Annotated in this window: 46 protein-coding genes and 1 riboswitch (1 of these 47 running past the window's edge); of the genes, 29 read left to right on the plus strand and 17 right to left on the minus strand. The window is 54.1% G+C overall.

The annotated features are described in order from the left end of the window. Positions 1 to 221: 221 nt before the first annotated feature. Positions 222 to 1181 carry a hypothetical protein gene (locus tag AC0QKW_RS05020; RefSeq protein WP_473149961.1) on the minus strand — a complete coding sequence of 320 codons (960 nt, stop codon included), beginning with the start codon at positions 1179 to 1181 and terminating at the stop codon, positions 222 to 224. Between the two features lie 53 nt (positions 1182 to 1234). Continuing rightward, a complete protein-coding gene (locus AC0QKW_RS05025) occupies positions 1235 to 2695 on the minus strand; it encodes an MBOAT family O-acyltransferase (protein ID WP_473149962.1) in 1461 nt (486 codons plus the stop codon). Between the two features lie 272 nt (positions 2696 to 2967). On the opposite strand from AC0QKW_RS05025, the gene AC0QKW_RS05030 reads away from it, so the two are divergent. The 7 genes from AC0QKW_RS05030 (at position 2968) to AC0QKW_RS05060 (ending at position 10745) form a co-directional block, all read left to right on the plus strand. Further along, positions 2968 to 4419, plus strand: a complete 1452-nt coding sequence (locus tag AC0QKW_RS05030; RefSeq protein ID WP_473149963.1) for a pentapeptide repeat-containing protein — start codon at positions 2968 to 2970, stop codon at positions 4417 to 4419. A gap of 663 nt (positions 4420 to 5082) precedes the next feature. Then, a riboswitch (guanidine-I (ykkC/yxkD leader) is annotated at positions 5083 to 5208 on the plus strand. Between the two features lie 125 nt (positions 5209 to 5333). Continuing rightward, positions 5334 to 6278: an MBL fold metallo-hydrolase gene (locus AC0QKW_RS05035; RefSeq protein ID WP_473149964.1), complete on the plus strand. Its 945-nt coding sequence runs from the start codon at positions 5334 to 5336 to the stop codon at positions 6276 to 6278. A 541-nt stretch (positions 6279 to 6819) separates the two neighbouring features. Beyond that, positions 6820 to 7692, plus strand: coding sequence for a transporter substrate-binding domain-containing protein (locus tag AC0QKW_RS05040; RefSeq protein WP_473149965.1), 873 nt, complete (start codon positions 6820 to 6822; stop codon positions 7690 to 7692). A 307-nt stretch (positions 7693 to 7999) separates the two neighbouring features. Continuing rightward, positions 8000 to 8641 carry an amino acid ABC transporter permease gene (locus AC0QKW_RS05045; RefSeq protein ID WP_473149966.1) on the plus strand — a complete coding sequence of 214 codons (642 nt, stop codon included), beginning with the start codon at positions 8000 to 8002 and terminating at the stop codon, positions 8639 to 8641. Next, the gene (locus AC0QKW_RS05050) at positions 8638 to 9300 is read left to right on the plus strand and encodes an amino acid ABC transporter permease (RefSeq protein ID WP_473149967.1); all 663 of its coding nucleotides are present in this window, start codon (positions 8638 to 8640) and stop codon (positions 9298 to 9300) included. Before AC0QKW_RS05045 ends, AC0QKW_RS05050 begins: the two co-directional genes overlap by 4 nt. Next, positions 9287 to 10081, plus strand: a complete 795-nt coding sequence (locus tag AC0QKW_RS05055) for an amino acid ABC transporter ATP-binding protein (protein ID WP_473149968.1) — start codon at positions 9287 to 9289, stop codon at positions 10079 to 10081. Before AC0QKW_RS05050 ends, AC0QKW_RS05055 begins: the two co-directional genes overlap by 14 nt. A gap of 58 nt (positions 10082 to 10139) precedes the next feature. Further along, positions 10140 to 10745 carry a DUF1989 domain-containing protein gene (locus AC0QKW_RS05060; protein ID WP_473149969.1) on the plus strand — a complete coding sequence of 202 codons (606 nt, stop codon included), beginning with the start codon at positions 10140 to 10142 and terminating at the stop codon, positions 10743 to 10745. A gap of 148 nt (positions 10746 to 10893) precedes the next feature. Here AC0QKW_RS05060 and AC0QKW_RS05065 read toward each other — a convergent pair whose 3' ends face one another. Then, entirely contained in the window at positions 10894 to 12153 is a 1260-nt protein-coding gene (locus AC0QKW_RS05065) for an allantoate amidohydrolase (RefSeq protein WP_473149970.1), read from the minus strand. A gap of 237 nt (positions 12154 to 12390) precedes the next feature. On the opposite strand from AC0QKW_RS05065, the gene AC0QKW_RS05070 reads away from it, so the two are divergent. Both AC0QKW_RS05070 and AC0QKW_RS05075 read left to right on the plus strand, forming a co-directional pair. Then, positions 12391 to 14505, plus strand: a complete 2115-nt coding sequence (locus AC0QKW_RS05070; RefSeq protein WP_473149971.1) for a hydantoinase/oxoprolinase family protein — start codon at positions 12391 to 12393, stop codon at positions 14503 to 14505. A 56-nt stretch (positions 14506 to 14561) separates the two neighbouring features. After that, positions 14562 to 16361 carry a hydantoinase B/oxoprolinase family protein gene (locus AC0QKW_RS05075; RefSeq protein WP_473149972.1) on the plus strand — a complete coding sequence of 600 codons (1800 nt, stop codon included), beginning with the start codon at positions 14562 to 14564 and terminating at the stop codon, positions 16359 to 16361. Positions 16362 to 16403: 42 nt separating this feature from the next. Here AC0QKW_RS05075 and AC0QKW_RS05080 read toward each other — a convergent pair whose 3' ends face one another. After that, entirely contained in the window at positions 16404 to 16883 is a 480-nt protein-coding gene (locus tag AC0QKW_RS05080; RefSeq protein WP_473149973.1) for an Lrp/AsnC family transcriptional regulator, read from the minus strand. Positions 16884 to 17107: 224 nt separating this feature from the next. Between AC0QKW_RS05080 and AC0QKW_RS05085 the strand changes: the two genes are divergently transcribed. The 8 genes from AC0QKW_RS05085 to AC0QKW_RS05120 all read left to right on the plus strand — a co-directional run bounded on the left by AC0QKW_RS05085 (position 17108) and on the right by AC0QKW_RS05120 (position 25779). Continuing rightward, complete coding sequence (locus AC0QKW_RS05085) at positions 17108 to 18631, plus strand: amidohydrolase family protein (RefSeq protein ID WP_473149974.1); 1524 nt, start codon at positions 17108 to 17110, stop codon at positions 18629 to 18631. 65 nt (positions 18632 to 18696) lie between these two features. Further along, positions 18697 to 19911: an ABC transporter substrate-binding protein gene (locus tag AC0QKW_RS05090; RefSeq protein ID WP_473149975.1), complete on the plus strand. Its 1215-nt coding sequence runs from the start codon at positions 18697 to 18699 to the stop codon at positions 19909 to 19911. A 107-nt stretch (positions 19912 to 20018) separates the two neighbouring features. After that, positions 20019 to 21164, plus strand: a complete 1146-nt coding sequence (locus AC0QKW_RS05095; RefSeq protein ID WP_473149976.1) for an ABC transporter ATP-binding protein — start codon at positions 20019 to 20021, stop codon at positions 21162 to 21164. Positions 21165 to 21170: 6 nt separating this feature from the next. Next, a complete protein-coding gene (locus AC0QKW_RS05100) occupies positions 21171 to 22085 on the plus strand; it encodes an ABC transporter permease (protein ID WP_473149977.1) in 915 nt (304 codons plus the stop codon). Between the two features lie 48 nt (positions 22086 to 22133). Then, positions 22134 to 22961: an ABC transporter permease gene (locus AC0QKW_RS05105; protein ID WP_473149978.1), complete on the plus strand. Its 828-nt coding sequence runs from the start codon at positions 22134 to 22136 to the stop codon at positions 22959 to 22961. A gap of 56 nt (positions 22962 to 23017) precedes the next feature. Then, positions 23018 to 24556 carry an amidohydrolase family protein gene (locus AC0QKW_RS05110; RefSeq protein ID WP_473149979.1) on the plus strand — a complete coding sequence of 513 codons (1539 nt, stop codon included), beginning with the start codon at positions 23018 to 23020 and terminating at the stop codon, positions 24554 to 24556. A gap of 157 nt (positions 24557 to 24713) precedes the next feature. Then, the gene (locus tag AC0QKW_RS05115; protein WP_473150026.1) at positions 24714 to 25025 is read left to right on the plus strand and encodes a DUF2461 family protein; all 312 of its coding nucleotides are present in this window, start codon (positions 24714 to 24716) and stop codon (positions 25023 to 25025) included. 175 nt (positions 25026 to 25200) lie between these two features. Then, entirely contained in the window at positions 25201 to 25779 is a 579-nt protein-coding gene (locus AC0QKW_RS05120) for a YdeI/OmpD-associated family protein (protein ID WP_473149980.1), read from the plus strand. A 204-nt stretch (positions 25780 to 25983) separates the two neighbouring features. On the opposite strand, the gene topA is transcribed toward AC0QKW_RS05120, so the two are convergent. After that, entirely contained in the window at positions 25984 to 28167 is a 2184-nt protein-coding gene (gene topA, locus AC0QKW_RS05125; protein WP_473150027.1) for a type I DNA topoisomerase, read from the minus strand. A gap of 168 nt (positions 28168 to 28335) precedes the next feature. Then, positions 28336 to 29712 (minus strand): flavin monoamine oxidase family protein, encoded by a 1377-nt coding sequence (locus tag AC0QKW_RS05130; RefSeq protein WP_473149981.1) that lies wholly within the window; start codon positions 29710 to 29712, stop codon positions 28336 to 28338. A gap of 256 nt (positions 29713 to 29968) precedes the next feature. Between AC0QKW_RS05130 and AC0QKW_RS05135 the strand changes: the two genes are divergently transcribed. Together AC0QKW_RS05135 and AC0QKW_RS05140 are read left to right on the plus strand one after the other, a co-directional pair. Further along, positions 29969 to 30880: a DUF5996 family protein gene (locus AC0QKW_RS05135; protein ID WP_473149982.1), complete on the plus strand. Its 912-nt coding sequence runs from the start codon at positions 29969 to 29971 to the stop codon at positions 30878 to 30880. 280 nt (positions 30881 to 31160) lie between these two features. Beyond that, positions 31161 to 35192 carry an NACHT domain-containing protein gene (locus tag AC0QKW_RS05140; protein WP_473149983.1) on the plus strand — a complete coding sequence of 1344 codons (4032 nt, stop codon included), beginning with the start codon at positions 31161 to 31163 and terminating at the stop codon, positions 35190 to 35192. A gap of 9 nt (positions 35193 to 35201) precedes the next feature. Here the strand turns inward: AC0QKW_RS05140 and AC0QKW_RS05145 are convergent, their stop codons facing one another. Continuing rightward, positions 35202 to 35423, minus strand: a complete 222-nt coding sequence (locus AC0QKW_RS05145; protein WP_473149984.1) for a hypothetical protein — start codon at positions 35421 to 35423, stop codon at positions 35202 to 35204. A gap of 4 nt (positions 35424 to 35427) precedes the next feature. Then, positions 35428 to 36303, minus strand: a complete 876-nt coding sequence (locus AC0QKW_RS05150; protein WP_473149985.1) for an aspartoacylase — start codon at positions 36301 to 36303, stop codon at positions 35428 to 35430. Positions 36304 to 36409: 106 nt separating this feature from the next. Here AC0QKW_RS05150 and AC0QKW_RS05155 point away from each other — a divergent pair, with 106 nt between their 5' ends. Beyond that, positions 36410 to 37336, plus strand: a complete 927-nt coding sequence (locus AC0QKW_RS05155; RefSeq protein ID WP_473149986.1) for a LysR family transcriptional regulator — start codon at positions 36410 to 36412, stop codon at positions 37334 to 37336. Between the two features lie 131 nt (positions 37337 to 37467). Here AC0QKW_RS05155 and AC0QKW_RS05160 read toward each other — a convergent pair whose 3' ends face one another. The 5 genes from AC0QKW_RS05160 to AC0QKW_RS05180 form a co-directional block, all read right to left on the minus strand. Next, positions 37468 to 38559 (minus strand): ParB/RepB/Spo0J family partition protein, encoded by a 1092-nt coding sequence (locus AC0QKW_RS05160; protein WP_473149987.1) that lies wholly within the window; start codon positions 38557 to 38559, stop codon positions 37468 to 37470. A 23-nt stretch (positions 38560 to 38582) separates the two neighbouring features. Continuing rightward, entirely contained in the window at positions 38583 to 39404 is an 822-nt protein-coding gene (locus tag AC0QKW_RS05165; protein WP_473149988.1) for a ParA family protein, read from the minus strand. A gap of 410 nt (positions 39405 to 39814) precedes the next feature. After that, on the minus strand, positions 39815 to 40489 hold the full coding sequence (locus AC0QKW_RS05170; RefSeq protein ID WP_473149989.1) for a hypothetical protein: 675 nt from the start codon (positions 40487 to 40489) through the stop codon (positions 39815 to 39817). Then, positions 40486 to 41016, minus strand: a complete 531-nt coding sequence (locus AC0QKW_RS05175) for a hypothetical protein (protein WP_473149990.1) — start codon at positions 41014 to 41016, stop codon at positions 40486 to 40488. The genes AC0QKW_RS05170 and AC0QKW_RS05175 overlap by 4 nt, the downstream gene beginning before the upstream one ends. 462 nt (positions 41017 to 41478) lie before the next feature. After that, positions 41479 to 42201, minus strand: coding sequence for a hypothetical protein (locus AC0QKW_RS05180; protein WP_473149991.1), 723 nt, complete (start codon positions 42199 to 42201; stop codon positions 41479 to 41481). A 277-nt stretch (positions 42202 to 42478) separates the two neighbouring features. Here AC0QKW_RS05180 and AC0QKW_RS05185 point away from each other — a divergent pair, with 277 nt between their 5' ends. The 5 genes from AC0QKW_RS05185 to AC0QKW_RS05205 all read left to right on the plus strand — a co-directional run bounded on the left by AC0QKW_RS05185 (position 42479) and on the right by AC0QKW_RS05205 (position 48553). Continuing rightward, a complete protein-coding gene (locus AC0QKW_RS05185) occupies positions 42479 to 43801 on the plus strand; it encodes a hypothetical protein (RefSeq protein ID WP_473149992.1) in 1323 nt (440 codons plus the stop codon). Positions 43802 to 43894: 93 nt separating this feature from the next. Next, positions 43895 to 44536, plus strand: a complete 642-nt coding sequence (locus AC0QKW_RS05190; protein ID WP_473149993.1) for a hypothetical protein — start codon at positions 43895 to 43897, stop codon at positions 44534 to 44536. Positions 44537 to 44618: 82 nt separating this feature from the next. Then, positions 44619 to 46001, plus strand: a complete 1383-nt coding sequence (locus AC0QKW_RS05195) for a flotillin family protein (protein ID WP_473149994.1) — start codon at positions 44619 to 44621, stop codon at positions 45999 to 46001. Beyond that, entirely contained in the window at positions 45998 to 47275 is a 1278-nt protein-coding gene (locus AC0QKW_RS05200; protein WP_473149995.1) for a flotillin family protein, read from the plus strand. Before AC0QKW_RS05195 ends, AC0QKW_RS05200 begins: the two co-directional genes overlap by 4 nt. A 285-nt stretch (positions 47276 to 47560) precedes the next feature. Continuing rightward, entirely contained in the window at positions 47561 to 48553 is a 993-nt protein-coding gene (locus tag AC0QKW_RS05205) for an endonuclease/exonuclease/phosphatase family protein (RefSeq protein WP_473149996.1), read from the plus strand. A 149-nt stretch (positions 48554 to 48702) separates the two neighbouring features. On the opposite strand, the gene AC0QKW_RS05210 is transcribed toward AC0QKW_RS05205, so the two are convergent. From AC0QKW_RS05210 to AC0QKW_RS05225, 4 genes are all read right to left on the minus strand, one after another. Continuing rightward, entirely contained in the window at positions 48703 to 48957 is a 255-nt protein-coding gene (locus AC0QKW_RS05210; RefSeq protein ID WP_473150028.1) for a Pepco domain-containing protein, read from the minus strand. Further along, positions 48873 to 49310, minus strand: coding sequence for a caspase family protein (locus tag AC0QKW_RS05215; RefSeq protein ID WP_473149997.1), 438 nt, complete (start codon positions 49308 to 49310; stop codon positions 48873 to 48875). The genes AC0QKW_RS05210 and AC0QKW_RS05215 overlap by 85 nt, the downstream gene beginning before the upstream one ends. Positions 49311 to 49430: 120 nt before the next feature. Beyond that, on the minus strand, positions 49431 to 50003 hold the full coding sequence (locus tag AC0QKW_RS05220; protein ID WP_473149998.1) for a Uma2 family endonuclease: 573 nt from the start codon (positions 50001 to 50003) through the stop codon (positions 49431 to 49433). Between the two features lie 336 nt (positions 50004 to 50339). Then, the gene (locus tag AC0QKW_RS05225; protein WP_473150029.1) at positions 50340 to 51401 is read right to left on the minus strand and encodes a hypothetical protein; all 1062 of its coding nucleotides are present in this window, start codon (positions 51399 to 51401) and stop codon (positions 50340 to 50342) included. A gap of 1064 nt (positions 51402 to 52465) precedes the next feature. Between AC0QKW_RS05225 and AC0QKW_RS05230 the strand changes: the two genes are divergently transcribed. The 4 genes from AC0QKW_RS05230 to AC0QKW_RS05245 form a co-directional block, all read left to right on the plus strand. Beyond that, entirely contained in the window at positions 52466 to 54115 is a 1650-nt protein-coding gene (locus AC0QKW_RS05230) for a hypothetical protein (RefSeq protein ID WP_473149999.1), read from the plus strand. A gap of 400 nt (positions 54116 to 54515) precedes the next feature. After that, a complete protein-coding gene (locus tag AC0QKW_RS05235; RefSeq protein WP_473150000.1) occupies positions 54516 to 55166 on the plus strand; it encodes a response regulator in 651 nt (216 codons plus the stop codon). 209 nt (positions 55167 to 55375) lie between these two features. Further along, positions 55376 to 57187, plus strand: a complete 1812-nt coding sequence (locus tag AC0QKW_RS05240) for a GAF domain-containing protein (protein WP_473150001.1) — start codon at positions 55376 to 55378, stop codon at positions 57185 to 57187. A gap of 186 nt (positions 57188 to 57373) precedes the next feature. Continuing rightward, positions 57374 to 57671, plus strand: partial view of a putative bifunctional diguanylate cyclase/phosphodiesterase gene (locus AC0QKW_RS05245; RefSeq protein WP_473150002.1) — the 5' end (the start) only. The gene runs 1625 nt beyond the window's last position; the window shows 298 of its 1923 coding nt (coding positions 1-298); the start codon lies at positions 57374 to 57376; its stop codon lies beyond the right edge, outside the window.

Below are 57671 nucleotides of genomic sequence, written 5' to 3' on the forward strand. Positions count from 1 at the left end.
TTGCAATAAGTACAAATACGTAGTCATCAAACATAGGAGAATTAAGGGCTTTGAACAGCGTCTTATCCCTAGACTTACAAGACTGGGATGCACCCAGCCTGATAGCTGTCCGGTTGAGGTTTAGGTCACTGGCCTTATCGGAAAACTCATGACGCTTCATCTAATTCATGCAACAAAGCCCCTCAATGACAAAAATGTAGCGACGTAAAGAAATCTCTATTTCAATCCTGTCGAAGATGCCCAGTTTGATACAGATCATTAATCAGACGAGTAGTCCTTTGATCAATGCCTTGACCAAAGAGATGATAGCTTTCCCCAATAAAGCTTTCAGTAGGCAACACCATGCCTTGTGGAGTGTTGACAATAGGAATTTTCAAATGCTCGCTCAAAATAATATGTAGTTCTTCGGCGATCTCTTGTTCTCGTAAAAATGATGTCTCCGGAATGGGAGGGTAAGAGTAAATGACATCAATATTACGACTTTGACAAATAGAATAAAACCGATTTAGGCGCGCAATATTTGCGTGAATGACTTGGTAATTAAGATTCTGCTTATCAGGCAAAACATCTTGATTATTCGCTTCGTTAAAGGGTGGGGGTTGGTCTCGGTAGATAACTAAGTCACCATATTCATTAAAATCAGATTTATTGGGGTTCTCTTTACTAACATTAAACTTCTCGTGTAAAGACTGCCAAGGACTCTTAAGTCTAGCTTGACCAAAGGAATATCTAAGCTTGATACCTAACTGTTCTAATAGGCCTTTATCAAAGAGTAAACGCCAATGCCCTAGGGTTAAATATCTAACATTTTTGGGCCTCTGCTCAATCAAACTCATCAAAACTTGAAGATTAGCTTCGTCAGCCGGTACATTCAATTGATGGTATTCAAGAGCAAGAATGACCAGATCACCAGCCTCTGAATTTTTGAGGGCTTCGCTTAACATAAAGTTAAGTCTCAAGCCGCCAATTAGGCCTAAGTTAACAGGATGATAGTCAGTTTCTTTCTCAACCAATTCTGAATTGAGGCCAAAAAGAAGATTAGAGCCTCCTATAAATAGAACTCGTGGTGATGCAGCCTCTCTGAGGCGATCGTGTTTAATATGAGTTGAAAAATAGATAGCCGATCTTTCTTTAGGGCGATCATAAATCCCTATGAAAACTAGGAGTAAAATAGATTGCAAAACAAAAAAGTATGCAAGCCTAATTGAGAAATCTCGATTTTTTTTCATCGTCTCTAAAATTGAAAATAGATGAAAGTGCCTGAAGTTCGAGTTCCTAAAGTTAAAATTGAAACGATAAATCCTGTATAGGTTAGCCAGCGAAGTGGCGAAGCGACATCCATTTTTTCAAGTACATGGTCATGTTGCCTGCGAAACCATTCAAGCAATATAAACCCGGCTAATGTAGCTAGAACTGGAAAATAGTAAGGATCAGAGTACAAAAAAGTCAGCATGTATTGATAGTTATCCGACTGCCAAAACTCCGTAGAAATAGAGTGAAGAATTTCTAACGCCTCAACCAATGATGTTGACCTGAAAAAGATCCAAGTTATGCAAATCAAGGTGAAGGTTGTAAGCATCTTTACCAAAGCAAAAGGGCTTGGCAAAAGACCATCACCTCCTGGCAGTTCCGAAATATTTTTTTGCCGACTACCAAAGCACAAAGAAGGAATAACTAGCACACCACTGATTGTACCCCAAACACCAAAAGTCCAAGCGGCACCATGCCAAAAACCGCTGATAATGAATGTAAGCATAATGTTGTAAATCTGGTGTAGCTTGCCCCGTTGATTGCCTCCTAGAGGTATGTACACATAATCTCGAAACCAAGTCGACAATGATATGTGCCAGCGACGCCAAAATTCGGCAACACTTTGTGAGAAATAGGGATAAGCGAAGTTACGCATCAAGTGAATGTCGAATAACCTTGCCGTCCCAATTGCAATGTCTGAATAGCCTGAGAAGTCATGATAAATTTGAAATGCAAAACAAACTGTACCTAGCATTAAGACAGATCCTGAATACTGATCAGGTTGTCCATAAATGACATCAACAATCATCGCTAGATTGTCTGCCAAGACCATTTTCTTAAACAAGCCGACAAGTATTTGGCGTAAACCATCTTGAGCAGCTTCACTAGAGAAAGTTCTGGGCTTGAGAAACTGGCTTAGCAAGTTTGGCGCTCTTTCTATTGGCCCGGCTACAAGCTGAGGGAAAAAACTAACAAATGCTAGGTAATCAATAAAACTGGTGGCTGCATGTAGACGTCTTTGGTAAATATCAATCGTATAACTGAGAGTTTGAAATGTGTAAAAACTAATTCCTACCGGCAGAATTACACTTAAAGTAAATGGACTGACTTGGACGCCAAGACTAAGTGCTAGAGCGTTTAGATTATCCGAAAAAAAGTTAAAGTATTTAAAAAATCCTAGCAGGCCTAAGTTAAAAACTAAGCTAAGAATAAGCATTGCTTTTCTGCTTTTGGGAGAATTAGTTCGATCAATCCAAAAGCCAAGCAAGAAATCTGCTGCGCTGGAGGCAAACATCAAAAAGCAAAACCGCCAGTCCCACCAGCCATAAAATGTGTAGCTTGCTAGAGCTAGTAATATATTCTGAAGTTTTCGCGTTTGAAGAGTCCAGTACAGAATAAATACTAGACTTATAAATACTAAAAAAGTGAAGCTCGTAAAGGTCATTTCCTTGAAAACATCTTGTTTTGAATAACTATCTCACTGGTAATCTCTTGGCCAAAGCAATGGGTATGATATATCTTACAGAGATATCGGTGGCAGCCAACAGATCGTGGGCCATTATATTTGACACAAAATCAGCCTCAGACCGTACCATTCGCAACTGAGATGTATTATCTCCCAGGCAGCCCCCAACAACCAGTCCAGGAAACTGGGCATCAGCAAGATTTGCTCGACAGTGTTAAATAACCTGGATGAAGGAGGGGGGTGGGTGGACTATGGCGAATGAGCAGCATTTGGTGATACTGCGGCAGGGAGCCGAGGTCTGGAACCAGTGGCGAGAGGAGAATTTGAATCTACCCCCTAATCTGAGTAACGCCGACCTTTGTGGAGTCGACCTCCGAGGGTTCAACCTGAGTGAAGCCAAGCTCAGTGGAGCAGGCCTGTCGGGGACAAACTTGACAAGAGCCAATCTGACCATGGCTTTCCTATTCAAAGCTGACCTCCATGGAGCCAACCTGAGTCACGCTAGGCTAAGCGAAGCCAGTCTTGGTGAGGCCAACCTGAGTGGGATAAATCTCAGTGGAGCTAACCTGGTGAGGGCTAGACTGACAGGGGCCAACGTAAGCCATGCCGACCTCAGAAGAGCCAACCTTAACCGGGCAGAACTCTTCAATGCCGATCTTAGCGGGGCAAATCTCAGCGGAGCCAACCTAAGTGAAGCGACCGTTCTCAAAACTAACTTTACCAACACAACCCTCACCGGAGCCTGCATTGCAGACTGGCAGATCGGTTCATCCACAATGCTCAATAGCGTGAACTGCGACTACATCTATCGCACCATTGATGAGCAGGGGCAGTTCTCAGATCGCCTGCCAGTACACCCCAATAGCACCTTTGCCCATGGGGAGTTCACCCAGCGATTCCAGATTCTAGCCAGTGCCCTCGAAACCATAGACCTGACCTTTACTGACGGCATCGACTGGCAGGCCTTCTTTCGAGCCTTTGAGGATCTGCGATCGCAATACTCAGCCAGCGACCTCTCTATCCAGGGATTAGAGCGCAAGGCCGACAGCTTCATCGTTCGGTTAGAGGTGAACCAGGAGGCTGACAAAGCGGCGATCGAAACCCACGCCAAACAGCTCTATGCGGCCCAACTTCAGCTAATGGAAGCCCAGTATCGCCAGCAGCTCCACGCCAGGGACAGGGAGATTGAGATTTACAAGCAGCAGAGTACCGATTTACTCGAATTGGCTAAGCTGGCAGCCAGTAGACCAATCACGGTAGCAGCGACCGCCATGGTAAACAACACCGAAGGCCCCAAATACAACCTCCAGGGTGCTCAGTTTGGCGGGAGCTTTGCTGAGACTGTGCAGGGGGATCAAATTGGCGGCGCTATCCACAACTACGGAGCCAACCTCGACGAGATCAGCCGCCTGATCACAGCGCTCCGGGAACAGATTCAGACCTTTCCCCCCGACCAAAAAGACAATGCCCTCGACTTGATCGACGACATAGAAACTGACCTCAAAAAGCCCCAGCCTGACCCAGGCCGACTGGGGCGCAAACTAAAACAGCTTGCTGCTGCCGGATCCGCCGCTGCCACCCTCGCTGGCGGGGCCGCCACCTTCTCCGGCAACCTGAATGAGTTCACCACCCATATTTTGGATTTGACTGAAAAGCTCGGTGTACCAATCGAGCTAGTTCAGCCCAGGCAGAGAACCCCGTAGTCCTAAAACAAGTAAGAAGAGTGACCGTTTGCTGTGCCAATTCACTAACTGCTCTCAAAATAAGACGACACTGGTAGCCTCTACAGCCCTGGCGCATAAAATCGAGCGCTGCATCCGCCTCCAGCGGCCCTTCCGCCTCACCTACCAAGACGTCACCTGTGGAACTTCACCTTCACCACGCCAAAATCGCCACCTATGAAGACCGCTACTATCTGGAATGCTGGTGTGATGCCAAATCCGAGTCACATAACCCCAATTCCCAAAAGGCCAAACCGTAGGGGCAAACGGTTGTTTGCCCTGCTGAATCGGGGGTAGCCGCAGACCCACTCTGGAGTTGGGTAGATTGGTTGACAATTTGACGAGTGCAGCATATTGCCCATGGTCATGACGAAGGGCTAACGCAGTTGCTCACTGTCAGAGAATGCCCATATCGTTATTGACAGACTCCCCTGCCGCAGCTATTCAGTATCTGATTCATTCTCCTCCAGTTTGTCAGAACTGATCTTGCTGCGAAAACGTGGCCATTCTCGAGGAGTCGATAACGAAGGAGAATGTTCAGGATGTAATCCTAGATACAAATCACGCTGATTAATCAACCTACCCTGTGCTTGGGTAGAAATAAAAATGCACCTGCTTTCTAGCAGCTTTTGCAGTAGCAAGAAAAAATAGCGTCTCTAGGGTTCCGACTCTGCCATCCCGTATACAAGGGAAGGTCTGAGTGCTGGTCCGAGAGAGACAGATCAACGGTCTAAGCCGTTGATTTCACGGAGGGATAAAAGCCCGGGAGAGTTTGTGCTAATCGCACAGCTTTTCTGGGCTTTTGTTTTGGTTAACTATTTAGCCTAAGTCTTTAGAGATTTCTAAGCTTGGCCAACTAAGGTGTATCGCAGCTAGTTAAAACGGAGAATGATTCCATGGTTCCACCTATATCCGTAGAGCCCATTGATTTTAAGTTATCTACCGCGCCACCAGGCAGCCTTGATGTGCAATGGATTCATGGTTCGGTTTCGCCAAAGCATAATGCCGATCCAGATATTCAAATCCATTTCTATAACGAGCACACAGTGATCATGCGGCAAAACATGGCGGTGCATTATGAGGCACCGTTTATGTTTCTGCTATTCGGAAATGATCGAGCTATTTTGCTCGATACAGGCGCGACTCGGTCACCTGAGTTTTTTCCCCTTAGGCAAACCGTTGATGACTTAGTGACTCAGTGGCTGTCTAAGCATCCCCGCGACAACTACGGTCTAGTGGTGGCCCATACTCACCTGCACCGTGACCACTTCGAAGCTGACCCTCAGTTTTCAGATCGACGCAATACTGTGATTGTGGGAAAGACATTGGAAGCTACCATTCAGTTCTATGGATTCCAGAATTGGCCGCAGGATGAAGTCAGTTTTGACCTGGGCGGGCGATCGCTCAAGGTATTGGCAACACCAGGCCATGAAGAAGCTGAAGTTTCCATTTATGACCCCTACACTCATCTTTTATTCTCCGGAGACTTAGTATATCCCGGTCGCCTCTATATTCGAGACTGGCAGGCTTTTTCCGACAGCATTGAGCGCATGATTGCTTTTTGCAAAACTCATCCCATCAGCCACATTCTGGGATGCCACATTGAAATGTCAATCTACCCCAAATTAGACTATCTCATCCGCACCAGTTATCAGCCCTATGAAAGACCATTGCAAATGACAGTGAGTCAACTTCAGTCTATAGGGGATGCCATCGCCACTATAGACAATAAAGCTGGCATCCACATTTTTGATGACTACATCATCTACAACGGGCTGCCTGACCGATATTTCAGCTACGAAAACATGAATCCCGACGCTGAGCCGGGCGATTTGTGCTAACTCAAAGCGTTAAAAGTCAAAAAACGAAGATTCAGGCAATCAGCTTATGCCCTCATCTCAGAGCAACTATTCTTGCTCCTTTCAAAACTGAAATGCATGCTCATCCTTTGTTGTCGAATCTTCGGAAAGATTAGATTTTTTGAGGCAAATTGACCTTAGAGTTTCTACCTTACCACGCATATTAATAGCAATCTTAAGTTTGTAACACAAACAACAATTCAAGATTGATTTTTGGCTTATGGTTTTATGCATGGAAATGCTTATTACTTGACACAAGAAATGCGGAATAGATCACGATCTAAAAACATGGTTGCTTCCAGGGTATAAAGATTTTGGTTGGTGGCGAGAGGATAACATTTTCAACTTCCTGCTTACCTTATTTTTCGTGATTTAAGGTAGCTTCTTGTCTCACAGATTGCCATGTGTAGAATGGTTGCTAACATCTCCATATCCAATATCGTTGGTGATCTTTGTGGCATTTTCTTCTGGTCTTTGGGCGTAGTTCGTTTGTTTCTTTAGCTTTAGTTTTAGGAGGTTTTTGATGTTTAATGCGTTCTATCAGCTCAGTCGAAAGATGAAAGCTCTAGGTTTTTGTCTATTAATTTTAGTCAGTTGTGTAACAGTGGTTGCCTGTGCTGGGACTACTACCTCCACATCTGGTGCTGGAACTATTGTGGTTGCAACAGAAAATGATTATCCGCCCTATGATTTTTTGCGAGATGGGGAGCATGTGGGCTATAATCAGGCTCTTTTAGAGCTTGTGCAAGAGAGAATTCCCCAGACTATCGACCAGCAGGTTTTGCCATGGCAGGGTATTCTTACTGGGCTGGCTTCCGGGCAATATGGTCTCACCAATGCGGCAGTTGGCATAATAGAAGACCGGGTTGATAGCCTTGACTTCACGATGCCGATTTCAGAATTCACGCACTATTTTGTGAAACGAGTTGGGGATACATCAATCTCAAGTGTTGAAGATTTTTCTGGAAAACGTATTGGCGTTCAGCAGGGTGGTGTAACAGCTCAAGTTCTAGAGACTGCTGTGAATGAGCAGCTGGCTGCCATGGGATCAGCCCCAGCTCAGGCAGTCGAGTATGAGGCATTTTCTGAGGCCTATCAGGATTTAGAAAACCAGCGTCTGGATGCGGTGATCAACAACATCGTAGCTTTGTCAGAGTTAATTAGCGAGCGCCCTGAAACGTTTGAGCTAGGCACACAAGTGGGAAACAAAATGTATGCAGGTTGGGCTGTTAGAAAGGGAAATACTGAAGTTCTGGATCCTGTGAACGCCGCCCTGGCAGAGATCAAAGCAGAGGGATTAATGCAGCAACTTCAAGAAGAGTGGTTGAAGGTGAGTTTTGATGATCTGCCGGATCAACCTATGCTGCCGGGGGATGAGCCGATACCCGCAAATTAAAACATGGGCAATTGTAGTTGATGTGCATTTATGGATTGCACCTTAGACACATCACCAATGTTCAGCTTAGAGATCGAGTATTGCCATTGATAGAGTGATTAGGGTTGTTGTTGTGAACCTCTTGCTCATGAGAAGGTTCACAACAGCAGGCATTCAAACGAGTACTGGGTTGCAGAAATATCCCAACTATCGTTGCGCAGGTGTCTTATCTACACCAAGCCTCATGCTTGCGCGACGGTGAACAAATTTACGCCGTAAAGTATTAGCGCATTAGGCGCCATATCAGCACTAAGGCAAAGGGAAGTTCGTGGACAACGTAGCGTATTTATGGCAAGGATTTTGGATTACCTGTTTGTTCTCCTTAGTCGCAACCTGCATTGGCATTCCCTTGGGCTTGGCGGTTGCTATGATTCGAGTCCAGAAGATTTGGGTGATTGGGCCTTTGTTGGCGCTATACGTTAGCTTCTTTCGTGCGATTCCAGCTATCTTGTTGATTTTGCTACTCTATTTTGGATTTTCCTCTTTGGGGTTGCGGCTTGGAGCCTTTAATGCAGGAGTTATTGCTCTAGCGCTTAATCATTCGGCCTTTGTCAGTGAGATATTTCGTTCCGCTATCCTTAACTTCCCTCAAGAACAGGTCGAGGCAGCCCGATCTGTGGGTATGATTCCCAGCCAGGTTTTTTGGCGAATTATGCTGCCACAGATTTGGCGGGGAAGTTTACCGGCTCTAACAAATGAAATTACTCTCATGGTGAAGACTAGCCCAGCCATTGGTGTTATTGGCATCACAGATTTAACCCGGCGGGCGAGCCAATTGGCCGCCAGTAATTTTCAACCTATTCCGATGATGGTTGCGGCTACGCTACTGTATGTGGTTTTGCTGCTGCTGCTGTCGCGACTAGGGGGGTGGGCCGGAACGCGTCTGCAGGAGAAGTACGAACTGGTATGAACTTGCGCTTTGAAGTCGTTCTAGATAATTTTCCTCGGTTTCTGACTGGATTGTGGCATACGATGTGGCTCTCAGGGTTAGGAATGGCGGCGGCAATGGTGCTGGGGCTACTGCTGCTGATTCCGCTCATTGCCCCACGTCCTGTGTTTCGAAGCACTGCTCAAATCTTTGTCGATGCCGCCCGGTCGGTTCCGTTTTTGCTTCTGATTTACATGGCTTACTATGCTTTGCCTCAGTGGGGGTTGGCACTTGATCGATGGACAACGGCTTTAGTCACGATCGTGATGTACAACACCGCTTATGTTGCTGAAATTTTGCGATCGGCCTGGTTGAGTATCCCAAACGGTCAAACGGAGGCAGCTCAAGCTTTTGGCTTTAATGACTTTAGGCTGTTTAGGCGCATTATTGCACCTCAGGTGCTACTGCTCTCTGGGCCATTGTTGGGCAATCAGTTCATCCAGGTGGTGAAGGATTCTGCCTTTTTAGCGATGATTACAATTCCTGAGTTGACCTACGCAGCTCGGTCAATCCAGTCGCGCTATTTGGTACCGTTTGAGTCATTTTTTGTGGCTGCGCTGATGTATTGGCTGCTATGTGTCGTGATTGAGCTAGGTGTTCAATATGTTGAGAAAGTCAGAGACAATTATGTCAGATACTAGGGCTGCGATCGCCTCTCCCCCTGCTGTACAGGTTCTAGATCTATACAAGCAGTTTGGGGCGTTGCAAGTGCTTCAGGGCATAAACCTCAAAATTATGCCTGGTGAAACTGTTTGTTTGCTCGGCCCCAGCGGTTCAGGAAAGTCGACGCTGTTGCGCTGCATTAACTGGCTAGAACCCCCAACTCAGGGACAGGTAATTATCCACGGCACGCCGATTGGCCAACGGCAAGTTGGAAATCGTACGCTTCCGATGGCTACCCGCCAACTCTCTGAGATGCGCACCCGCATCAGTATGGTGTTTCAGCATTTCAACCTATGGCCTCATTTAAGTGTTTTAGAAAACATCACTGAGGCCCCGATTCATGTTCAAAAACGACCAAAACTTGAGGTTAAAGCCGAGGCTGAAGCTTTGCTTCAGAAGGTAGGGTTATATGAGAAGCGGCATGTTTACCCGGCTCGGCTGTCCGGTGGGCAAAAGCAGCGGGTGGCGATCGCCCGAGCTTTGGCCATGCGATCTGAAGTTATGCTACTCGATGAACCCACTAGCGCCCTCGACCCAGAGCTTGTGGGAGAAGTGCTTGACGTTATTCGCAGCCTCACTCAAGAAGGGATGACCCTAATTATCGCTACCCATGAGATGAAATTTGCTGAAGAAGTCGCTAACCGCATCGTGTTTATGGATCAAGGAAACATTATTGAAGAGACTAGTCCCCAAATTTTCTTTACGCGGCCCCAAACCGACAGAGCCAGGCAGTTTCTAGAGCGCTACGTCTACGCTTAGCACAGCTATAGGCTATACGTAGACCCTGATTTTTATTGTTTTTTGAGGAGTGATTCCTGTGACTACATTGCAATCGTCCCCAGTTACTATCCCTGCTCGTCAAGGAAAAGCAACCTATTTGTCCCAGGGGCAATCGATTAAAGTGACTAACTTGCAGGGTTCCCAGGTGGTCGATACCTGGGCTTTTAATGTTAGTGACCTCAAAGAATTAATGTCAATGGAGCATACTCGGGCGTTGATCGGCAAAATCATTCCAAAAGTTGGTGACACGCTCTATACCAATCACCGCCGTCCCATCCTCAGCCTGGTCGAAGACACCTCTCCCGGCATTCACGACACGTTAATTGCTGCGTGCGATCGCTATCGCTACGAACTGTTAGGAGTTCCCAATCACGATAATTGCGCCGACAACCTACATAAGGCTCTAGGCGAACTTTCGCTGATCCCACCCGAAGTTCCCAGTCCCTTAAACTTATTCATGAATATCCCTGTCACTAAAGGGTTATACACAGAATTTGTTGCTCCGGTCAGCCGACCTGGCGACTATGTTGTACTCAAAGCTGAAATGGACTGTATTGTGGCTTTCTCAGCCTGTCCTCAAGACATCGTGCCGGTCAATGGTGTCGATTGTCTACCTACCGATGTTCAGTTCGAGATATTTTGACGATGTGCCCGACTTAACCGGTTATAGCGTACATAAACAGTTCTATTTTCAGCTGCGACTGTATTTTGAGCAGATTCTAACCACTGGAGCGAGCTGGTGCCCTTGGCGACCTGGCAACTCTGGCTCGCCCTATACCTCGTGCAGAAGCTCATACCGAAAGAGCCACTTTTTCAAGCAAGCTATCCAATCGCAGCAGCGTGTTGAGCAATACATCGGCTCCCTGGCTGCATTGCTCAGGTGAAGTATATTCGTCTTCGGCATGGCTGATCCCAGCCTGACTGGGCACAAAAATCATTCCCATGGGGGTAATGCGGCCAATTTCTTGGGCATCGTGGATGGCTCGACTGGGCATGGAGTAATGGCTGAGTTGCAGACTGTCGCAAACAGCGGCAATGGTCGATTGGATGGTGGGACTGGCCAGCGTAGGATGCACGGCGTGCTGGGGCTGCATTTGAAGGGTGGTTTGGGTCGTCGATGCGATCGCCTGAATGCGATGCTGAAGATGATTCACCATTCTGTTGATCACCGCTAGGGATAGATCGCGCAGGTCAATGGTGAGGTCTACCCGGCCCGGCACAATGTTAGCCGCGTTGGGTTGCACCGTGAGATAGCCGACCGTGGCGACCTGATCGCCCGACGGGTTGGTGGCTACGTCGTGGACGGCGGCCACCAGGAGCGCTGCGGCGTAGAGAGCATCCTGGCGCAGGGGCATGGGAGTGGTGCCCGCATGGTTGGGCCGCCCGGTGATCACCACCTGGTAGCGATGCAGGCTGACAATGCCCTGCACGACGCCGATTTGGCGCTGTACCGATTCCAGCACGCCTCCCTGTTCGACATGGAGTTCTAGATAGGCGGCCAGATCTTGGGCGGTGCGGCGGGCGGTGGGGAGGGCGTCCCAGTCGCCGCCAATTCGCTGAAGGCAGGTTTGAATCGAGGTGCCGTCTAGCCGCCGAAAGGGCTCGGGGTCATTGAGGTGAAGGGTGCCCGCCATGGCTTTACTGCCGATCATTTCCCCTTCTTCGTCGGTAAAGACAATCACCTCAATGGGATGGTTGAGTCGCTGCCCCGCCTGGTGCAGGGTGGCGACCACTTCAATGCCCGCCAGCACTCCGAGGGCACCGTCGTAGCGGCCCCCGGCGGGTACCGTGTCAATGTGGGAGCCGGTGGCCAGGGCCGGCAATGATTTTTTGCCCGCGTACCGACCGATAATATTGCCCGCCGCATCGCGGGTGACGGTCATACCGGCCTCTACCATGGCGGCAGTGACCCACTGTCGGGCGGCCAAGTCATCCTCACTGTAGGCGATGCGCCGCACCCCACCCTCGGGCAGGCGACCAATGGTGGCTAGGGCATTGAGACGCTGCTGCAGGCGATCGCCATTAATCCGCAGAGAAGTAAGCACCGCCATACAGTCGACCTCAAAACATGCCGATTTATCCTGGTCAGAAAAGCCATCGGTTCACTGTTGCAACCGCTACCGATTCAATGGCTACCCACGGAGGAGTCACGCCTAAGACCTGCCCCCCGACCCTCAAAACCCGTCCTGTAACCTACCCGTCGCCGCTAAAACAGTGCAGGCTGAACAGCTGGATTAGCCTGCCCTTGTCTAAGATGCTGGCGTTCCCTTCGGTAGAGGTCATTAACCATGAAACTGATCGGCGTAGATATTGGGGGTACTTTTACCGATCTAATTTTGGCGGATGTGGCCCAGGCTCAGACCTGGATTCACAAGGTGCCCACCACCGTCGAGGATCCCTCGATCGGCATGATGGCGGGCATTGCCACCCTCTGCCAGATGGCCCAAACTGACTACGCCGCCATTGAGCACGTGCTGCACGGCACCACCATTGCCACCAACACCCTGCTCACCCACGACGGGGCTCGCACGGGCATGATCACGACCCAGGGCTACCGCGATATTGTGCACATTGGGCGGCATCAGCGGCCCCAGCACTACTCGATTATGCAGGATATTCCCTGGCAGGCCAGACCGTTGGTCAAACGGCGCGATCGCAAAGTGGTAGCCGAACGCCTCGACCCCAAAGGTCAAGAGCTGACCCCCCTCAACGAAGCCGAGGCTCGCGCTGCCATTCTCGAACTCAAGGCCGCCAGGGTAGAGTCGATCGCCATTTGCTTCCTCAATTCCTACTTTGACTCGCGCCACGAAGACCGAGTCGCCGCCCTGGCCCAAGAGCTATTTCCCGAGGCATTTATTACCACCAGTGCCAGCATCTTCCCGCAGTTTCGCGAGTTTGAGCGGTTTACCACCGCCTGCATCAATGCCTTTGTCGGCCCTAAGGTGAAGCGCTACATCGACAACCTCAGCCGCCGCCTAAAGGAGCAGTCAGTGCGGGGCGAGCTGCACATAATGCGCTCCAACGGCGGGGTGGCTACCGCCGAAGTGGCCGGAGAACAGCCCGTTACCCTGCTGCTGTCGGGGCTGGCGGCAGGGGTGCTGGGGGGTGCTGCCGCCGGAGAGCGGTCGAGCCGCGATCGCCTGATTACCTTTGACATGGGCGGCACCAGTACCGATATTGGCCTGGTGACCGAGCGGGGCTTTGCCGAGGCCACCGCCCGCGACACCTGGATCGCCGGTTACCCGGTGATGGTGCCGATGATCGACGTGCACACCATTGGGGCCGGGGGGGGCAGCATTGCCTACGTCGATGACGGCGGTGCCTTTCGGGTGGGGCCGCGCAGTGCCGGGGCCGAGCCGGGGCCGGTGTGCTACGCCAAGGGCGGCACCGAGGTCACCGTCACCGACGCCAACGTGGTGCTCAACCGCCTCGACCCCGAACACTTTTTGGGGGGCGAAATGGCCATCCATCCCGATCGCGCCTTTGCGGCGGTGCAGGCCCTGGCTGACCGAGTGGGGCTCGATCTTTACGAAACTGCGGCGGGCATTGTCACCATCGTCAACAACAATATGGCCAACGCCATTCGCTCCCGCACCATTCAAAAGGGGCAAGACCCGCGCCAGTTTGCCCTGGTGGCCCAGGGGGGGGCTGGGCCGCTCCACGCCGCTGAGGTAGCCCTCTCGCTGGGCATTCCCGAGGTGATTGTGCCCCGCTACCCCGGCATTACCTCCGCCATGGGGCTGCTCACCACTGACCTCAAGCACGACCTGATTCAAAACGAGTTTGTGCTCAGCAAGGCTCCTAACTTGGAAAAGCTCAACGCCGATCTGCGATCGCTAGAAGACCAGGTCAAAGCCCAGCTGCGGGCCGACGGCTTTAGCGACGACCAGATGACGCTGCAACGCTTTGCCGACTGTCGCTACGTGGGCCAGGGCTACGAGCTGCGGGCGCTGATTCCTAGCGGCGAGCTGGCAGAGGCCACCCTGCAACAGGTGTGGCAGCAGTTCCACGAGTTGCACACCGCCGAGTACGGCCACGCCTTCCCAGAGAATGTGGTGGAGCTGGTGACCCTGAGGGTGACGGGCACTGGCCCCATGCCCAAGCTGGCGGGGCTGCCCGTGCCCACCGAAGGCGACGTCAAAGATGCCTGGCTCAAAACGGCGGTCACCTACTTCCGCGTCAAGGGCCAGCTAGAGAAATACTCGACCAACTTCTTTGAGCGCGATCGCCTGCCCGTGGGCGGCGAGATCGAAGGGCCAGCGGTGATTTTTCAAAAAGACTCGACGATCTTGCTGCCGCCCCACAGCCACACCACGGTGGAAGCTAACGGCAACCTGTTGATTCGCCTGGCCGCAGAATCGGCGGTGGATCAGCGGGTCGCCATCGAGGCCGCCGTAGGCTGAGATCCGCTGCTGCTTGACCGCCCTAAACCAAACACCATTCCCCTACCTAACTTGCCATGACAGTCGCTTTACCCCAACCTCGCCAACTGCCCAAAATTGACCCCGTTACTGCCCAGGTAGTAGCCGGTGCCCTCAACGGCATCGCCCTTGAGATGGGCCACAAACTGGCCCGCATGTCCTACTCCAGCATCATCCGCGAGTCCGAAGACTTTGGAGCTGCCATTCTCGACGCCGATTGTCAGCAGTTAGCGGAATGCGCCTACAGCACGCCCTTGCAGCTGGGGCCAATTCCGGGCTACATGCGGGGGGTGCTTAAGGCCATGGCCGAAGACGGCGAAGAGTTCTACCCCGGCGATGTGATTCTGCACAACCACGCCTACTACGGGGCCTCCCACGGGCCAGACATCGGCATCGGCATTCCCATCTTTCGCGATGACGAGCTGATTGGCTATTCCTTCACCACCGCTCACCACTTAGATATTGGCTCGTCATCCCCCGGCAGCTGCGGCATTGTCGATGCCGTCGATGCCTTTGCCGAGGGGCTTCAGTTCAAGGCGGTCAAGCTCTACGAAAACGGGGTGAAAAACCGCCAGGTGTGGCGCATGCTGCGGCAAAACATTCGCAGCTCCCAGGTGGTAGTGGGGGATATCGAAGCCCAGGTGGCTGCCTGCCGAGTGGGGGAACAGCGGTTTTTGGAGCTAGTCGATCAGTACGGCCTCGACACCGTGCTCGCCGCCAGCGAAACCCTGATGACCTACTCTGAGCGGATGATGCGCCAGGCCATCGAGCGATTGCCCGACGGCACCTACTCGGCGGAGGGCTATATGGATGGCTTTCTCGACGACCCTGACCCGACTAAAAAAGACCTGAAAGTGGCGGTCACCGTCACCATCGACGGCAGCGACATGACCATCGACCTGGCGGGCACCTCACCCCAGATCGACGATCGCCCCATCAACATGCCCTTCGTCGGCACCGTGGACATTGCCATCTTTGTGACCCTGCGATCGGTGCTGCTCGACACTGCCCTGATGGAGTACGTGCCCCAAAACTCGGGCCTGACGCGGCCCATTCATATCACCGCCCCCAAGGGCTGTCTGGCCAACCCGATCTACCCTGCCCCGGTGATCGCCCGCTGCTGCCCTGGCAACGTCGTTGCCGACACCCTGATGAAAGCCCTGGCCCAGGTTGCCCCCCACAACGTCAGCGGCGGCATTGGCAATATCAAAGTCGCCTCCTACAGCGGTGCCCTCGACGAAGACTACTGGGTCTATATGGATATCACCGAGGGCAGCTATGGCGGTCGCTACGGCAAAGACGGCATGGATGGCGTCGATACCCTCTACGCCAACACCCGCAACAACCCGATCGAAGATATCGAGGCCCACCTGCCCCTGCGGGTGACCCGCTACGAGCTGATCGAAAACGCCAGCGGAGCCGGTCAGTGGCGCGGCGGCCTGGGCTCGATTCGCGACATTCAGTTTCTCACCCCAGGGCAAATGTCCCTAGAAGGGGAAGGAAACAAGTATGCTCCTTGGGGCATTTTTGGTGGCAATGACGGCACCCCCGGCGGGGTGCAGATCTTGAACCCGCTTGAAGGACGGGAAGACGATCTCCCCTCCAAGTTTCCCTGCCGCAAAACCCAGGTGGGCGATACCCTGCGTACCATTAGCCCCTGCGGCGGCGGCTACGGCAACCCTCTAGAACGCGACCCCGCCCGGGTGCTAGAGGATGTGCTGGATGGCTATGTCAGCCTGGAGGTGGCTCGGCGCGACTACAGCGTGGCGATCAATCCAGCCACGCTGACGGTAGATGCGGAGGAAACGGCGGCGCTGCGATCGCAGGTCGTGAATTAAGGGCTTGGATAGGCTGCCACCTTTAGCTAGGGATTTGTCACCCTAGCTAAAGGTGTATTGATATTTAGCCTTAAGTAGCTTAATGACGATTTGAGTTTCATACCGCATGATGCCCGTAACCGAGTTGAGCTTGGCATAAAACTCCAGTAGCTCTTTGTGGTCATCAAAATAAACGTCAACCACAATGTTGTGCCGACCAGCCGTAATCGCGACAAACTGCACTTCATCGATCGCCGCTAACTGCTCGGCCACGGGTTCAATCCAGCCATTCTCGATGAAGAGCTGAACGATGGCGACATGGGGAACACCAAAATATTTGGGGTTTGGCCAAGCCTGAATTTGAATTAAGTCTGACTGCAAGAGTCTCTGAACTCGATAGCGGGCGGTGGCATCGGGCACGTTGAGTTGCTTGGCAATGTCCTTATAGCTGATTCGCCCATCAACCTTCAGCAAGCCAATAATATCGCGGTCTAGATTGTCCAGGCTGACGGCAGCCGACAAACTCTGATCTGGTTGCGTCATAGGGATATTGCTGAAAAAACAAATTTAGCCGATTTTAATTCATCTCACAACAACCTCTCAAAAAAACATTGTGTTTGTATTAAAAGCAACGGTTTAGTTTTTATTTTTTCCTTAGCATTCATTCCCATAACAAGCTTTCCAAAACTGTTTTCGACGGGCGCAGTTTCAGCGGCCAATATTGCTGTGCAGCTAGGTTTTGTTACTTTAATTTTCTTGAGGCTTGTATGACTCGACAGTTAATTCGCAATGCCACTGTGCTGCCGTTTACGCCTCAGGCCGACGGCAATCTAGACTTAGCACCCAGGGTGGCCGATATTCTCCTGCAAGACGATCGAATTGTGGAAGTGGCTCCCCACATTGAAGCCACCGCTGACCATGTTTTAGATGCCACCAACCACCTGCTCGTGCCTGGGTTTGTGGATGCCCATACCCATTCAACCCTGGGCATTTTAGAAAAGTGCGGCTATGAGGCGCTGCCCCTAGAGCTGTGGATGTTGTATCTGCCGTCTGATCAGCCTTTGGACCCGCGCTTTCACTATTTGTGCGCTGCGATCGCCGGGTTAGAGGCCCTCAAAGCGGGCACCACCACCATTCAAGATGATCTGTATGCCCTGCCCTGCCAGTCGCCCGAGCAGTTTGCAGCGGTGGCCCAGGCCTATTTAGATGTGGGGCTGCGGGCTAGCCTATCGCTCCACGCCATCAACAAGCCGTTGCACCACACCATTCCCTATTTAGAGAGTTATCTCGATGCCGACCTTAAGCGTGAGCTAGAGCAGACCGAGTGGCTTACCGATGACGACTGGGTGGCGTTGTACCGTTCCATTCATCAAGAGTGGCACGGCAAAGCCGGTCGCATCACCACCATGCTGGCCCCCTCGGGAGCCCAGCGGGTCACCCCAGAGCTGATGCACCGCATTGCGGAATTGTCGGAAACCTACGACGTGCCGATTCACACCCACCTCTTAGAAACCCGCACCCAGGCGATTACGGGGCCAGAATTCTACGGTGAGTCGGTGGTAGCCTACGCCAAACGCCACGGCATTCTCACCCACCGCACCACCATTGCCCACGGCATTTGGCTCACCGATGCCGACATTGAGCTAATTGCCGAGGCGGGGGCCACGGTCGTCCACAACGTGGTTAGCAACCATCGGCTGTGCAGCGGCATTGCCCCAGTGCGCCAATTGTTGGATGCGGGGGTAAATGTCGCCATCGGCACCGACGGCACCGACTCGTTCAACCTGTTCAACGTGATCAAAATGGCAGGGATGGTGCATTCTGTGGCCGATGCCAACTATCGCCGCTATCCCCTTGCTCAAGATGTGCTGAAGTGGGCCACCGCTGGTGGAGCGCGGTCTACGCTGCTGCAAGACCAGGTGGGGGCGATCGCACCGGGTATGAAAGCTGACTTTGTGCTCTACGACCTCAATTCCATTAGCTTTACGCCCCTCAATCAGATTCCCATTCAGCTGGTGTATGCCGAACAGGGGCAGTCGGTGCGGCAGGTGTTTGTCGATGGCAAACTGGTCGTCGATCGCGGTCAGGTGTTGGGGGTCAATGAAGCCGACCTCCTAGCCGAACTGCGCGACAAGATGGAGACCTATCGCCCCTACCGCGAAGCCTGGCACCAGTGGAGCGCCAAAATGCGCCCGGCGATGGATCGCATGTATGACCAGGTGATGGCCCAGCCGTTTCCGGTGAATGGCTTTAGTGGTACCGCCGCTAGTCCGTCTCCCGTGGGCGCTTAGCCGTCGGGCAGGCCTAAATTTTCTCCTCAATCCGTTTGTGCCCTGTAAATTAGCTTTAACCTCCTATGAACCAACGACACAACCCTCTAATTACCAGCCGCGAGATGATGTTCAACGCCCTGTCCCGGCGGCGTTTTCTCCGCTATGCCTCGCTGGCGGCGGGGGCCGTGGCTACCACCAAGCTGGCCAGCTGCGCTGCTGGGCCAACCACCTCCGAAGCTGGTACCGCCGCCCCTACAGCCAGCGGCAGCGGCAAAACCCTGCGCATTCTGTCCTGGGCTGGGTACGACGAAGCGGATGTGATTGGCCCCTTCGAAGCCGCCACCGGAGCCAAGGTCGAGTTTAAGACCTACGTGGGCGGCGAGCAGATGCTCCAGTTCTTAAACCAGTCACCGGCGGGTACCTTTGACGGCATCATTTCGGATGGCGAATATGTGGTCAAGCTAATGGAACTGGGCGCGATCGCCCCCCTCGATACCGCCGATTTTGCCACGCTGTCAGACTACAACGCCGTCTATAAAGAGTTTGCTGGCTTTTACCAGGGCGATCAGATGATGGCGGTGGGCACCCGCTTTGGCAACTACGGCATTGCCTTTAACACCAAGTTTCTCAAACCCGAGGAAGTGACCAGTTGGGAGGTGCTGGCCCGTCCCGATTTGCAGGGTAAGGTGGGCTTTTTCGACTGGTACCTGCCCAACATGGGCAATGCCAGTCTGGCCCTCTTCCCCGACAACCCCAACCCCTACGACCTGACCGACGAACAGTTGGTGCAGGTGAAAGAATGGCTGATCAAGATTAAACCCAATGTAGCCCTGATTACGCCCAACATTCAAGACATTACCAACGCCTTTATTAACGAAAGCATTGCCGCTGGGCCGGTGGGCGACTGGCTGATTCAAAATGCGATCGCCGATGGCCACGATAACTTTGCCGCCGTCGTACCCCAGGAAGGGTCGATTCGCTGGAGCGAAGGGGCTACCCTCTGTGCCGGTAGCCAAAACCCCGAATTGGCGCTGGAGTGGGTGAAATATATGAGTACCCCAGAGGCCCAGGCCCGCATTGCCAACGCCAATGCTTACAAAGGGTTGGCCCCCAACACCAAGGCCCCTGACCACATGAGCGCCGATGAGAAGCAACTACTCGGTTATGTTCCTGACCCCAATAACTCAGGCAAACTGCTGGTCGACTCTCAGCTAGAGCGTTCCCGCGCCCGTCAGCTGCCCGTCAACCAGCCCGAGCAGGTTTGGCAAGACTACTACAACGAGTTTAAGACCAGCTAAGCCTTGATTGTTAAGGCTTGTAGGGTGTGATAGCCCCTGGGGTGCCGTACCGCAGCGGCCTTACCACACCCTACCCCTGGATTTCTTGCCGTCCACCGACTTAAACCATGAGCCACGCCTCAATTACTCAGATTGCTGATCAGACCATCTTAGCCCCACCCACCCCAGGCACCACCACCGATCTAGAGTTGTGTCAGATCGCTAAGTGCTATGGCCAGCAGCAGGTGCTGCACAACATCAATCTCAGCGTCAAAGCGGGAGAATTTGTGGCCATTATGGGGCCAAGTGGCTGTGGTAAAACTACCCTGCTGCATATCATTGCCGGGCTAGAGGGGATTTCGACCGGAGCAGTGCGACTGCGGGGCCAAGATATCACTCGCCTGCCCGTTAACCAGCGCAATACCCCCATGGTGTGGCAGCACTTTGCTCTGTTTCCCCACCTGACCGTGCGCCAAAACATTGCCTTTGGCCTCACCCTGGGCAAGCATCGCCAGCGGGAGATTGCCCCCAAGGTGCAGACCATGGCCGGGCTGATGCACTTAGAAGAGCTGCTCGATCGCCGCATTAGCCAGCTCAGCGGTGGTCAAAAACAGCGGGTGGCCATTGCCCGTGCCTTGATCACCGAACCCCCGATTTTGCTCTTAGATGAACCGATGAGCGCCCTCGACCCCCACCTGCGGGTGCGGATGCAGGGGGAGCTCAAGCGATTGCAGCAAACCTTGGGCATTGCCTTTATCTATGTCACCCACAACCAAAACGAAGCCTTTTCCATGGCCGATCGCATTGTGGTGATGAACCAGGGCCGCATTGAACAGGTGGGCACCCCCGCCGAGATCTACACCCAGCCCGCCACCCACTTTGTCGCCGAATTTGTCGGCAACAACAATTTGTTTGATGGCACGGTAACCGAGGCCAATGCCACCACCGTGACGGTGCAATGTCCCCAGGGCAAGATCTATGCCCATTCTGAGCAAAACCATGCCCCCGGCGATCGGGTGACTGCGGTGGTGCCCGCCGACAGGCTGCGGCTGACCTCCCAACCTGTTCCTGCCCAAAATATCATCCAGGCCAGCTTGCGAGGCCGCGAGTTCATGGGCTCCCAGGTGATTTATTGGCTAGAGACGGCGACCGGGTACGAAGTCAAGGTGATGCGTCAGGAAGCCTTTAGCGACGGCCTAGCCCTGCCCATCAACGCCGAGTTGTATCTGGCTTGGGATACCGAAGACACGGTGCTGTTAGGGGAGCGAGGGTAGAACATCATGCAAATTCCGATTGCTCGCCCCCAGGCCAGTTGGACCCCCGACCAATCTAGCCAGCTAAAGTATTTTTGCCTGATGCCCGTGGTGCTATACGACAGCATTTTCTTTTTGCTGCCGCTGGTGTTTTTAATTTGGATTGGGTTTTGGTCCGTAGAAAATTACCAGGCCGTACCGGGTTTTTCGATCGCTAATTACAGCGATATTTTCGGTCAATTTTTTAGCCGGTCTCGCTATGCCTATGCCATTGCCCAGTCGGTGTGGGTGTCTGCCACCACCACCCTGCTGGGGTTGCTGCTGTGCTATCCCTTTGCCCTGGGGCTGGTGTTTTTAGTACCAGCACGGCTGCAGCGGTTTGCCCTAGTGCTGGCGATCGCCCCCTTTTGGACAAGCTACATTCTGCGACTTTATGCCTGGCAAACGGTGATTAACACTAACGGGCTGCTAAATACAGTCCTGCTGCACCTGGGCTGGATTGATGCCCCCTTGCAGATTATTTTTACTCAGATGGGCACGCGCATTGGGCTGCTGCACTACCTAGCCCCCATCATGATTTTGATTCTTTATTTGGTGCTGCGAAACATCGATCAAACGCTGCTCAGGGCCTCTGAGAACTTGGGGGCCACCCTTTGGCAGAGCTTTTGGCGGGTGCTGGTGCCCCTCAGCAGGCCAGGGATCGTGTACTGCGCTGTGTTCGGATCGATTATTAGCCTGGGGGATGTGCTCTCTGGAATTGTGCTGGGGGGTGGCACCGGCAAATCGCTTTTGGGGTCGTTTCCCCTGTTTTCGACCGTCATTTTGAATGAATACGCCGCCTCCACTAATTTGCCCCGCACCTCTGCCCTAGCTACCCTGCTGATTGCCATCATGGTGATGATTTTGGTGCTGGGTCTGCGATTTGCGGCGGTAGATGAGTAGGGACAACGCTTTTGATTTCTGTGACTCTATACGTTAGACAACAGCCCTATGACCCGACAACATCAGTCTTGGTTTCGGCGATCGCTGGCGGCGGGTGGCTGGGCATATTTGGCCCTGGGCTATGGCTTGCTCATGCTGCCGATTCTGACCCTAGTGGTTTTTTCCTTTGAATCATCCCGGTTTCCTACCCTGCCCTGGACAGGCTGGACCTGGGACTGGTATCAGCAGTTGTTGAGCGATGGCAAGTTGTTGCAGGCGCTACGGGCCAGTTTGCTAGTGTCGCCCTTAGCCGCTGGAATTGCCACCATCCTCGGTTTCTTTGCCGCCTATGCCCTCAACCGCTTTGAGTTTCACGGCAAAAAGGTGCTCACCATTCTGCTCATCGTGCCGATTTTGGTGCCGCCGCTGATCTTAGGAGTGGCCTTTTTAGGGCTACTTTCTCGCATCAACTTACAAGGTCATCTCCACAGCATTTTGCTCTGCCACGTGGTGATTTTGATTCCTACGGCGATCGCCCTGATTACCCTGCGACTGATGCAGATGCCCAAAGCGATCGAGCAAGCCGCCTGGAACTTGGGCGCTACCGAATGGCAAGCCCTATGGCGCGTTGTTCTGCCCTGGTCCATACCGGGTATTGCCGGAGCGTTTCTGCTGGCGTTTACCTTTTCCTTTGACGAGTTTGTCATTGCCTGGTTTGTTTCTGGCTTTGAACCCACTTTGCCCGTGTCGATCTACAACTTTCTGGGCTCTAATTTGTCCCCCGCGCTCAATGCCGTTGGCACGATTGTGTTTTTGATGTCGGTGCTACTGCTCATCGGCGTAGAGCTTTTGCTGCTGCCCATGCTCCTGACTCAGCCCACCAAATCTGAGCCTTAGCCAGGGCCTTTAGTTAACCTCTCATTGTCAACTTTAGTGTGATTCTAGAAACCACCATGACCCCACAGCGCTATCTGATTAAACAAGCCACCGTGCTGCCCTTTACCCGCACCGCCGATGGCAGCTTAGACCTCGAACCTCGCATACAAGATGTGCTGATTGAGGGCGATCGCATTGTTCAAGTGGCCGATGCCTTAGACATCGATGAATCAACGGCCACGGTGATTGATGCCCGTAAGCAACTGCTGATTCCCGGCTTTGTCAATGCCCATGCTCACTCAGTCGAGATCTTAGAAAAAGGCCGCTACGAAGCGATGCCCCTAGAAGTCTGGATGCTCTACACCTATCCTCCCCTCAAGCAGCAGCACCTGAGCCCTCGCCTGTGCTATTTGCGCACCCTGCTGGGGGCCTTAGAAATGGTGAAATCAGGTGCTACTACCATCCAAGACGACCTGATTGAATTGCCTTACATTACTCCAGAAATTTTTGCCGCCGTCGCCCAGGCCTACCGAGATATTGGTCTGCGAGTTAGCCTGACCCACCATGTCATCAATTTGCCCCTCTACAAGACCATTCCCTACTTAGAAGACTTTTTGCCCAGTGACCTGCGGCAAGATATCGATGCCATGGCGGGCCTTTCAGACGACGAGTGGCTAAGCCTATTCAAAGACTTTTACGCCGATTGGCACGGCAAAGATGGCCTGATTACCCTGGCCCTGGCCCCATCGGCTCCCCAGCGGGTCACCCCAGAGCTGATGCATCAAATCGGGGAGCTGTCGGAGACCTTTGATCTACCGATTCACACCCACATGCTAGAAACTAAGACCCAGGCGGTGACCGGGCCAGAGTTTTATGGGGCTGGGGAATCAGTGGTCAGCCATGCCAAGCGCCACGGCATTTTGACCCATCGCACCGCCATTGCCCACGGCATTTGGCTCACCGATCGCGATGTCGAACTGATTGCCGAGGCCGGGGCGACGGTGATTCATAACGTGGTCAGCAACCACCGACTGTGCAGCGGCATTGCCCCCATCCGTCAGCTGATGGATGCTGGGGTCAACATAGCCCTGGGCTCTGACGGCATGAGCTCTAACGATTCATTCAATATGTTTGACGTGCTGAAGATGGCCGGACAGGTACATTCCGTTACCCATCCCGATTATTCTCGCTATCCTCGCGCTAAGGATGTGCTGAAGTGGGGTACCTATGGCGGGGCTCGCTCCGCCCTACTGCAAGACCAGGTGGGGGCGATCGCGCCGGGCCTAAAAGCCGACTTAGTGCTTTACGATCTCAACAGCACCAGCTTTATTCCCCGAGGCGACCTGCCCATTCACCTGGTCTATGCTGAGCATGGTCAGTCCATTCGCAAAGTCTTTATTAACGGCAAGCTGGTCGTGGCCGATGGCACGGTGCTAACCGTCGATGAATCGGCCCTACTGGCAGAATTACAAGACCTGCTAGGGGAGTACGAGGCGGAACGATCCGAAATTTATCGCCAGGCCGAACGACTGCTGCCCGCCATTGAAATGACCTACCAAAAAGCGATGGCCCAGCCGCTGCCCATCGAGCGCTTTACCCACATTGAAAAGGGGTAAGGCTCTAACCCTAACTTGCAGGTGGCCCTGGGGTTGCATGTGTCTGCCGATCAGCCCCATCGGCCCCAGGGGTTCGTCGCTGCAAGATAGAACAGAGCCGGATCGCGTGAAACGGTAGCTGATCTGGGCCAGGGCTGACGCAGCATCGGGCGGCCTGATCGCCTGCGGCTATTACAAGCTCAGCTCCGCCGCCCTTGGCCCCATTCGCGACAAAATTATTGACGAGCCTGACGCATTTGCCCAGGGGCTCAAAGACTTGGAGGCCGCCGGTTTTTCCTTTAGCGACGAGGACAAACTGACTAAAATGCCGCGCGGCTACGACGCCCCTACCGAGCACGACTACGCCGACTATATCAAGCTCAAAAGTTTCGTCACCCTGGTGCATCTCGGTCGCGAAGCGTGGCTCGATGGCGACATTGTGGACTACGCCAAAAGCTGCGCTTCCCTGCTAGAGTTTGGCCGCCTTTAAGCAGGCGGGTCAGCGCTGGTGCGCCGCCCTAGGCAATGACGCATTCTATGGCTAATATCAAATCCGAGTCCCATAACCCCGATTCCCAAAAGGCCAATCCGTAGGGGCAAACGGTTGTTTGCCCTGCTGAATCGGGGGCAACCAAGGAGGATTTGGTATAAGGAATTGTTTTGCCATGATCAAAACCGAAAATTTTGAGCAAGTAGAGGTGACCTCAGCCCAGCAGCTGCGGCAGTGGCTGAAGGAAAACCACACCCAACCAGAGAGCATTTGGCTAGTGACCTACAAAAAGCACATGGGCGAAAAATACGTCTCTGTGCAAGACATTCTCGATGAGGTGCTCTGCTTTGGCTGGGTAGACGGCATTCGTCGCCAGCTTGATGGCGATCGCACCATGCAGATGATCTCGCCCCGCCAGGCGCAGCACTGGGCCAAGAGCTATAAAGACAGGGCCGAAAACCTGATCAAAACCGGAAAAATGCACCCGGCTGGGCTAGAAGCGATCGCCCAATCAAAGCGCAATGGTCTGTGGAATTTCATGGACGATGTCGATGCCCTGATCATGCCCGAAGACCTAATTGCAGCGCTGGCCTCCCACCCGTCCGCCAAAGAAATCTTCGAGAATTCTGCCCCGTCCTACCGCCGCAACGTGCTGCGCTGGATCAAGCTGGCCAAGACCCCAGCCACCCGCGCCAAACGCATCGAAAAAACCGCAGTTCTATCGGCTCAAAACCAGAAAGTTCCGCAAATGTAGGTGATTTTCCCGACGATTTCACGGAGATATTGCCCCGTTCAATCAGGCGATCGCCCTCGGTCGTTGTCTGAGTCATCTTCATGCTGCCTACCGCAACCCAACTCAGTTGCAGGGCTACCCGTTCAGGAACGCCTTGAGTTATCGATCGAGTCTCAGCAGTGTTTGCCGGTTGACTGGGGGCATCAGCCGTTAGATAGGTGGCCTTTAAGGACTGGATGCGGGTATTTTCAAGGTGCCAAATTTGGGCGACCAAAACTCCCCACGACTCTGGAAAAAAGCGACCTCCTTACATTTTCCCCGGCGATGGTCAAGGATTGAGCAGCGCAGCATGACTTTGTCTTGGCCGTCTTTGGTGTAGGCATAGCGCTCCAGCAGGGCACCACACACAGGGCAGGGATGATCGGTAAACATCTCGGAGTTGAGGGCCTGGCGCTGGGCCTGGGGCAGCTCGTAGCGTTTGGCCTTGGCATTCCAAAACATGACGGTGCCGCAGCCGGGGCCTGAGCACTTGAGAAAGTGCTTAGCCTTCATTTTCTTGGAACGGGAGGGCAGTTTAGTCATCGCCTCGCCGCAGGTGGGGCATTTCGTTTTGGTCGGTTGTCCATTAGGCCTGGCTCTGGTGACGGGCGATCGCTCCGCTGGCATCGCTCCCGGTGTCGGGGGATGCTCGGCAAAGGTCGGCAGGGAGAGCAGTTGGGACTTCGCCTGGGCGATCGCCAGAGCAAAGTAGCCCCGATGCCAGTCGAGCAGGTAGGCCTGCCACTCTTGGTCGCCCGTGGCGATCGCATCTAAAGCCGTCTCCATCTGGGCGGTAAACTCTGGCTGAATCAGGTCGGGCAGCAGCTTCTCCAGGGCTCCGTCTAGCTCCAGTCCCAATGCGGTGGGCTGGAGCTTGCCCTGGTGCAACTCCACATATTCCCTCTCCCGCAGAGTTTTGATGGTCGGGGCGTAGGTGCTGGGGCGGCCAATCCCCTTTTGCTCCATCAGCTTCACCAGCTTCGGTTCGCTGTAGCGAGGCGGCGGCTGGGTCTGCTTGGCATCGGCCTGGGCCTGGTCGAGCTGGAGCGGTTGCCCCTGGGTCAGCGCAGGCAACACCGCATCGGCGCTGAGGTTGTTCCAGTAGCGGGTGTAGCCGGCAAATTCAAGCACCTGGCCGCGGGCTTCCCAGTAGGCGTCGCCCGATTGGGTGACGATGCGAGTTTTGCGCAGGCGCGCCGGGGCACACTGCGAGGCCACCGCCCGGTTCCAAATCAGCTCGTAGAGGCGGGCCTGTTCGGCAGAAAGTTCGCGCTGGAGCTGCTGGGGCAGGTGATTGACATCGGTGGGGCGAATCGCCTCGTGGGCTTCCTGAGATCCTTTAATCGCCCGGTGGCGGGTGGTTTGGCGGGGCAGGTTGGTGGGGTCGTGCTGCTCTAGGTACTGGCGCACCGACTCGCAAAATGGGGCCGAGAGCGTAATCGAGTCGGTGCGCATGTAGGTGATGTGGCCCTTTTCGTAGAGGGCCTGGGCCACCTTCATGGTGTGCTCGGGGCTGAAGTGCAGTTTGGAGCCCGCCGCCTGCTGGAGAGTGGAGGTGACGAAGGGGGGCGGGGGCGATTGGCTGGTCTGCTTGCCTTCGATCTGGAGGACGTGGTGGGGGTGGTTCTGGGCGATCGCCACCAGCCCGTCCGCCCGCTCCTGGGTGGTCACCCGTTCCGACTCGTTCTCGGTGCCCTTATCTTCTGCATCCTTGGCAGGTTTCCGCTGGGGCTTGGGGCTGCTGCGATAGAAGGCTTTGAACCCCTCGCCGTAGGTGACCCAGACGCTCCAGTAGTCTTGGGGCACAAAGGCCTGAATGGCCCGCTCCCGAACGCAGAGCAAATGCAGAGTGGCGCTCTGCACCCGGCCCATGGATTTTGCGCCGTTGTTTAGGGGCCAGACCACGTGGCGGCTGCCCTTGTAGCCCACCAGCTTATCGAGGCAGTCGCGGGCGCGACCGGCGGCGACCAGGCTTTGGTCGAGGGTGCGGGGACGGGCGATCGCCGCCCGCACCGCCTGAGCCGTAATTTCGCTATAGACCACCCGCCGAGGATGCTTCAGGTTGAGCGCCTGCTGGAGGTGCCAGCCAATGGTTTCGCCTTCGCGATCGGGGTCGGTGGCAATGTAGACGCAGTCGGCGGCTTTGACCGCTTGGCGCAGTTCGGCCAGCACTTTTTTGGCCCGATCATCGCGGGGCTGGTAGCGGCAGTCGATGGAGTTGGCCCCCAGGTCAAAGCCGAGGGCATCTTCGCCGTCGTTGGCGAGTTCACGCACGTGGCCCATGCTGGCCTTGATCACCCAGCCCGAACCCAAAATTTGCCCCAGCTTCTTTACCTTGCCAGGGCTTTCGATCAGCAGCAAATTGGTCATGGTGGCCTCAATGGGCGATCGCCGGTACAAACGCACTAGCTTAATAGTACGCCTGAACTTAAGAATTTCACCACTTTGATTCTCGTCACCCTAGCTATGCATGGTTCTGAATTAAGGCTCTTGGCGATTCGAGAGGGTTGATTGCAGCTTGTGGCAGTGAGACTCACCCTAGCTACCGTCTCCGCCGAGTAGGGTATGGATCGCCGCCGCTGCCGCTTCCCCGGTGCGCACGGCACCATCAAAGAAACCCGGCCAGCGATCGGCCATTTCTGTACCGGCCCAGTGAATGCGCCCCACCGGGGCGGTCAGCGCTTCGCCATAGCTCGTCCATACCCCCGGTGGCATGAAGGCGGCATAGCCCCCGCCCACCCAGGGGTTACTGGGCCAGTCCACTTCGTCGTAGGTAGTTGGCGAAAGGGCTTCTGGCCCAAAGTAGGCCGCCAGATCGCTCAAGATAGCCGCCCGGCGGTCGGCCTGCCCCAGCGATCGCCAAGCTAGGTAGCGATCGCCCACTACAAAGGCAGCCATTACCCCAACGCCGGTTTCGGGGTCAGAGCTATCGGCACACAGCTCAATCCATGGGCAGTTGCCGATCGCCAGCCCCGCTAGCCCCCGCTCTCGCCAAAAGGGCCGGTCGTAGGAGACCAGCACCTTGGCGCAGCAGCCCATCGGCACGCGCTGGGTCAACTGGGCTCGCACTGGGGGCAGGGGCGGCTCGTAGTGAATTCGACCCGCCAGATGGGGGGGCATGGCCACCACGGCGTACTGGGCAGCGAAGTGGCCCTGGGTGGTTTCCACCTCAACCCCGGTCTCATGCTGGTTGATTCGCAGCACGGGTTCCCCCAGGCGAATGGTCTCGCCCAGCTCCGCCGCCAGCTTGGCTGGCATCTGACCCGCCCCACCGCAGATCAGCTCGGCCTCGGGGTACTCGGCCTGGGAGGCGCAGGTGTGCCCCCAGAGCACGTGCAGCAGCGAGACTTGACCCGGTTCGGCAGGGCCAAGAAAGCCCACCGTTCGCGCCATGTAAGCAAAGTACCAGTGCCCAAACGCTGTTGTGGTATTGGCGTCGATCCACTGGGCGAAGGTCTGGCTGTCTAGGGCTTGGGTGTGTTCGTTGCGGCGGGGATGGCCGGGGGGCAGGGTTTTAGCCAGCGCTTCAAACCGCTCCCAGGCGGTCATCGCATCCTGCCATTCGGCCTCGCTGACCTGGGGAGGTTCGCCTTCGGGGAAGCCCTCAAAGAAGCCGTCAAACTCGTAGCGATCGCCATCGAACACCAGCACTTTTTTACCCTCAACGGCAAAGGGAAAGCGGCGAACGCCATACTCATCCAGCAGCGCCAAAAATCGATCCTGAGTTGGCCCGACCCACTGTCCGCCAAAGTCGATCCACTGGCCAGAGGGCAACCGCCGACCCACCATTCGACCGCCCAGGGTCTGCTGAGCTTCGATCACCAGCACGCTGTGCCCGGCCCGATAGAGATTGCGGGCCGCGACCAGCCCCGACAGCCCGGCCCCCACCACAATGCAGTCATAGATAGTTGGCATAGAGTCACCTCTGCTGTGGGACAAGATTACTCAGACATCCTTATAGACCACAGCACTTTAGCCTGCCCAGACCAAAATCAGATCAGTCGATAATGCCGTTTCTCGTTAAAGGCGATCGCCCTTGGTCACCAGCATTATTCCAGCTTTAGCTAAAGCTAGAATTTTCCGCCACAGCTAGAGCTGAAGGTGCAGTAGCATGGCAATCAAGAGACTGACCCGATTGACCCACTGTGCTTGAACTACTTGGGGAACCGCTATGTCTGATCGCTGGCCGCCGCTGAGTCTGGATGATTGGCAAGACACCTGCACCACTCTGCACCTGTGGACGCAGATTGTGGGCAAGATTCGCCTGGTGCAAACGCCGTGGATCAACCACTCGTGGCATGTGCCGCTGTACCTGACGGCGCGGGGGCTGACGACGGGCACCATACCCCACGATGACCAGATTTTTCAGATCGACTTTGATTTTTTTGACCACCAGCTGCGCATCGTCACCAGTGCAGGGTTGGAGCGAACGGTGGCGCTGCAACCGCGCACGGTGGCAGATTTTTACCAGGCGGTGATGGCGGCCCTGGGGGAATTGAATATTCCCGTGCGCATCCACACCACGCCGAATGAAATTCCAGACGCGATCCCTTTCGAGCAGGATGACATCCATGGGGCCTACGACGCCGAGGCGGCCCAGCGGTTTTGGCGGGTGCTGTTGCAGTCTGACCGAGTTTTTCGCGAGTTTCGCTCTTACTTTTGCGGCAAGGTCAGCCCGGTGCATTTTTTCTGGGGCAGTTTTGATCTGGCGGTGACGCGGTTTTCGGGGCGGTCTGCGCCACCGCATCCGGGGGGTGTGCCCAACCTGCCGGATGATGTGGCTCAGGAGGCCTACTGTCAGGAAGTCAGCAGTGCTGGGTTTTGGCCGGGTACTGGCCTGGGCTACCCGGCGTTTTATTCCTACGCCTACCCAACGCCAGAGGGGTTCAAGGATGCGATCGTGCAGCCGGAGGCGGCATTTTTCCATGAGGGATTGGGGGAGTTTGTCTTGCCCTACGAGGCGGTGCGCGAGGCGGCTGACCCTGACCAGGCGCTGCTGGGGTTTCTGCACAGTACCTACGAGGCGGCAGCTGAACTGGCGGGGTGGGATGTCGCTGGGCTGAAGCAGACTTGGTTTAAGTGAGGGTGGTTTGTAGGTAGCGGTCTATGGTGTTGCGCTAAGTTGAAGGGAATCTGTGTAATCGGGCTCAAAGTTAGAAAGCTGAGTATACTGAATCTTCTACCTTATAGCCCTCATAAGGATATTAGGTTCCCAGGTTTTTCACGTAATCTGCTGCATCTCCTGATGAGGTTGGATCGATCTAAAACTAATGCTGTAACTCAAACTTACTGTAGTTGAATAGTGCTTCGGTTCGCACCGCTCAAGCTAGACAAGTCGGCCCATTGATGAATATTACGCGGGCATGAGTACAACTTTCTACCTTCCACGCAGCCTTGCAGGTGAAGGCAAAATATATACTGAAATAGAGTTGCTCGCCGCTTCGAATCACGTCGTTGTATTGGCCGAACCCGGCGGTGGAAAAACTGAGTTGATGGGTAGTCTTGCTCAACAGTTGGGTACAACAGCCGTTACAGCAAGCAAATTCGCGTACGTAAGAGTAAGGACAAACAACAGCCCGCTGGTGATTGACGCATTTGATGAGCTGTCAAAAGTTGACCACTCAGGCATCTACCAACTTCTTGCCAAAGCTGAAGCGGCCAACCCAACCCACGTTTACTTGTCAAGCCGATCTAGTGAGTGGGATAACGCTGCAACAAACGCATTCGAAGACTTTTTGAAATATCCACCTCTGGTAGTCAGGCTATGCGAGTTTGATGAAGCGGAACAGCGAGCGATCTTTGATCATCATCTGGCGGGGGAGGAGTTCACAGCTTTCTATGCCGAGGTTGCTCGATTTAATTTAGAAGCGCTTCTCCCAAATCCTCAGTTTCTTAAACTGTTTGCTGATGCATATGTCGGGAGCGAAAGACACTTCACCGACAGACGATCAATATTTGCACAAGCGGTTGAACATCTGGCTAAGGAAGCAAACCCTAATGTGGCGAGGAGCAATCCGGCACTTTCGACCACTCAAAAAGTTAACATAGCATCAGAAGTTTTTACCAAGCTTTTGTTGTCCGGTGCAGAAGGTGTCTGCACCAGTGAAGCCACCGAAAATCGGATGTATCCATTGCTTGAGTCATTATTTGATGGTGACACTCCAGTTGACGCAATCTTAGCAACCCGTCTTTTCAAGCTGGGCGATAGTGTGGAGCAGCATCGCCCAGTTCACAGGATTGTCGCTGAATACTGTGCAGCAGACTATCTCACCAAGCGGATAGCAGATCTAGCAGACCCTCTGACGCTATCCAAGTGCCTGCCTGTTATTGCTCCAAACTCTACAGTGCGGGATGAACTGCGGGGTCTGCTGGGTTGGATGGCAGCGCTAGGTAACAAACCTATCGAGGAATCTGTGATTGAACTTGACCCTTATGCAGTACTAGCGAACGGCGATTCTTCCCAGCTTGAGCCTTCGTCGAAACGCCTGCTTGTGAACCAACTTAAAGAAATTGAGACACAAGATCCTTACTTTCGAAGAGGCGATTCCTGGCGTCGGTTCAGCGTTGCAGGATTCTTTACCCAAGATGTTGTAGAAGAGATTAAACCTCTTCTCACATCTGGAAGTGACGGACACTTGCGTGATCTCCTCCTTGAGCTTTTAGCAGGATTACCAGCAATTGAACTGTTGAGAGATGAGTTGCGCCATCTCACTCTAATGCCGACTGAAAGCGAAAACACTCGTTTTTTGGCGAATAGGTGTTTGCTCGATATCGACGGTGATGATCATTGCTCTAACTTAGACATTCTTATTTCTGAAGCGAGTAATACTTCTCTAAGCATTGTGGCCGAAGCCATCGAAACTCTAGGCCCGGAAACATTTGAGCGAACTTATCTTTCAGAATTTCTTCGGATTTGCTCAAAGCTTTATCCAAGCCACCAAGAACAATATGAGCGGGCAATGGGTGATCGCTACTTCCTGAAAAAGTTCATCAAAGGGCTAGACTTTACGACTATTGAGTGGCTCTTAGACGAATTGACCAAAGACTTGATATGCACATGTGGAAAGAAACCTTATAGATGTGACTGCCGAAACGGTATAAGCAAAATCGTAGGGTCAATGTTGGATCGCTACTTCGAATTGGCGACACCCCCTTTTGATCTACTACGGCTTTGGCAATGGTTCAGAAACCTAAACTTCCATGAGCAACCAGGCATAGACCAAAGTAAGTCAGTTCAGGTACTTCAAGAAGATGATGAACTGCGCCAAGGCATTATTGCTCATGTTTTTGTAAGGCTAACTGACCGTGACGAGATTTCTACCCAGATTAATAAGTTCGATTGGCACTCCCACTCCCATGCTGGCCTTCATTTTCGAGAAAACGACTATAAATTTATAGTCGATCTGGCGTTTGAAACTGACAACCCAGACTTGTGGGTAAATTTCATATCTGGGCATCAGTACTATCAAAACCAGGGAACGCGAGGCCCAAACGACTTGCGGCGTCATATGCGTGAACAAGCACTGGAAAAACCCTTATTTATGCGAGAGTGGGCCAAAATAAACAGGGCTAGAGCGCAAACATTCGCCCAAGATAGACGTATTTGGCATGATAGACGTACTCGAAAGATCAATCGCCGTCGCAGAAAAGAAGACGAAATACGGGCAGCGAACATCAAGTATGTTCAAGATAACCGAGAGCTTGTCGAAGGCGGCCGTCATTGGAATTGCTTGGTTCGCTTTGCAGAGCTTGTGCTTACAGCACCAGATAAAATTGAACAAGAGTTTGGTAATGAGGCAATCGTTCGGAATGCACTCAAAAACTGTCTCGACTTCATAGCTCCGTACGTTCCCGAACTGTTTGAACTTGCGGAACTACAGTGTGCCTCGCAGTATCATCATTCAGAGCTGATACTTTATGCAGCTTGCTTAGAGATCATGCGTTTTCAAGGTACCTTAGAAGAGGTTGATCTTCACCTTCTCAGAGCACTGCGTACTAACATAAGCATGAGCTATGGAGCAGTCTCTGCTGAAGAACGTGATGCCCTATTCAAGGAAGTCGACCGCTTAATCTTTCCTGATAGTGATAGTGCCGAGAATTTTCTCCAACAGTACGTTGAGCCGCAACTAGCAAAGTTGGGATGTGTACATCCTGAAGTTTGGTTGTTAAATAGCGAGGAAATCTTTGGTAATTTTCGTGCCACGCTATCAATTGAATGGCTTAAACTTTTTCAGGAATTGGAGCTTGGGCCACTAAACACGCTTTTCGAAATGGCTGCTCAGCATGGTAATCGAGATGACCTAAAAGAAATTATTTCAAAGCGTTGTGAAGAGCTTTTGGCCGACTGGCCTAACCCTACTGGAAGTGAAGAGATAGAAAGGAAGCGCACTTTCTGGTTAGTACGCGCATGGTACTTTCTCGACGACGCGCCTGAAACATACTGGGACTGGCTCAAAGCAGATAAAAACACTGTGCTTATACTTTACGAGCGATCTGGGCGAATGAGCCCTGGTACTCATGCCTATTGGCCAAAACTCACATCAATCAAGGTAGAAGCTATTCTAGATGCCTTTATTGAAAAATGGCCTAAGGTAGATCTGCCGAGTCACTGGGGAACGGGAAGTCCTAAAGAAGAGAACGCATACCGCTTCTTGACCGAAATAATTTGGTTAATTAACTCAGATGATCCCGATGATGCTATCCCTGTTCTCGAACGGCTTCTTGCTGATTTGCGCTTCGCTGACTTACACAATAGTCTGAAGAGCATACATGCTAGTCAAGTACGAAATAAAGCACTCAGGGATTTTGAGCCGCCAACACCAGAGGAAATAGTGAATCTTCTGGATCGTGATGCAGTGGTCACTGTAGAAGGCTTGCGGCAACTTGTTGTCGAAGAACTTCAGTACTTCCAGAGAGCTATTGATGGCGGAGAGTTCAACTCCGCAAATCGCTTTTATGAGAAAGGTGATCGATTAGGCGAAGTGCGGTCTACGGAAATTATTGCTGAGCGTCTCAGTTGGAGGCTTGAGCCGCAAGGCATTTCTGTCGTGAAGGAGCATGAGCTAAAAGACGCAAACCGGAGCGATTTCACAGTCACCAAAATGATTGGCGGTGAAAGACGATTGCTTGTTACAGAGGTTAAAGGGCAGTGGCACAACGAGCTATACACAGCTGCGGCCGCCCAACTGCATGAACGCTACTCAATACACCCAGACGCAGAGCAACAGGGCATTTTCCTCGTAATTTGGTTTGGCGCAGATGAGAAGGTTGCTGGACGTAAAGCACACGGTATCGTGAGTGCTCAGGAACTTAGAATCAGCATTGAGGCAAGCCTACCGCAAGCGCTCAGAGGGCTGATTGATGTGTTTGTTTTGGATGTGTCCAAACCCAAATAGAATTTTTTGTCAACACATTCCGCGCCGGTAGGCCACCGCATACCCCGGCACCTCAAGCTGCGCCACGCCCTGCTCATCCGCCACCGGCGCCGCCCCCGCTAGTCGCAGCGGAATCTCCCCCGCCCACACCGGCAATTCATGCATCGATCGGGGGGCCAGTGCGTACCTTAACCAAGGCTTCAGCGATCGGCAGGGCCAGCACCAGGGTACCGGCCAATGAGGTTGTTCCATATAGTCAATCAAGTTGATAGATGCGCTTTTCCGTCAGACAGAGGGCAATCCCTTTTTCGTAATAGGCCGCTTCGTTGATAAACACGGGATACACCGTGGCGTTGCCTCGATAGGGAATGACCTCCTGCCCAAAGGTGAGAAATAGCGGCTCCCCCGGCCCCAGGGGCGCATAGTCTCGGCGCTGGGGATGGATCATCGCCAGGAGATTTCCTTCGCCATCTCTGGGATAGTCGAGGACATCAACGTACTGGTAGAGCGTAAGTGCTGTAGGCGGCCCGACTAACGTCGAGCCAAGGTTGTGGTGCTCCAGGTAATCGAGGGTGGTCTGCACAATCGCCTTAGTTTTTTGAAAGAGTTGGGCGTCTAAAGTGCCATGGGCAACGGGGCCAACTTCAATGCCCAAGCGGTGGGGAGCCAGCGATCGCAGCGAATCATGTTGGCGGCCAGACCCCTCAGAGCTGTATAGCTTCACCTCTGGATGCACTCTGCTGATGTAGGCCGCGAGCCCCAGGGTAAAGCCCGAAAGGCTGTCGAGAATGAGCATGACTCCAGCGTTTGAGGTAGTGCTATGCAGGTCAATGACAAAATCGACGGGCTGCTGCCCCCTAGGGCCAAACTGCTCGCGCAGGGCTGCGGCCCGCTGCCATTCATACCCCATGCCACCCAGTTGAGCCGGAGTGCCAAAGGATCTGTTTAAGTCGTGGTCAATGTAGCGGCGATTGGCAGCGATCGCCTCGGGGTTGCCCAGCACCGTCAGTGTTCCAAAACTTGACCGTCGCACGAGGTCGGGCCGGGCTGCAAAAGTTTTGATGGCATAAACCCCAATCAGTTCGTTGCCGTGGGTGCCCCCTACGATCAAAACGCGGTTAATTTTGTCCATGGGTTTGTCCGTGAATAGCTGACCGAATGAGAGCAGCTTAACGGGATACACCATGATAAAATCGTCATCATCAACATTACACCATGATTTTTTAGTCATAGTGGCTATGGCCTTTGCGGATTGGCACGACTTAGACTTTCGGCAGCTTAAGTACGCGATCGCCGTCAAAGAGCATCGAGGATTCATTCAGGCGGCGATCGCCCTGGATCTTGATCAGGGCTTTTTAAGCCGACAAATCCAGCGTCTAGAGACCAAGCTGGGGTTCAAACTGTTCGATCGCTCGACCCGCCCTCTAGGGGTCACCGAGGCTGGGGACGACTTTTTAGTCAAGGCTGAGCAACTTTTGAGCCAGGCTCAGCGAGCTGTCACCTTAGGGCAAGCCACCCAGGCAGGCCAGCGGGGCAGTCTCACTGTCGGCATCAATACGTCGATTGCCAACAGTCATCTGCCTGCGATCGTTCAGGCGTTTTGTCAGCAGTTTCCCCAGGTCAAGTTAACGCTCCACGAGTTGGCCTCCTACGATCAGATCAGGCAATTGAACAGCGCCCAGATTGACGTAGGCTGCTTCCATCGACATAATCTGGCGGCTCTACCCGAGGAAGATCGCAAAGGTTTCGAGGTAACCTCCATTGCCGACGAGCCGTTGGTGCTAGTTTTGCCCGCACAACACCCAGCAGCCCGGCGATCGCAGGTGCCACTGTCCTGTTTAAATAGCGCAAATTTTGTGCTGCCGCCCAGCACAAAGCTCTTTGGTCTACGGGGGCAGATTGACGAACTTTTAAAGCACAATCACTGCACCCCCACCATTGTTCAAGAAGCAGCCTGGATCACAACCGTGTTGAGCCTCGTGGCCGGAGGCGTTGGAGTATCTCTACTGCCCGCCAACGTAACTCAACTCCAGCGCCAAGGGGTAGTCTATCGCCCCATTCAGGAGCCCTCCCCACGGTTGGAAATCGTAGCTGTGTGGTCATCGAGCAATTCGTCAGCGACCCTAAAAAACTTTCTCGCTGTGATCAAGTCGCTCAATCTTTAGCCAGCGGGTCAAACCTAAAAGCAATAGGCCATTGGGGTTCAAATGGGTACATATGGCCTTTATTGTTTTGGCAAAAGCTATGAATATGCCCCTAGAATCTGTAACTAAAGTGGGGAGGGAAGGTTCATTACTCAGGAAAGAGAGATTCCCTTTTCTCCAGCGATCGCCTCAATTTTTTCTAGCACCGAGTCAACTTGGGCAAGATGTTCTTGCACCCGTTGATCATTCAAAAGCGACTTCCGCCTGCGAATACTCTTCAACCGAGTGTAGATGCGCTCTTGAACCGGAACAGTCGTCATGATAATTCCAGAATTATCGTCATTGCGCTGAGGCTGGGTTGCTGGCATGATAATTCCGGAATTATCAACCAGGTCGCCAGGTTCTATCCATTGAGACTGTTCAACGTATTTCAGCTGATCAATCTTTTCCTTAAGCTGGGTCTTGGTGGCTGTCTTGCTAAACTCGATCAACGCCGCTTGATGATGTTCCGGTGTTCGGTTAATCAAAGTGGCGCTGGTAGGGCTAATCTCACCAGAGCGCACCGCCTCAATGATTTGAGAATTGAGGTTTAGCAGTGGCAGGCGATTAGAGACAAAACTGCTGACCTTCAGGCCAAACTCTTCTAGAACTGCCTCGATGATGGCCACCTTGTCACCATTGGCTTCAACCAGCTCAGCACCATCTCCCCTCGATTGATAGTTTTTGATCGATATCAAGAATTGCTTGACTTCTTCAAAGGTTTGGCCCAGCCTAAGCTTGAGCAGACTGAGGATAGAATCTGTCTCCTCAATAGCGCTAATCTCTTCGCTCAAAAGATGGGCAATCAGGGCAACTTCGAGCGCCGTTTCATCGCTCATCTCAACTACCATAGCCGGGATAAAGTCAATCTTGAGTTCTGTACAACAGCGCCATCGCCGTTCTCCACTAATGGTTTCATAAAGGCCATCGGCGGCGCGGCGCACCAAAATCGGCTCCAAGACTTGACCATGTTTTTGAATAGAGTCTCGCAGCTTAGCCAGCTTTTCGGGGTCGAAATAGCGCCGGGGTTGCTTCAGGTTGTCGGGCAGGCGCAAAGCCAATATCTGAGAAACCGGAATTTGAATAAATCCGGATTCGCCAGATCCATTGGCCTGAGACAGTTTGAGCCGATCAATTTCGGCCCTAAGCCGATCTAACTCTTCTTCTTTCTGCGCCTCGACGGCTTGCTCAAACATACTGGTCATGGGACGTCTGCTATTTCTTGCCATTAGTTCTCTCCTACCGTTGCTTGGGTGATGGCGACTGCAATGTCTTTGTAGATCTCATTGATGGGTTCTTTGGGCCGATAGATTCCCAGCGGCAAACCCACAGCAGCAGCATTGGCGATATAGGCGCTATCTCTAATCGTGGGGAATAGAGATATTTTCATCTGGTTAAGAATGGCGGGTAAGCTCTCTACCCCTTCAAGCTGAGATAGACCTAGGTTGTCTCGGTGCATGGCCCGATCTTTGAAACCGTTGGGGACAACCCCTAAGATTTCTGGCGTTGGCTTTAGTCGTAGATCTCGACGAGTTTCGTAAATCCAGTTCAGCAATTTTGCTAAGGCGTCGATATCTTTGTCTTCTGGCTTTAGGGTGAGCAAAATGTGGGTAGACGCGGCCAGGGCAACAGTGTGCACCTGTTCAATGGTGCCGGGACAGTCAAAAATAATCACGTCATGGGGTAGAGGGTGATCCTCTAATTTGTCAGCGAGGAGATATTCACCCCGCTTTGTCAGCACTAAGCGCTGAGATGTTTCGGTAAGAATCAGCCCACCCAAGCAGGCGTCAATGCCTGGGATAACGTCCTGCCACACTGGATTGAGGGGATAATCGCCAGAAAATTCTGGTCTTAAGACATAATCGACGGTTTCATCGGCGTTGAGCGGATCTTCCAGGCCACAAAACAGGGTTAAGGATCCATTTGGATCGCAGCCAAATAGGGCAACTTTTTTGCCCATGCCAGCTAGTTGGTAGGCAAGATTCACTGCCAGCGTGGTCTTACCGACACCACCGCTGTTTGACATGATGGCAATTCGTTTTTGCAGCATGGTTGATTTGCCTGGGTAGCGTAGCCTGCCCCTATAGTATTAGGCGCAGGCTGATAATTCCAGCGTTTAGCGAGAAAAGTGCCATCTTTATCCTTAAAGTGGCCCACTTTCCCCTCCTGGGAGGGGCAGGGGTGGGTCTACCCTAGACATAAGCATCTTCGCTAAAGAAAGTAGCACCATCGCCGTGTGCGATTGACCCACCCCGCCCTCCGGGCACCCCTCCCAAGAGGGGAGATGACCCACTTTTCCGCTGCATGTGGTTCAATCGAACTGACGTTTTTGGGGCGGTTTAGCTATGGAACGACGTGATAATTCTGGAATTATCACAGTCTTTGGGGATATGGGCATTAGGACTGGCTAGATTCCTAGGCAGAAAAGTGTTCTCAGGAAAGTACAGTTATCTCACAGAGCTATAGCTTGCTCGGGGCAATGGATACTAAGACATCCAGGCTGTAAAAGTACTGATCAGCGACTTCTAGCTTAAAACCACCCAATAGTAGACACAGCCACAGCTGCACTAGGGGCCATCCCAATTGCTCTCGGAGCTGTAAAAGGTAAATTGGCTGAGGATGAGTTTGGAACCAGGTGGTAATTTCAGCCACCCAATCCTGCACTCGCTCCTCATGGGCCACGGCCAGGGCTGCTGACTTTTGCTCCGCTTGCTCCACCTGGTCTAGCATCTTCAGAATGTTTTCTTTTGGTACTGCCCCTACAACCGTCTCTTCATCTGCCTTCGGGTGTGTAGTCTTAGCTTTATGTCTTCGTTTCGCTGGGGCCGTTAACTCAGAAAGATCTACGTGCTGTGTCTGCCGAACGAGGCCCTGCAACCAATCACTCGGCAGAGCCGGATCTTGGGGGTCATGGGTATTCTCCCAATCGTCTAGTAGCGATTGAGCCTTAGACCAGTGCAGCTCAGCCAATTGCTCGATCGCCCTCCCCCCGAGCTGAAGTTGGTCTTGAATCGCTAATTGAGCCCAAAAAGGTTCAATCTGTTGCCACAGAGATTGAACGTCTGCCAGCAACGGATTTTCGGCGGCATCTTCTAGAACTAATTCCAACTCTAGTTCCAGCTGCTTAAAATTCATTGGCCTTCCTCAGCAATCAAATGAGGTTTGAGCGGGCAGTTTTTAATGGGGCATTCTGCAGGCTCTAGGCGAATTTCAGGCTCAAATTTTATAATCCCATATCGTTCACGCAGGTTTTTTAGCACATCCATCAAGTATTCTTGGATCTTTTGGTTTCGCATCCCCGCGCAATGAATGGGAGTTATATCTAGCAAATGCTGCTCCCCTTCCCACACAGAAACCGATATGGCATGTAGAGGGGCATCTTGGCGCTTTTGGCGATAGAGGTATAGGTAGGCAACTGGCTTGAGTGCGATCGCGATAGAAATGGTTTCAGTAGCCTGGCCAGACTGATTTTCTTCTACAGATTGGCGATAGGTGCTGCGGCGAGAGGCATTGTTGTCGCGGCGGTTGCGGTAGTGCGATCGCCGACGATGACAACGGCTTTCTTCCCAGCATCCGTCACCCTGGGCACCGTGCAGATGGCGAGCCTCTTCGACAGACAGTTGGGCACAGTGAAGACATTGCGGGTTAATTCGTCTAGGCATGGCCCTGGTGCATTTTGCAACTAGGAAAGCAACCGGTTCAAAGTCCACCTGAGAGACTGTGATCTCCACAAATAGAGTTGATCACGAGTCTCAGTCTAAATTTAGACATACCTATCACTAGGTTGTGTAATTTTTAGTGTAAGTAGCTTCTTTTTATTATAAGTCAGTACTATCCCTAGATCGAAGGAAATGTTGGGCAGCGTGAACAGCATCAACAGCGTAAGAGCATTTACTTACACTAAAAATTACACAACGATAAAGTTGCTACCCCAAGCCAAGGCAAAGATCTGGCTCTGCAAACCTACGGGCATAGCTGAGTCGCCGTCAACGCGGTACTGCATTGATGGGCGTCAACCCTGGTTAACAAAATGACGGCAGCGGCTGTGAACCACAATTCACCACTGCCGAAGATCCTTTCTTCGACCACAATGAACGACCGACACTTTCATCTAGCAAAATTTTTTAGCTAGCCAGGCGCTGCCAAAGGCGAGAGATCTCAGCCAGCAGAATCTGAATATTTTGAGTGAAGGCGCGGTGCTCGGTGCTATTGGAGTCGCGATCGCGGCGCATTTCTGCCAGTTGCTCGTCAAGGCTCTGCCGCCAGGCCACGCGATCGGCCCTAGCCTCTTCGAGCAGGGTTTCAAATCGCTGGCTGTGTTCTTCGTGCAGGGCGTCAAATCGAACTCGGTCGATCCCCTGATTATGGGCGTTGTCTTCGATACGCACAGCGAGGTCAGCCCGAGTGGAGCTGGTGGCTTCTTCGGTATCGATGACGATTTCTTCAGTGCGGGCAGCCCAGGCCTCTATGGCCCTAGCGTTGCTGTTGGCGATCGCCAGGGTGCTATCCACTAAAGCCTGAGTGCGTTCAAGCCGAGTCTGAGTGTTGTCAACCTGAGCCTCGGTGCGTTCGAGCTGAATCTGGGTGCGTTCAACGTGGGCTTCAGTACGTTCGAGTTGAATCTGGGTGCGCTCAACTTGAGCCTCGGTGCGTTCGAGCTGGGCCTGGGTGCGCTCAGATTGGGCTTCGGTGCGCTCGATCTGAGCTTGGGTGCGTTCAATTTGAGCTTCGGTGCGCTCGAGCTGGGCCTGCATCTGCTGCTGACCGGCACTAAACGCGGCCTGCCCCTCAGCCAATGTCGCAAGGATGGCCTCTATGCGATCGAGTCGTTCAACACTGGCAGTCATAGGGGTAATGGCGTCAATCGATGCACTCATATTAATACATAGGTATCGAGAAAACCAGCGGCGACCCACCCAGAGAAGCAGGGGAAGGCCTCTCAAGATGCGATCGCCCTAGCAGAATAGCCCCCTCAAAAGATGAGAGCTACCGTGAGAGCCACTATGCCTACACCTGCCGGCCCAAGAAGACGGCTTTTCTTGCCAAAAAATTTCAGCTTTAGCTAAAGCTGAATATTATGTTGTCTAGGTCAGTCCATAAATAAGCGCCTTAAAGGCACTCCCTATGCCAAAAGAATCGCTAAACTCCACCGTCGGCAGCCCTAGAGCCCTTAGCCCCAGGGGGGCCAGGGTGCAAACTCAGCGCATCGGCATTGATCAGACGGTTTATGTGGTCAGGTTTTCGATCAAGTCTGGGCCGGGGAGTTGCCAGCTGCCAAAGAGTAATTTGCTCACCAAGACGGCGCTGAGCCTGGCAGCGGAGGGGGTTTCCTCTAGTGCAAGGATGAATGACCTGTTTAGAGCAGAGTGGACGGGAGACCCGGTTATCACCCGAAACCCTGACGGTGAGGAGGTCTATCTGATTGTGCCGGGCGATGTGGTGACGATGGCCTGGTGCCACCATAAGCTGACCTACATCGCCCAGTCGGCCCAGTCTTTGGGCGAGTGCCTGGGCAAAGAGGAGGGGTGGATGTTTGCTCCTGAGCAGTTCCCCACGCTGCTGGATCGCATTGAGCTAGGCCGGGCGCGGGCCGAGCAGCTGGTGGAGATTTGTCTAGCGGTATACGACGAGGCGCACGATCGCCACATTGGCCGGGTAGAGCGAATTGTGGGCAAGATCAGAACGGCTTTGATGAATGAGATCGACCGGGTGTCGGTAAGTATCGATCAGGCAGTGGAGCGTGACCAGGACCCTGACCCCGCCGACCTGGCCTCGCTGCGATCGGCCCAGCAACAGCTAGAGATTTTGCCCAAATTTGAGTTCAAACTACTGAAGAAATTTCCGAAGCGGGGCAAGCTGGCGAAAGCCATTCGCTTTGGCAACTCTGAGCCAGAGCCGATGGCGTCGATGGTCGATCTGGTGAAGGAGAATGCTGAGGCTCAAGTGGCGATCGCCCAGGCCGAGGAAGCCACCGCTGCCGCCGCTATTCGGCGCACGACTCTGTATGGCATGTCGGCAATGCGAGAAACCGTGCAGGAAAAGATCGAACAGATGATCGATGACTTTAACGGGCATGTGGCTGAGGCGCTTTATACCCTGGATGGGGTGAAGGAGAGAGGCCGGTTTAGCCCTCGCATTGCCGGTCGGGTGCAGGGCCACCTGGCTCGGCTGGAGGTGTTGGCGCAGCTGTTGGCACGGCTGCAAGCCCTGGGGGATGGCCGCAACGGCAGCCTTGATCAGGGGGCGATGCTGGCCCAGCTGCGCGAGTTGAAGGCGGCGTTTGAGCTAGATGAGCGGAGTGGGGGAGAAGGGCGCGATCGCCTGATAGAAGGGCTAGATCAGTTTCGCCTGGAGCTGCGGGGGGCGATTTCCCAGGCCCAGCTAGAGGGCGACGGTTCAGAGCGCCTCGCCAGTTGGGCAGAGCTGGATAGCGGCGCTGCCGGGTGACCAGGGGAGTTCCATTGCAATTCATCAAAAAACGGGCGATCGCTAGGAAAGCGCGAGTACCCTGGCAACGGGGCCGAAGGTTTTATCATCCCCGTGAGGTATCACTCAGCCATGGTGGTCTATGGACTCTGCTTGATTGGGGGAGGCATTTTTGTGTTTCTCGCCGCCGTTGGCGGGCTTGATGGGATCGATTTTGCTGGCGATTTTGACGGCGACTTCGATGTGGCGATCGACAGTGATGGCGATGGCTCCCTAGACGACGTTGACTTTGGTACCCACCTAGGCGAGACCTTCGCCGCGCTGCGATCGCGCTGGTGGTTGCCCCTGCTCAGCCTGCGCTTTTGGACTTTTGCCCTCTGCTTCTTTGGGCTGACCGGGCTACTGTTGACCTGGGTGCAGCCCGACCTAGAGGCCTGGCTGGTCGCCCTGATTGCCCTATTGATGGGCCTATTTTGTGGGCTGGTGGCGGCGCTGGTGCTGCGATCGCTCAGTCGCCAATCGGTCAGCAGCCTGATCCGCCCCGAAACGCTCACCGGCCAGCTCGGCACGGTCGAGATTCCCTTTGGCACGAACAGTCGGGGCAAAGTCAGCCTCAGCATCGGCGGCTCCACCGTCAGCTTTTTCGCCATCACCCAAGAAGAGCGCGAGTTTTGCCGGGGGGAGCGGGTGCTGGTGGTGGGCATGGAGCGAGACAAGCTGTGGGTGGCAGCTGCAGAAGGGGTGGAAGAGATGTAGGGGCGCACGGTAGGGGCGCATTGCTGTGCGCCCTGATTAGATAGGGCGGTGAGAATTTTGGCACACCAAGGAGCGTACAGGCATGACAGCGAGAATGAACCAGACCGAAACAGTGGCCCTAGCGGAGGCAATGCCCCCCGCTCCGACAATCGCCCAGACCGGCGGACAAGCCTTGGGCGGTGGAGCGATCGCCGTCCTCATCTTCGCCATTTTGATCGCGATCTGGGGCGTGAATGCCCTGGTGCAGATCTGCGACCCCAACAAAATTTTGGTGATTTCTGGCCGCAAGTATCGCCGGGCCGATGGGCAGACGATGGGTTATCGCGTGATTTACGGCGGGCGCACGTTTCGCATTCCCATTCTCGAAACCGTTAAAACCATGGATTTGACCACCATGCCGGTGCCCATTGAGGTCACCAACGCCTACTCCAAAGGGGGCACGCCGCTGGATATTCAGGCGATCGCCAATGTAAAAATTGCCCGCGATGAAACCCTGGTGGGCAATGCGATCGAGCGCTTTTTGGGCCGGGGCCGCGAAGAAATTTCGCGGGTGGCGCGGGAAACCCTGGAGGGCAACCTGCGGGGCGTGGTGGCCACCCTCACCCCCGAGCAGCTCAACGAAGATCGCCTGGAGTTTGCCGAGCGCATTGCCAGCGACGTGCGCAACGACCTGGTCAAGCTGGGCCTGCACCTCGACACCCTAAAAATTCAAAGCGTGGCTGACCAGGTCGACTACCTCAACTCCATTGGGCGGCGACAGATCGCCAACGTGGTGCGCGATGCCGAAATCGCCGAATCTAATGCCAAGGCCGAGGCCGAGCAGATCGAAGCCGACAGTACTCGCCAGGCTGAGGTAGCCAAAACCCAGGCCCGCACCGTCATTCAAGAAAAGGAAAACGAGCTGCGCCGAATCACCGCCGAGGTAGAAAAGCAGGCCCGCATTGAAGAAGAGCGCACCCAGGGTGCCGCCGAGGAGGCCCGAGCCCGTGCCCAGCGAGAGCTGCAAGCCATTCGCGCCAATCTCGAACAGGCCCGCCTGGAGGTGGAGCAGGTGCTGCCCGCCAAGGCCCAACAGCGCGCCCAAGAATTTCAGGCTCGCGGAGCTTCCGCCACGCTCGAAGAAAACGCCAAAGCCTCAGCCCAGGCCAGCCAAATGCTGGTGCAGGTGTGGCAAGACACGGGGGTTGATGCCTCCCAGCTATTTTTGGTGCAGCAGCTCGAAATGGTGCTAAAGCAGGCCGGGCGCATTCCCAGTCGACTGCTGCTCGACAAGGTGAACGTGATTGACAACGGGGACGGCAAGGCGATCGCATCGCTGCTCAACGCCTACCCCGAAATGGTGAAGCAGTTTCTGCGCCAGTCCGAAGACATCCTCGGCATTCCCCTCGCCGCCACCCATTCCCCATCATCTCCCTCCCTATCTTCCCCCGCCACCCTCACCCCACCTTCGGAGCCCACCCCATGAGTCTCATCTTCACCCTCTTAGTCGTCATGTTTGGGGCGACCGGTAGCCTGCTGCTGATCATCAAAAATCTCTACTACATCTGTCAGCCCAGTGAGGTGCTGATCTTTTCGGGCGATCGCCGCACCGTCAGCGACGGCCACAGCGTCGGCTATCGCCTGGTCAAGGGCGGCAGCAGCATTCGCAAACCCCTGCTGGAAAAAACCTTCCGCATGGAGCTGACCAACATGATCATCGACCTCAAGGTGGCCAATGCCTACTCCAAGGGCGGCATTCCCCTCAATGTCGATGGTGTGGCGAATATCAAAATTGCGGGCGAAGAACCGGCGATTCACAATGCGATCGAGCGGCTGCTGGGCAAGAGCCGCGAAGAGATCGAAAAAATTGCCCGCGAAACCCTCGAAGGCAACCTGCGCGGCGTGCTGGCCACCCTCACCCCCGAGCAGGTCAACGAAGACAAAATGGCCTTTGTGCGCAACCTACTCGACGAAGCCGACGACGACCTGGCCCAGCTGGGGCTGATTCTCGACAACCTGCAAATTCAAAACATTTCCGACGATGTCGGCTACCTCAACTCGATCGGGCGCAAACAGCGAGCCGACCTGTTTCGCGATGCCCGCATTGCAGAGGCCGAAGCCAAGGCCCAGTCAGCCCTACAATCTGCCGAAAACCTGAAGCGCACCTCCCTACGCCAGATCGAGGCTAAAATTGAAACCACCCGCGCCGATGCCGATCGCCGTTTGCAAAACGCCCTCAGCCAGCGCCAGGCCGCCATCTCCGAAGCCGAGTCTGAAATTGCCGCCGAAGTCGCCCGCACCGAAGCCGAGCTAGCTATCCAGCGCGAACGCCGCAACCAGGTAGAACAGCAGCTCCAGGCGGATGTGATTGCCCCCGCTGTGGCCGCCTGTCAGCAGGCCCAGGCCCGCGCCAAGGGCGACGCCGCCAGCATTGTCGAAGACGGTCGCGCCCGTGCCGAGGGCATTCGCGAACTGGCTACCACCTGGCAGGCAGCCGGCGATCACGCCCGCGAGATCTTTCTGTTTCAAAAGCTGGAGGGGCTGCTAGAAAATCTGGTGGCCACGGTGCCCGAGGTTGTAGTAGACAGCATTACGGTAATCGACCCCGGCGGCGGCGGCAACGCCACCAAGCTGGCCTCGTTTATGGAGCAAATGAAACAGGCCACCGGGGTCGATCTGGGCCAAACGTTGCAGAATTTTGGCGGCGGTGCCTCCCCGGCTTCCTTAGCGGCTAAATCAGACGCTGACAGCCAGGGATAATACCGAAGCCTGCTTGGCTACCCCTAATACCTCTGGGCGAACGGCAGTTCGCCCCTACAGGTTGGCCGATTGGAAATTGGGGGTATGGTATGGAATTCGGATTCGGTATAACGGCTTGCCGACTCAGCATGTCTTTCTGTACTGGGCGGGCTCCTGAATGTCTCTGGCCATGGCCGCAATCTGTGGCGGGGCAGTAGTCGGGTCACCAAAGACAACCCTTGGGTAAACGACAGCACATCGGCGTTACTGGCGTAGTACACCCCAGGGATCAGGGACCAGAGATCAATGAAAACCGTTATTCCAGTCGGATTGCTAGCGTTGGGGCTGCCGGTGGCGGCGCTGGTGGGCACCTTTGTCTACATCAGCTCCCCCAACTGGCGAGCTGCCGACTACGATAACCTGGTCACCTACGAGGCCTACCCTGCCGGAGCGGCTAACCCAGATCAGCTCACCGTTGTCAGCTACAACATTGGCTATCTGTCGGGGTTGACCAATCAGCAGGCGGTAGAGCGCGATCGCACCCTAGCTGACCGCAACCAGGCCACGGCAGTCAAGGCGCTGGCATCGTTGCAGCCCGACATTGTGGCACTCCAGGAAATTGACTTTGACGCCTATCGATCCTTCAACCTGAACCAGCAGTTTGCGGTTTCGGCGGCGCTGGAGATGGCCTACGGTGCGATCGCCGTCAACTGGGACAAGCACTACGTGCCCTTTCCCTACTGGCCACCCCAGGCCCACTTTAAGCAGGTCGTGTCGGGCCAGGCGGTGCTCAGCCACTACCCCATTCGCCGCAACGAGCGACTGGTGCTCGGCAAGGTGCCGACAAACCCCTTTTACTACAATGCCCTGTATCTCGATCGCGTGGCCCAGGTCACCGAAATCGAAGTATCTGGCCAACCTTTGGTTGTGATCAACGTGCACCTCGAAGCCTTTGATGCCCCCACCCGCACCCGCCAAACCCAGGTGGTGCGCGAGTTAGCAGAAGGCTACGCCCAAGACTTGCCGGTGCTGCTGGTGGGAGATTTTAACAGCAGCCTGAATCGCACGGAGGAGGGTGACAGTCGCTCGATTCAGATCCTGCTAGATTCTCCGGTGCTGGCTTCTGCCCAGCCAACCGAAGGCGAGGAGGCGACCTTTCCCTCTGACCAGCCCCAGTACACCCTCGACTATATTTTCTATACTCCCGCCACCCTGGAGGTGGTTGAGGTCGGGGTGGTTGCAGGAGCGGCTCAAGCGTCTGATCACCTGCCTGTGCAGGCCCAAGTGAGGCTGCGCTGAGCAATCTTTAGGGTGTCTTGCTTAGCGCCAGCCACAGTCTCAGTTGAGCATCAGCGTAGGAATGACCATCGTTTTGCTTGGTAGAGAGGTGTGATTAAACGAGGTGAAGAAATCGAGGTGTTGCTAGCCCGGACGTAACCATAACCTCTCTACGTCGGGCGAGTGAATTTCAGCTTAATGCCGCCAGTATTGCCTAATTTGCCGCCATTTCCTACGATGCTGAGCTGCCCTTCAGCGCTAATCTCGACTGACAGCTCGACTTCATCGAGCCGCAGCCCCGTGGAAGCATCGGCCTGGCTGAACAGATCGTTGACAATGGCTAACATGCTCTCCATCTGGGTTTTGAGGGCCTGGGCATCGAGCGAGACCCGCTTGCGCCGGGTAACTGTCCTTGTGGTCTCAATGGTCTCGGGGGAACCAAAGCCGCCACCGCGATGGGCATCAGGTAGTCGTGGCCCTCGTGCAGCTCACCATGGCCCGCAAAGAACAGCCAGAGGTTGTCGCCTACATTCAAAAATGGTTTTTGAAAGCGTTTTTCAAAAAAGTCGAGCAGGTTGGCAAAGGTGGGCTTAGCCTCCATTGACCCCTGCGGCGTTGCGATCGGGGGCGCATCGTCGGCAAAGTAGTAGACCTGCTCGAAGTGCCCCTCCTGCAAAAAAAAGTCGCGCACAGCGGCGGCATCACTGACGGCATAACGCAAGGGCTGCAGGCGGGAATAATTGTTGATGCCAATGCAGATGGCCCAGTTTTTACTCATCCCGCCCAAGTTTTCATCGCAAAGTGATCTTCATTACCAGTTTTACCCTTGATTTCCACTAGATTCTGAAAAATGATTTTTGGGAAGGCATAAGGGGGGAGATGGGAGTCAGTACTCAGCCTAACTCCTATCTCCTGCCAACATTACCCCTTGGTACAGATCCCCCATCGCGATCGCCAACCCTATGCTTTCCAACACCACGGTATCCTCGGCTTGATAGACCACTACATGCCAGGCATCCTGGGGCGACTGCCGTCGCCAGCATTCCACTCGCCGCTGATCTTGGGCTACCAGCACATACTCTTCCAGCGAGGTGAGGTGCTGATAATCTCTAAACTTATCGCCCTGGTCAAACTCTTCGGTAGGGGGTGACAATACCTCGGCAATTAGCTTGGGGTAGCGCTTAACGTAGCGATCGCCCAAATCGCGTGGGTCGCAGGTGACAAAGGCATCGGGATAGTAGAAAAAATCATCGGCATAGTTGACCTTGACGTCGCCAGAAAAAAACTGACAGTCACCACCCCGCAAATGCAAGTTAATCTCGGTGAGTAAATTGATGCTGAGGCGGCTGTGGTTGTCGCTGCCTCCCGCCATCGCATAGACCACCCCCCGCCGATACTCATGGCGAATGGCATTGTCATGCTCAAGCGCCAAATACTCGTGCGGACTAAAGCCCGATGGAATGGCTACCATAGCGGTTGCCCCCTGCAACTATCGTGGTTGAAGTAGTATCACGATCCCGCCTCTTATACTACCTTCCGCTTCTCCTCGACATCCGCCCTATGCATACACTCGTGATTAGTTTTGAGCTTTAGCTAAAGTTCGTTTGGATCGATGCCGAGTTCCTTCAGTTTGGCAAAGGCGCGATGGTCAGAGACCAGTCTAGGGGCCAACGCGCTCCTCGATCGCCACTAGGATAAAACACCTCAAAGCGAATACCTAAGGTGGGAGAAGCCCAGGGAAAATTCCTCAGCTAGGTCAAGACAGCTCTATTGTAGTGGCCAGTAACTTGCTCCGAGACGCAGAGGGTTAGCCCTGGGCCGCTTTGCTATCTTCTGTCACGACCCCCAGCTTCTCGGGGTTGATCTGAAACTGAATATTGGCTGACTTCTTTTTCCCAGGAATTTCCTGTGCGCCTAGGAGATAGCCGTCTTCTCTCAGCTCTTCAACGGTGCGCCAAAAGATTTGGTTGTTGCGGGATGAGTTACGGCCCAGTAGGTCTAAATTTTTGAACAGATACCGTTTTGAGATGCTCAGGTATTGTCCATCGTGCAGCCGATCCCACTTCATGCGGCTAGCGAGATAGACCAGCAGCTTGGTTTTGTAGTCGTGCTTGGTGTTGCCGCCGAGTTTTTGGCTAATGTCTAGGCTATTGGCAAACAGCACGTAGTCGCCGGTGCGGGCGGGGCCATCGAAGAATTCCAGAGAAATGGTGTAGGCGTCAGCCAATTCATAGGTATAGTCGGCAGCTTTGAGGAGATCGAAGTTGCGGGGGACGTTTTCAATTTCGTAGTCTTTGATGCGCAGCACGCTTTTGATCGTGACCTTTGCGCCCAGGTTGTCGCCCTTGCGCAGCGACTGGGCAAAGACTAGTTCAGTGCGGTGGAGGGCTACCAGGTCGCGGTGGAGCTGCGATCGCAACTTTGAGGCAAACCCACCATCCTTAGTACGGGTATAGCCCAGCGCCTCTAGCAGGTCGTTGGAGCGAAACGAGACCAGGGGACCATTGCCCTGTTCGGAAGCCAGACGATAAAGGTAGAGAACAATGGAGACCTGCCGGGGGTTGAGGAAGGTCAGTAGGGCCATCAACAGCCGCTCGATGCGGCGGTCTTGAATTTTCTCGATGCCCTTGCTCACCCCCAGATCAACAAAGGATTGCAGATCCAGGTTTGAGCACTGGGCCTGGAGTTCTTCCCATTCTTCTTCAGAGACATTCTCTAGCGGTACTCGCCGAGTGACGGCTACCTCGGTGGCATCTCGCCCATCGGCCTCTACTCGCATCTCCAGGTAGTAGCCATCCCCATCAGAGCGGAGGATGGGCAACTGCACATCGGGGTTATTCAACGATGCCCCAGCTCGCGGCAGCACCATGAGGAGCTGCCCATCGACGGGGAATGTGGTCTCTTCGTTAGAAGATGTGGAGAGATTACTCAACCGGAGTTTCTACCCTCGTAGGCGATCGCTCGTAGGTGATCACTTTGGCGAATTCATTCTAATGAATAACTTGACAGAGTGATCATCTCGATGAGGTGCCTGTAACTCCGGCGTATGTTTTGATCGCTTGGGCCTGTAACTTTGGCGTATGGTTTTGCCTGTAACTCCGGCGTATGGGTAAGAAAGCACCTGTAACTTTGGCGTATGGTTTTGCCTATAACTCCGGCGTATACCTTTTCGACAGCAGCTTTAGAAACCTCTCTCTCCGTCTTGATCCCCTGAGTGAAGCCTGTAACTTTGGCGTATGGTTTTGCCTATAACTCCGGCGTATGGGTAAGAAAGCACCTGTAACTTTGGCGTATGGTTTTGCCTATAACTCCGGCGTATACAGGCCCTGTAACTCTGGCGTATAGGGCTTTTTAAGGTATTGAGAAGATTTTTGAGCGGTGTTAACCTTTGGCGAATGTTCTACAGAAGAACATCTGAACTATTTGCTCGAATTCACTCAGGAGGTGCTCAAACCCATCACAGATATCTCTATATCAAAAGACCCCAGCTGCGGTAACAGCTAAGGTCTTTTGATCAAAACTCCACTGCGGGAAGCAATGGCAACACTCAAGAAAATGCTTTGGCGAGCAGCTTGAGGGTTGTCAATCGAGTTATGCGTTCATTCTAGGTTGCTAGATCGGATTCATCAAGGGCTGTTGTGCTCTTGATTGATTTTGTGCCGGTTTACAGCTGTAAGTAAGGGGTTTTTGTTCGCCTATGTATAGGCGTTGCTCAAGAATATTGGGGTGATGGCTTAGTTTATCTGGCGATCGTTATCCATCAGGTAATGTCTACAAAACACCTTACTTAGTGGTGGGCACTGTCCACCCTACGGGTAGAGCTGGAGATATTCTTGCAAGCAATTACCTAACAAAGATCTGGACTACCTAGGTTCTGAATAACGCAGATCTGCTCCCGCGCACTGACGTTGCGCTCTGGGACTATCAATCAGCGTGAAAACCTTACAGACTCGGTTCACTTGTGTAAAAGAGCAGGACAACCCATTTCTGAGCCTGTGGCCTCACCGATTTGACTACATTTGGGCAGAACAGATTGCCCCCAACGAGAAACCGACTTGGCAGACTGAATCGAGACATCCCCTCAGCGATCGCCTGATTTTGCAGGGGGGCTTTCTCTACGGAGTGCGCTTTGGCCGCACGACGAAGTACGTGCTTATAGACATTGATAGAGGGAGCCGATACCACCCTGCTGCTGACCCCCAGGCGTTGCGTCGCATTCAGAATGCGCTGGAGCCTTTGGGGTTACCGTCATGCATCATGCTCACGTCGAGCTATAGCGGCGGACTGCATCTCTACTTTCCCTTTGATCAACCGCAGGTGAGTTGGGAGATTGCTCTGGGAGTAACTACTCTGCTGCACAATTCTGGGCTCAAGTGCGCGTCAGGCCAGCTTGAGGTGTTTCCAAACCCAAGGAAGTTTTCTGCTCCGGGCACTGGTGAAGTCTCTCTCTACGCAGCTCACCGGCTGCCGTTGCAAGCAGGGTCTTATATTCTCAACAGCGATCTTGAGCCGGTTTACAGTTCACAAGAGCGATTTGCCGAGCTGTGGCATCGCACTAGTTCCCACAACACGATTGATAGTCAGTTGCTCAAACAAACTCTAAAGAGTACGCGACGGCAAGAATATCGGGTTACCACTAAAGCCGAAAAGTTTCTCAACGATCTCAATGCTGAGATTGAGCCTGGGTGGACGGGGCCAGGGCTGACAAATCGCCTGCTGGGCAGAATTGCGATGCGGAGCTATGTGTTTGGCCATGTGCTCTATGCCCAGGTCCCGCTGGTGGGGGACGCACTGGTGGCAGATATCGTTCGGATAGCGCGAGAGCTGCCAGGGTTTTATGAGTGGAGCAACCACATTCACGAAATTGAGGCAAAGGCAAAGGACTGGGCCAGGGCGGTTGAGCATAGCCACTATTACCCCTATGGCGTAAACAAAGCTTCTAAAGTGCTTGTTACGACTGGGCTCTCGACCTATAACGAGGGAAAGGCAAAACAGGCCCGAGAGAAAATTCGACTGGCGATCGCAACTCTACTCGATGAAGGCCAGCTCCCCATTACGGTAAAACAACGGTTCACGATGCTGACCAAGCGCTTTGCGATTGGTGGGCCAACCCTCTATAAGAACAAAGACCTGTGGCACCCAAATTACCTGCGTGGAGTTGACCCTGGGGACACCCCCCCGGACCCCCCGATCGATTTAGAGATGACTGCGGGGCACGAGCGCTTTGAGGCGCTCAGCCCCGCCAGTCACCCAAGCTTATTGGTAGAAGGGGGGTGTAACCCGTTGCCAGATCAGGGCTACAGCGATCGCAATGCGGCGGATGGGCAGCCTGAGGTGTGTAACGCCCATGCTGCCCATTGCTCTCCGGTGCAGATCAGGGAGGCGATCGCCCAAGCCCAGGAGCAGCGTCGGCAGCAGCAGGCCCAGGCTGCTGCTGCCCATCGGCAGATGAAGCAGCAGACAGCCCAGCAGGCGATGGTTGAGCGCATGAGAGGATATTTGGTCTCTGAAGACCCTATTTTGATGGGTGAGGCGTTGGGGTGGCTGCGATCGCACCCAGAGTACCGAGAGCGGTTGCTGTAGGGGGCGATCAGATCATGATTGCGTTGCTAGCCTACTTCGGCTTTGCAGGCTAACGTTCCTAACCAGCGCCGGTAGATAACCTTGAACTCAGCAGCAGCGGCTCTCGTTGGCTCTCGTCCCCCTGCTGCCTTGGGGTGGTTAGATGGCTCTCCGCATATCTGATACGAATTCAAACCAAGTGGGTATAGTTGCCCTAAATTCAGTCCTGCCCAGAGCAATCTGGGAAGATAGCTGTGATCATATGGCCAGTATTTTGAAGTCAATTTGTTAGTGGCTGAGAGCGATGCGATCGCTGCCCGTTATTAAGACAAGACACCTGTGTAGACTTGGGATATCTCTGCCGCAAGCTGCCTGTCAACCCACGGCAATGACAAGTTAACTCCGCCATAGAGGCTCAGGTATGTCAACGATTCAGCTGATAATTGCCGATAACCACACCCTGGTGCGGGCGGGTTTTCGAGCACTGATAGAAGAGCTGGACGGCATTGAGGTGGTTGGTGAAGCTGAAAACGGGCGTGATGCCCTCCATTTGGTCGAAACCTGTAGACCCCAGATTGTGCTGATGGATATTGCCATGCCCGAGATGAACGGGCTAGAGGCCACCGCCCGCATTGCCCGCGAGTTTCCCCAGGTGCGGGTGTTAATTGTGTCGATGCATGCCAACGAAGAGTACGTCTACCAGGCGCTGCGATCGGGGGCCAGCGGCTACCTGCTCAAAGACAGCGGTGCCGAAGAGCTAGCGATCGCCCTGCGAGCGATCGCTCGGGGCGAGACCTATCTCTGCCCCGCCGTCTCTAAGTATGTCGTGAGTGACTACGTGCGCCGCCTGGGGCAAGACCAAAACCCCCTCGACCAGATCACCCCGCGCCAGCGCGAGATTCTTCAGCTAATTGCCGAAGGTAAAAACACCAAGGATATCGCTGAGATGCTCTACATCAGCCCTAAAACTGTCGAAACCCACCGCACCCAGCTGATGGATCGCCTGGATATTCACGATATTGCCGGGCTGGTGCGCTATGCCATTCGCACGGGGGTGGTGGTGTTGGAGTAGCCTGCGTTATTTATGAGGACATTCTAATGTCTGCATGAATCATGCAGGCTAGGAGCGCAGCCAGCAGCGGCGCACCAAACCGGTAGAGTAGACGGCAAAGATCAGACTTTTCCTGATGTGCGGCCAGGGCTTCATTACTTATCGTAGAGCTACAGATTGACATCAAAAAGAGCTGACTGTCAGGGGTATGAAGAGGTTAGGACACAGCTATGTATACCTGCGCTAATGATGTTGCACCGCACAATGCCTATCTAACATCGGCCGTTGCCCCCCCCTGTCTGCCGTCGGTACCGGAGGTGAGCCAGCCGGGGCTAGGGGAAGACAGCGATCGCCATTCTCTGGCGGCGGCCTTGAGTTCGCTACAACGCATTCATCAATCCTTAGATCTAGACATATTGCTGCCGACCACGGTATCTGAGGTGCGGCGGCTGTTGCAGGTAGAGCGAGTGTTTTTGTTTCGCTTTGAGCTTGACTGGAGTGGGGTGGTGGTGGTCGAAGACTGCGCCCTCGGCTGTCTGCCACTCCAAGGTCGGCGGGTCTACGACGATTGCTTTGCCGAGAAGTGGGTGAGCGCCTATACCCAGGGCCGAGTGCAGGCGGTGGGTGATATAGAGCAGGCAGGCTTAACCCCCTGCCACCGAGATTTGCTCAGAGGCCTGGGGGTGCGGGCAAATTTGGTGGTGCCCCTGCTAGTCGAGGGTCGGCTCTGGGGTCTGCTGGTGGCCCAGCACTGCACTGCCCCGCGCCCCTGGCAGATGGTGGAGGTGCAAATCATGCGTCAGCTGTCGGTGCAGGTGGGTTTGGCCATTCAGCAGGCGGAGCTGTACCAGCAGATGCAGGCAGAACTCACGACTCACCGACAGGCAGAAGCTCAGCTATTGCAGCAGGCGGAGCGATCGCGCGATCGCCACCTGGAGAGTATTGGCACGCTGTCTAAGGGGATGGCCCACGACCTCAGCGATATTCTCACCCCAATCATGCTGGCGGCAGAAATGCTCAAGCAGCCCGCCCTCGATAGCGAGCAGCAGCAGCGGTGGCTTAACCGCATTCACACTAGCGCCCATTGGGGCGTCAGCCTGGTCGATCAGATTTTATCGTTTGCCCAGGGTATGGGCGGTCAGCGAGGAGAAATTCAGCTGGCCTACCTGCTAGGGGAGCTGGTGCAAACCCTGCAAGAGACCTGCCCAGCGGGCATTGTAGTGACCTCGCGGTTGCGACAGCCCCGCCTGTGGACGGTAGATGCCAATGCGGCCCAACTGCACCAGGTGTTTATGAACCTCTGCCTTAACGGCTTTGAGTCTATGGCCCAGGGCGGTACCCTGCACCTTGAGGCGCGCAATGTCTGGTGGCGAGGTGACCATCCCCAAACCAAGTCGGGGCCCTACGTGGTGGTAACGGTGACCGACACGGGCACGGGCATGACAGCAGCGGTGCGCGATCGCAGCAGCGAACCCTTCTTCACTACCCGCGCTGAAGCCGGCCATTCTGGGCTGGGGCTGTCTACCGCCCAGGGACTGGTGAAAGGCCACGGCGGCTGGCTCACAACCCATAGCCAACCCGGCAGCGGCACCACCGTTGAGGTCTATCTACCGGCGATCGTGGAGCCCGCAGCGCTGGTTTCAGATTTGGCCTCAGTGTCTGCCGGGCTAGACGGCGGTAATGCCCTCGTGCTTTTGGTAACAGCCGATGACCCTATCTGCGAACTGCACCGCACCCTGCTAGAGGGCTACGGCTACCGAGTTCTGGTGGCCGAGGAGGGGGCCGATGCGATCGCCCTATTCATTCAACACCAGACTGAGCTGGGGGCAGTGGTCTTAGACCTGGCTCTGCCCACCTTCAATGGCATAGCCATGCTGCGTCGCATGCACCACATTTTGCCTATGCTACCTCTGGTGGCCCTAGGCCAGGGCGACCTCACCGAGGTGTCAGCGACCACCCTAGACTCACCCGACGGCGCGACCCTACTGACTACCCTCGCCCAGGCCTGCCCTCCCCCCAAATCTAACTCAGCAATAATCTGAGTCTGACTCAGGCATTTCCTGATGGGTAAAGCCATCTTCAAAGCTTAATTTAGGACTATCTAAGAGGTGTGGCCGGGGTAAGCCAAGGCTGGGTTCGCTAATCGGCTATATCTTCCTCCGGTTTTTTGCCATTACTCCGTAGGGTTGCAGCCATTATTCCCCCGTACCCCTATTTTTTGCAAGGCTATGGCACAGTTACTCACCACTGCCTATCAGCGCATTCCCTTCGTGCCCCCCGCTGAATCTGGGGCAGCTCAGATGCCCATGATCGCCGGTCAGCCCCTGCGCCAGTGTGTTGCTGAGTTTAGTGCCTATCTCCAGCGCTGCTCAACCCTGTCTGACCTATTGCAAACTGCCATGGCCAAAATCTGTGGGGCGATCGCCGCCGATGTGGTGGCAGTGAGCCAGCGATGGTCTAATGAAGATGATTGCCTGCTAGCTACAACCTACGGTCAGGGGCCTACGCCTGAGGTCTGCCCTCGCT

This window comes from Pseudanabaena sp. PCC 9330 (assembly GCF_055795045.1).

Bases quoted from the DNA above. Each gene is read 5' to 3' on its own strand.
- AC0QKW_RS05050 (WP_473149967.1), top strand. From the start codon at position 8,638: ATGAACTTGCGCTTTGAAGTCGTTCTAGATAATTTTCCTCGGTTTCTG.
- AC0QKW_RS05120 (WP_473149980.1), top strand. From the start codon at position 25,201: ATGATCAAAACCGAAAATTTTGAGCAAGTAGAGGTGACCTCAGCCCAG.
- AC0QKW_RS05070 (WP_473149971.1), top strand. From the start codon at position 12,391: ATGAAACTGATCGGCGTAGATATTGGGGGTACTTTTACCGATCTAATT.
- AC0QKW_RS05195 (WP_473149994.1), top strand. From the start codon at position 44,619: ATGACAGCGAGAATGAACCAGACCGAAACAGTGGCCCTAGCGGAGGCA.
- AC0QKW_RS05220 (WP_473149998.1), bottom strand. From the start codon at position 50,003: ATGGTAGCCATTCCATCGGGCTTTAGTCCGCACGAGTATTTGGCGCTT.
- AC0QKW_RS05205 (WP_473149996.1), top strand. From the start codon at position 47,561: ATGAAAACCGTTATTCCAGTCGGATTGCTAGCGTTGGGGCTGCCGGTG.
- AC0QKW_RS05110 (WP_473149979.1), top strand. From the start codon at position 23,018: ATGACCCCACAGCGCTATCTGATTAAACAAGCCACCGTGCTGCCCTTT.
- AC0QKW_RS05040 (WP_473149965.1), top strand. From the start codon at position 6,820: ATGTTTAATGCGTTCTATCAGCTCAGTCGAAAGATGAAAGCTCTAGGT.
- AC0QKW_RS05065 (WP_473149970.1), bottom strand. From the start codon at position 12,153: ATGGCGGTGCTTACTTCTCTGCGGATTAATGGCGATCGCCTGCAGCAG.
- AC0QKW_RS05235 (WP_473150000.1), top strand. From the start codon at position 54,516: ATGTCAACGATTCAGCTGATAATTGCCGATAACCACACCCTGGTGCGG.
- AC0QKW_RS05035 (WP_473149964.1), top strand. From the start codon at position 5,334: ATGGTTCCACCTATATCCGTAGAGCCCATTGATTTTAAGTTATCTACC.
- AC0QKW_RS05180 (WP_473149991.1), bottom strand. From the start codon at position 42,201: ATGACTGCCAGTGTTGAACGACTCGATCGCATAGAGGCCATCCTTGCG.
- AC0QKW_RS05240 (WP_473150001.1), top strand. From the start codon at position 55,376: ATGTATACCTGCGCTAATGATGTTGCACCGCACAATGCCTATCTAACA.
- AC0QKW_RS05090 (WP_473149975.1), top strand. From the start codon at position 18,697: ATGAACCAACGACACAACCCTCTAATTACCAGCCGCGAGATGATGTTC.
- AC0QKW_RS05075 (WP_473149972.1), top strand. From the start codon at position 14,562: ATGACAGTCGCTTTACCCCAACCTCGCCAACTGCCCAAAATTGACCCC.
- AC0QKW_RS05105 (WP_473149978.1), top strand. From the start codon at position 22,134: ATGACCCGACAACATCAGTCTTGGTTTCGGCGATCGCTGGCGGCGGGT.
- AC0QKW_RS05145 (WP_473149984.1), bottom strand. From the start codon at position 35,423: ATGGAACAACCTCATTGGCCGGTACCCTGGTGCTGGCCCTGCCGATCG.
- AC0QKW_RS05160 (WP_473149987.1), bottom strand. From the start codon at position 38,559: ATGACCAGTATGTTTGAGCAAGCCGTCGAGGCGCAGAAAGAAGAAGAG.
- AC0QKW_RS05215 (WP_473149997.1), bottom strand. From the start codon at position 49,310: ATGAGTAAAAACTGGGCCATCTGCATTGGCATCAACAATTATTCCCGC.
- AC0QKW_RS05185 (WP_473149992.1), top strand. From the start codon at position 42,479: ATGCCAAAAGAATCGCTAAACTCCACCGTCGGCAGCCCTAGAGCCCTT.
- AC0QKW_RS05085 (WP_473149974.1), top strand. From the start codon at position 17,108: ATGACTCGACAGTTAATTCGCAATGCCACTGTGCTGCCGTTTACGCCT.
- AC0QKW_RS05030 (WP_473149963.1), top strand. From the start codon at position 2,968: ATGGCGAATGAGCAGCATTTGGTGATACTGCGGCAGGGAGCCGAGGTC.
- AC0QKW_RS05200 (WP_473149995.1), top strand. From the start codon at position 45,998: ATGAGTCTCATCTTCACCCTCTTAGTCGTCATGTTTGGGGCGACCGGT.
- AC0QKW_RS05175 (WP_473149990.1), bottom strand. From the start codon at position 41,016: ATGCCTAGACGAATTAACCCGCAATGTCTTCACTGTGCCCAACTGTCT.
- AC0QKW_RS05095 (WP_473149976.1), top strand. From the start codon at position 20,019: ATGAGCCACGCCTCAATTACTCAGATTGCTGATCAGACCATCTTAGCC.
- AC0QKW_RS05130 (WP_473149981.1), bottom strand. From the start codon at position 29,712: ATGCCAACTATCTATGACTGCATTGTGGTGGGGGCCGGGCTGTCGGGG.
- AC0QKW_RS05165 (WP_473149988.1), bottom strand. From the start codon at position 39,404: ATGCTGCAAAAACGAATTGCCATCATGTCAAACAGCGGTGGTGTCGGT.
- AC0QKW_RS05055 (WP_473149968.1), top strand. From the start codon at position 9,287: ATGTCAGATACTAGGGCTGCGATCGCCTCTCCCCCTGCTGTACAGGTT.
- AC0QKW_RS05135 (WP_473149982.1), top strand. From the start codon at position 29,969: ATGTCTGATCGCTGGCCGCCGCTGAGTCTGGATGATTGGCAAGACACC.
- AC0QKW_RS05150 (WP_473149985.1), bottom strand. From the start codon at position 36,303: ATGGACAAAATTAACCGCGTTTTGATCGTAGGGGGCACCCACGGCAAC.
- AC0QKW_RS05225 (WP_473150029.1), bottom strand. From the start codon at position 51,401: ATGGTGCTGCCGCGAGCTGGGGCATCGTTGAATAACCCCGATGTGCAG.
- AC0QKW_RS05025 (WP_473149962.1), bottom strand. From the start codon at position 2,695: ATGACCTTTACGAGCTTCACTTTTTTAGTATTTATAAGTCTAGTATTT.
- AC0QKW_RS05100 (WP_473149977.1), top strand. From the start codon at position 21,171: ATGCAAATTCCGATTGCTCGCCCCCAGGCCAGTTGGACCCCCGACCAA.
- AC0QKW_RS05155 (WP_473149986.1), top strand. From the start codon at position 36,410: ATGGCCTTTGCGGATTGGCACGACTTAGACTTTCGGCAGCTTAAGTAC.
- AC0QKW_RS05140 (WP_473149983.1), top strand. From the start codon at position 31,161: ATGAGTACAACTTTCTACCTTCCACGCAGCCTTGCAGGTGAAGGCAAA.
- AC0QKW_RS05170 (WP_473149989.1), bottom strand. From the start codon at position 40,489: ATGAATTTTAAGCAGCTGGAACTAGAGTTGGAATTAGTTCTAGAAGAT.
- topA (WP_473150027.1), bottom strand. From the start codon at position 28,167: ATGACCAATTTGCTGCTGATCGAAAGCCCTGGCAAGGTAAAGAAGCTG.
- AC0QKW_RS05080 (WP_473149973.1), bottom strand. From the start codon at position 16,883: ATGACGCAACCAGATCAGAGTTTGTCGGCTGCCGTCAGCCTGGACAAT.